This window comes from Sandarakinorhabdus sp. (genome assembly GCF_051860625.1).
Lineage (GTDB): Bacteria > Pseudomonadota > Alphaproteobacteria > Sphingomonadales > Sphingomonadaceae > Sandarakinorhabdus.
The window spans coordinates 391468-444844 of the sequence record NZ_JBHYDQ010000001.1 but is presented as its reverse complement, the minus strand read 5'-3'; the positions used below and the strand labels follow the sequence as shown (position 1 = coordinate 444844).

Below are 53377 nucleotides of genomic sequence, written 5' to 3'. Positions count from 1 at the left end.
GAATTGGTCAACGACACCGCCGGGCTGGCCTATCCGATCCGCGAAGGCGTGCCGATCCTGCTGGTGGACGAAGCCCGCGAGTTTCTGCCGAACACGGGCTAAGCGAACAGCAACCCCTTGAACGCGCCATTGCTGCGCCAGCCATCCATGTAGCGGAAAAAGGCGTTCGGCCCGGCCGGATAGCCGACCGCATATTTGGCGCGCGGGTCCATCGGCTGGCCTTCGTTGTTGTAATAGCCGGGCGTGCAATCCGGATTGTTGATCATCATGCCGGGGCCGGACAGCAGCAGATTGACCCAATCCTCCTGCGCCTTGGGATCGGGTTCCGTCGTTTTCAGGCCGTGATCGGTCATGTGGCGCACGATGGCGGCGATGGTGGTGCCGGTTTCCATCCAGTTGTGCGGTACATTTACGATGAAATTGGCGGCCTGGGCGAACTGCACCAGGAACAGATTGGGGAAGCCGGCGCTGTTCAGGCCGTGTAGGGTGCACATGCCATCGGCCCAGGCCTCCGACAGTTTCTGGCCGCCGCGGCCCACCGGATCGAAGCCGGCGCGCTCTTCGGTGGGGGTGCCGACTTCAAAGCCAGTGCTGTGGATGATGCAATCGACCGCGTAATGCTGCCCGTTCACCCACAGGCCGGTCTCGTCGATGCGTTCGACGCCCTGGCCGTCGGTATCGACCAAGGTGACGCCGGGCCGGTTGAACGCCTGCAGATAGGCATCGTGGAAGCACGGCCGCTTGCAGAGCTGACGGTACCAGGCCTGCAATTTTTCCGCCGTGGCGCGATCCTCGACCACGTCCACCGCGCGATTGCGGATTTCGCTCATTTTCTCGTGATCGGCCATTTCCCAGGCGGCGGCCATCTTGTCCGGCGTCCAGTCGGAAGGCGGCAGCGCCATGATGCGCGAACGGATGCGTTTGGACAGATCGGTCCAGCCATCCTGCACCCAATCTTCGGCGGCGCCGCCCATGCCGACATTGCCGGCGAAGTTTTCCAGCCAGCGCGTTTGCCAGCCCGGCGTGGCGATGGATTTGAACCAATCGGGATCGATGGGTTCGTTGGCGCGCACATCCACCGATGACGGCGTGCGCTGCACCACGAACAGCGCCTGCGCATCGCGGGCCAGATGCGGCACGCACTGCACGGCGGTGGCGCCGGTGCCGATGATGGCGACGCGCTTGTTCGCCAGCCGGTCCATCGGCGCACCGTCGGCCGAGCCGCCAGTATAGCCATAATCCCAGCGGCTGGTGTGGAACTGGTGGCCCTTGAAGGTGTCGATGCCGGCGATGCCGGGCAGCTTGGGCACGTTCAGCGGCCCGGTGCCGATGCCGACGAAATCGGCAGTGAAGCGATCGCCGCGGTCGGTTTCGATCACCCAGACAAAGGCGTCCTCATCCCAGGTGCAACGGCTGACTTCGGTGTGGAACAGCGCTTTTTCATACAGGTTGAAGGTGCGGGCGATGGCCTTGGCCTGGCCCTGGATTTCCGGGGCGTGGGCGTATTTCTCGGTCGGGATATGCCCGGTTTCCTCGAGCAGCGGCATGTAGATGATCGATGCCGTGTCGCACTGCGCGCCCGGATAGCGGTTCCAGTACCAGGTGCCGCCGACATCGCCGCCGGCCTCAATGATGCGGAAATCGGTGATCCCGGCCTGCGCCAGCCGCGCACCGGTGCACAGGCCGGCAAAGCCGCCGCCGACCATGGCAAAGCGCACATGATCGGTAACGGGTTCACGCTCCACCCGCGGGGTGTAGGGATCGCCCAGCATCTGCGGGAAATGCGTCGCCAGCCGCACATATTGGGCGTTGCCTTCGGGGCGCAGGCGCTTGTCCCGTTCGGCGCGATATTTTTCGAGGAGAGCATCACGATCGATCATGGCGGCGACAGTGGGGCGGCCCGCGTCGGCCGGCAACGCTGGATATTGTCAGGCGGTCACAGATGCCGGGCCGGGTCCATGCGCTGATGCAGGATGCGGATCACCCGCACGACATCGCCTTCAACCCGGTACAGCGCCACATGGCTGCCCACAGTCAGCTTGCGGAGGCCATCGGTTCGGTCGGGAACCATTGGTGCCGATTCGGGATAGGCTTCCAGACGCTTCAGCGCAGCCGTCAGCCGCAGTACATAGGCTTCCGCGGCGTCAAACCCAAAGCGTTCCGAACCGGCATCGATCAGCGCGTCGAGGTCTTGCCTTGCCGCCCGACCAAGATCAAGAACGGCCATGCCGGCGGCGCGCTTCGGCCAGTATCTCCTCCAGCGTCACACCACTGCTGCCGCTGGCCAGTCCTTCTTCAATTGCGGCGTCGAATGCCCGCTGCCTCTCCGCCTGCCGCGCAACAAGCCCCGCAACAAGTGCCGCCCGGCTCGATGCATGGCCGGCAGATACTAGCGTGTCGATGTCCGCCACGGTCTCGGCGGGGAGTTCGATGGTTTTCAGCACGGTCGCCATGGGCGTAATCATGCCACAAGCGCTGGCATCAAACCAGTTCGCCCTTCAGCAGCGCCGGCAGCTTGCCGGTTTCGCCGCGGGCCTGGTTCATGAAGAAATTCTTCAGCGGCGGCAGGCGTTCGACCGCCGAAAGCCCGATGCGGCGCACCCGGCTGGGGACGCGGCCAGGCAGAGCGAACAGGCGGTTGAGGCCATCGGTGACGGCACAGACCAGGCTGTTGTCGAACCGGCGCCACGCCGAAACCTGCGCCAGCACATCCGGGCTGCCGAGATCGAGGCCATTGCGCGCGGCATTGGTGAGCACTTCGGCGGCGGCCGCGACATCGCGGAACCCCATGTTGAGGCCCTGGCCGGCAATGGGATGGATACCATGGGCGCTGTCGCCGAGCAGCAGCAGGCGGTTGTCGGTGTAACGGGCGGCGTGGTGATAGCCCAGCGGCCACACCGTCTGCGGCGCGATCACCTCGATCTCGCCCAGCGTACCATCGCAGCGCGCGGCGATTTCGGCGGCGAGCTGTTTGGGACCGAGTTTCTTGGCGGCGGCCATGTGCTTGCCGTCCACCGTCCATACGATCGCGGTGCGCGGGCGTGCCCCGTTACCGGCGTCTTCGCTGTCCAGCATCGGCAGCAGCGCCAGCGGGCCTTGCGGGTAGAACAGCTCACACGCGACATTGCCGTGCGGCACGCTGTGGCTGACCATGGTGATCAGCGCGGCGTGCGGATAATGAAATTGCGCGATCGGGATGCCAGCGGCTTCGCGGGTGGGGGACCGGCGACCGTCGCAGGCCACGGCCAGTGCGGCGCGGAAGCTGCGGCCATCGGCCAGAGTCAAGGTCGCGGCGTGATCGTCGCGCACCAGGCTGGCGACCGTCACCGGGGCCAGCAACGTCACTTCCGGGCAATTGCGAACGGCGGCAAGCAGGCCGGTGCGCAGGTGGCGGTTCTCCACCATCGTGCCGAGGGGATCATTGCCTTCACCCGCATCGAAATGCAGGAACTGCGGGTGGGCGGCATCGGTGACGCGGATTTCGCCGATCGGGCAACCATGCGTGTCGATGATATCGCCCAGCCCCAGCGCACGCAGCATCCGGCCCGATGCGCTGGCGACGGCGCTCGCCCGGCCATCGAAGGCCGCGGTGGTGGTCGTATCGAGATCCTGGGTATCGACAACGATGCTGGTCACATCGTGGCGGGCCAGCGCCAGCGCCAGTGTCGATCCAACCAATCCGCCACCAATGATGATGACATCTGCGTGCCAAGTCTGCATGACGCAGCATTAGACCAGCCGCACGATTCCCCCAAGCGGGACATGATGTCATAAGCAAACCACCGCTGCCCATGCTTGACCGGCGGGGCGGCTTGATTCATGATCTGTTCTGTTCTTTGGGTGATTCCCTCAAACCAAGGCGCAATTGCGATGGCCACACGGGCAAACATTGCCACTGCCGGCCGCTCTGGCGGGGCTGCGCCCGGCTGGCTGTTGCGCGCGCGGGTTGGCGCCGTCTTGCTGATCAGGCAGCTTGTCCGGATCATGGCTGGTCTGGCGCTCGGCGGTCTGGCGGTGGCGCTGGCTGCGGCGCTGCTCAGCTATTCGCCGCGTGATCCGTCGTTCAACACCGCCACCGCGCTGCTGCCCGGCAACACGCTCGGGGTGCCCGGCGCGCATGTCGCTGATGTGTTGCTGCACCTCGCTGGTTGGCCGGCGTTGCTGCTGGTGCCGGCGCTGGTGCTGGCCGGGTGGCGCATCGCCTTCAATTTTGCCGTGCCGGTGCTGCGCATGGCTGGCGCCACCCTGGCCGGCGTGGCGGCGATGGCGGCGGCGGCCGGCGGCTTTGATCTGCCTGATTTCGGCGCGCCGGCCGGTGCGGGCGGCTTGATGGGCCTGGCGTTGGTGGCGCTGGCCAACACGCTGCAAGCCATTCCCGAACTGGCTGATGTGCCCGCCGGCGCCGTGCTGGCGATACTGCTGGCGCCGGCCGGGCTGGTGTTGCTCGCCATCGGCACCGCGATCGGCCGTGACAGCGTGTCGGACGCGATCGCAACCATCAAGGGCCTGTGGCAACCGGCCGAACCAGAGACGCAGGCCCTGCCGATCCCCGCCGCACCACGCCGGCCGCGCCCGGCGCAGGACGTGCCGATGCCACTGGCGCCGGAAGCCGGCCCGGTGGTGGTGGAACGTGCCCCCTCCCCTGCCGCCGGCCGCCGGGTGCGCCGCGACACCCAGGCTTCGCTCGATCTGGGCGATGCCGCCGTGCTGCCCGGCCTTGATCTGCTCAGCGCGCCGCCATCCGCACCGCGCGCCCGCATCGACGCCGCATCGCTGGAACAGAATGCCCGGCTGCTGGAAGGCGTGCTGGAGGATTTCGGGGTGCGCGGCCGCATCGGCGAAGTGCGCCCCGGCCCGGTGGTGACCATGTATGAACTGGAACCGGCGCCGGGCATCAAGGCCAGCCGGGTGATCGGCCTGGCCGACGACATCGCGCGGTCGATGTCTGCCCTGTCGGCGCGGGTCGCCGTGGTGCCGGGCCGCAACGTGATCGGCATCGAATTGCCGAACCAGACGCGTGAGATCGTCTCGCTTTCGGAACTGCTCGGCACTGCGGCGTTCGACGGTCGCGGCATGGGGCTGCCGCTGGTGCTGGGCAAGGATATCGCCGGCGATCCGGTGGTCGCCGATCTGGCGCCGATGCCGCATTTGCTGATCGCCGGCACCACCGGTTCGGGCAAATCGGTGGGCCTGAACGCCATGATCCTGTCTCTGCTGTTCCGGATGACGCCGGCGCAGTGCCGGTTGATCATGATCGATCCCAAGATGCTCGAGCTGAAGATGTATGACGGCATTCCGCATCTGCTGGCACCGGTGGTGACCGAGCCATCAAAGGCGGTGCGGGCGCTGAAATGGGCGGTCGAGCAGATGGAGGATCGCTATCGCAAGATGAGCGAGCTGAACGTGCGCAGCCTGGCCAGTTTCAACCAGAAAGTGAAGGAAGCGCGCGCCGCCGGCAAGCCGTTCATCCGCCGCGTACAGACCGGGTGGGACCCGGAAACCGAAATGCCGATCATCGAGGAAGAAGTGCTGGAGTTCGAGGCAATGCCGCTGGTGGTGGTGGTCGTCGACGAACTGGCCGATCTGATGATCACGGCGGGCAAGGAAGTGGAAGTATTGATCCAGCGGCTGGCGCAAAAGGCGCGTGCCGCCGGCATCCACCTGATCGTCGCCACGCAGCGGCCATCGGTGGATGTGATCACCGGCGTCATCAAGGCCAATCTGCCGACCCGCATCAGTTTCCAGGTCACCAGCAAGATCGATTCGCGCACGATTCTGGGCGAGCCCGGCGCCGAGCAACTGCTGGGCAAGGGCGACATGCTGTGGATGCAGGGCGGCCGGCTGGTGCGTGTGCACGGGCCGTTCGTGTCGGATGACGAGGTGGAAGCGGTTGCCGATTACTGGCGCGCGCAAGGGGAGCCGGACTATGTGGAGTCCGTCACCGAAGAGCCTGCCGACATGGATGGGCAGCTTGATCTGTCAGGCGCCGGGCTGAGTGGCGGTGGCGGCCGCAGCGACGATGAAGCCGACATCTATGCCAAGGCCGTCGACGTGATCGCCAAGGCGCAGAAGGCCAGCACCAGCTTCCTGCAACGCCATCTGCGCATCGGCTACAACAACGCCGCCCGCCTGATCGAGCGCATGGAGCAGGATGGCTTCGTCAGCCGACCGGACCATGTCGGTCGGCGCGAGGTGCTGGTGGACGAATATGGCAATCGGCGGTGAGGGGCGCAGGGTAGACGCAATGGACAACGATGCACAGCGCAGGGAAGTTGACCAGAATTACGACCGGTTTCAGCGAATACTGGGGTCGATTCTGGCGGAACACGAAGGCCAGATCGCCCTCATGCGGCATGGGGAGATTGTGGGGTTTTTCGATCATGTGCGCGATGCGCTGAACTGCGCCAGAAGCAGGTTCTCTGATGGCATTTTCTCGCTGCAAGACGTGACGCGAGAGCCGATCGATCTCGGCATTTTCTCTCATGCCGGCGGTTAGCGGCCATAACAATGGCCTGCAGATCATTGTTACCGTTTTTGTTGCGCCGCCGCTGGATGAGCAGCGTTTCGAGATGATCGAAGCGCCCGCACTCATCGACACGGGCGCCAGCCGATCCCTGATCACTCGCGATATTGCCAAGCGGCTGGCACTGCCACCCCGCGGAAAGCACCCCTTGGTAAGCGCACGCGCCACAGAACTGGTCGACCGCCATGCCTTTCGCCTTGGCTTTCGTGTGGACGAAACCCCCGGACCGTGGTTTCTCGACTTCGATCTGATCGGATCCGAATTTCGATCCCATGCCAGTTTCGAGGTAATTGTGGGCATGGATGTTCTGGGCGCCGGTACGCTGCAGATATGGCCTGACCGCAGCTTTCGCTTCGCCTTCTAACCCCGCGCGAAGAATCCCACCGTCAATGCCGTGCCGATGACAATCACCGTCACTTTCAAGGTCTTTTCCGGCACGACTGCAAGCAGCCGCGCGCCGGCATAGCCGCCGGCCATGGCGCCGATGCCGATCACCACCGCGTGGGCCCAGGCGACATTGCCGGTCAGCGCGAATAGCGCCGCTGCCGTGGTGTTGGCCAGCGCCAGCAGCACATTCTTGGTGGCCGCCGCGTTGCGCACCGCCACCCGTGCCAGGGTCAGGCTGGCGAGGGTAAGGATGCCGGCGCCGCCACCGAAATATCCGGCATAAAGCGCGATCAGAGACTGGCTGAGCGTCGTCACCCAGGCCGGCGGCGGCGGCTTGTCGGCCGGCGGCTTTGGCCCGAACGTGCCCCAGGCAAACAACAGGGTTGCCACCAGCACCAGCCACGGCACCAGCGCGGTGAACACCCGCACCGGCGTGGCATTCAGCAGCGCCGCCCCCGCCACGCCGCCAATCAACGCAATGATCGCCAGCGCGCGGAACGACAATTGCCCGGCGCCGGCCACCAGCTTGCGCCCGGCGAGCCCGGTGGTGATCTGGCCCGGAAACAGCGCCATAGTCGAGGTGATGTTGGCGAGCTTTGGATCGAGTCCCGCCGCGATCAGCGCCGGCAGGGTGATGAAGCTGCCGCCGCCGGCCAGCGCATTTTGCGCGCCGGCCCACAGGCCGGCCAGCAGCAACAGGCCGATCATGGCAGGTTCGGGCAGGGTTTCGAGCATGCTGCCCCCATCGCCCGTGCGCCGCGCCTTGGCAAGCCATGCGCTTTGGTGGTGTTTTCAGGGCCCGCCTGCCTTGGCGTCATGGGCATTTGCCGCTACCGTGGCCGGACATGCAATTGTTGGGCCAATTGCAAAGGGATTGATTCGCAGATGGTTCAAACCGAAGTGAGAGAGCGCGGCACCCAGGCCGGCCACAGCGGCGAGGTCGTCCGCGGTCTGTCGGTGGATGGTATCGGCAAGCGCTATGACAATCGCGTCGTGCTGCGCGACGTGTCATTGTCGGTGCGGCGCGGCGAGGTGGTCGGCCTGCTCGGCCCCAATGGCGCGGGCAAGACCACCTGTTTCTATTCGATCATGGGCCTGGCCATGCCCGATTCCGGGCGCATCCTGCTGGATGGCCATGACATTACCGGCCTGCCGATGTACCGCCGCGCAGCGCTGGGGCTTGGCTATCTGCCGCAGGAAACGTCGATCTTCCGCGGCATGACCGTCGAACAGAATATCCTGGCCGTGCTGGAAGTGTCGGAGCCCGATGCGAAGGCGCGCGCTGACCGGTTGGAACAGTTGCTGAGCGAATTCAACATCCTGCGGCTGCGCAGTGCGCCGGCGATGGCGCTGTCGGGCGGGGAACGGCGCCGCGCCGAGATTGCCCGCGCGTTGGCCGCCAACCCGTCGATCATGCTGCTCGATGAGCCGTTTGCCGGCATCGATCCCATCTCCATCGCCGATATCCGTGCGCTGGTGGTGCAGTTGCGCGCGCGCGACATCGGCGTGCTGATCACCGATCACAATGTGCGCGAAACGCTGGAAATCGTGAATCGCGCCTGCATCATCTATGATGGCCGCGTGCTGTTCGAAGGCACGCCCGAAGCACTGGTGGCCGACGAAACCGTGCGCCGCGTGTATCTGGGTGAGGATTTCACCCTGTGATGCTGGCAATTTCGGTGACGCGCGCCTGAAATGGGGCTGGGGCCGCGCCTTGAGCTGAGGCAATCGCAGCAACTGGTGATGACGCCGCAGTTGCAACTGGCGATCAAGTTGCTGACCCTCACCAATGTCGAGCTGGAAGGCTGGATCGGCGAGGAAATGGAGCGCAACCCGCTGCTGGCCAGTGGCGATGTGGTAGAGGCCGGGCCAGCGGCGTTGATGCGGGCCCCGATCCATTGCCCGTATCCGAACATCCCAGCGACACGGGCCTCGAAAGCCTGCTCCGCGATGGCGTTGCCGGTGGTGATGCGCCGCTGGAAGCGGATTACAGCACCGAGCGTTTCCACCATGATTGTGCATCCGATCAACCCGCCGACTGGGGCGAGCGCGCCAGCCAGAGCGGCGGCGACGATGAGGGTTTTGATTTCGACCGCATCGCCAGCAGCGACGAAACCCTGGCCGAGGTGCTGGAACGCCAGGCCGTGGCGCAGTTCGGCGGTATCGATCTGGCCATCGCGCGCTTCATCATCGATGGGCTGGATGAATGCGGCTATCTCGGTGAAACCGTGGACGATATTGCCGACCGGCTGGGCACCAGCCCGAACCATGTCGAACAGGTGCTGGCCCGCGTGCAGATGTTCGATCCGGTTGGCGTCGCGGCCCGCACCCTGTCGGAATGCCTGATCGCGCAGGCCCGGGCAGTCGATCGCTGCGACCCGGCCATGCACTGTCTGCTGCGCAATCTCGATCTGGTGGCGCGCGGCGATATGGCCGGGCTGGTGCGCAAATGCGGCGTGGACCGTGAAGACATTGTCGAGATGATCCGCGAGCTGAAGGCCTATGATCCCAAGCCGGGCTTGCGTTACGGCGGGGAGGCGGCGACGGCGGTCGTGCCGGATGTTTTCGTGGTGCGGGGGCCCGATGGCAGTTGGCAGGTGTCGCTCAATCAGGCGACGTTGCCGCGGCTGATCATCGATCGCGAATATCAGTCCGAACTCGCCGCCGGCGCCGATCGCGCCACCACCAGTTTCGTGAATGAATGCGTGGCCAGCGCCAACTGGTTGTTGAAGGCGCTCGATCAGCGCGCCCGCACCATCGTGCGCGTCGCCACCGAGATCGTGCGGCTGCAGCAGGGGTTTTTCGAACAGGGCGTCAGCCAACTGAAGCCGCTGACGTTGCGGCAGGTCGCCGATCTGATCGAGATGCACGAATCGACGGTCAGCCGGGTGACCAGCCACAAATATCTATTGTGTGAACGCGGCCTGTTCGAATTGAAATATTTCTTCACGTCTGGAGTCGGCTCCGGCGATGGCGAGACGGCGTCGGCGCTGGCGGTGAAGGACCGCATCGCGCGGCTGATTGCGGCCGAGGGCGAGGATGTGTTGTCCGACGACAAATTGGTGGACGTGCTGCAAGGCGAAGGCTTTGATATCGCCAGGCGCACGGTTGCCAAATATCGTGAAGCGCTGGGGCTGGGGTCATCGGTGCAGCGCCGGCGTGCGCGCGCGTTGAAGGCGGCCTGAACCCTGATGCCTAAACCCTGATAATCGTCCCCGGATAGGCGGGCAGTGCGGCGTCGGCAGTCATCAGTGCCATGCCTTCGCACAACGCCTGCGCCACCAGAAGCCGGTCGAACGGATCGCGGTGCAGCGCCGGCAGATGTTGCACCGTCAACGCATGTGGTCCGGTAATCGCCAGCTCCTGCCAGCCGTGATCGAGCAGCCCGCGCCGCAATAAACCACCATCGACCTGGAAATCGGAACGCCCTTGCCCGGCCTTTATGGCGATTTCCCACAGGCTGGCGGCGCTGAACCATGGTTGATGGTCAGGATTGTCGATCAGATTGCGCGCGGTCGCGGACAGGCGTTCCGGCGCGCTCGCCGACCAGAGCAGCACATGCGTGTCCAGCAGCAGCTGCACGGTTTACCTGGCGCCTTCGAACATATCGGCGATTTCCGCTGCACCCATGCTGTCGAAGTCTTCCGGCACCTGGAAATGCCCGACCAGAAAGCCGGTGCGCGCCACAGCCTTGATCGGCACCAACCGGGCAGCAGGCTTTCCGGCGCGTGCAATGGTGAAGCTGGCACCCTGTTCGACATCGCCGATCAGCCGCGAAAGATGGGTTTTTGCGTCATGGATATTGATGGTGGACATCGCAGTCTCCGGTTAGTCCACATACTTAGTTCAAATCCCGGCAAGAGACAATGCGCCGCTTCACCCAAGGTTCAACTGTGCTAGGCAAAGGCGTGACCATGCGCGCAATTCTTGCCTTGATCGCCATGCTGCTGCTGGTGCTGCCGCGCCCTGCCGTTGCGCAATCGATCCTGCGCGATGCCGAAACCGAAGCGTTTTTCCGCGACATCAGCAGGGATTTGGTGATTGCCGCCGGGCTGGAGCCGCGCAATGTGCAGTTCGTGCTGGTCGGTGATCCCAGCATCAACGCCTTCGTGACCGGCGGGCAGAATGTGTTCATCCATAGCGGTCTGATCGTCGCGGCCGACAATGTGAACGAGTTGCAGGGCGTGATCGCCCACGAAATCGGCCATATCGCCGCCGGCCATAATGTGCGCTTTGGCGAAGGGGCCGGGCCGGCCAGCAAGATCTCGCTGCTGTCGCTGGTTGGTGCGGCCGCGGCCATGGCCATGGGCGCCGGCGAGGCGGGCATGGCCATCCTGGGCCTGGGGCAGACGGCAGCCATGGGACGATTTCTGGCCTTCACCCGCGATCAGGAAAGCCGCACCGATCAGGCCGGCGCGGTCTTCCTGTCGAAGGCCGGCATTTCCGGGCGTGGTTCGATCGAGTTTTTCCGCAAACTGCAGGGCCTGGAGTTCCGGCTCGCCATCCCGCAGAACAATGAATATGCCCGTACCCACCCGCTGTCGGGCACCCGCGTCAACAATCTGCTGGCGGTGTATGAACGCGATCCGGCATGGAACACGCCGCCGGACAAGGCGCTGCAGGCCCGGTTCGAGCGGATCAAGGGCAAGCTGATCGGCTTTGTCGAGGAACCGCGCATCGTCATGCAGCGCTACCCGGAAGGCACCAACACGCCGGCAGCGCTCTATGCCCGCGCCTATGCCTGGCATCGGTCCGGTTATCCCGATCTGGCGACGGCAGAGGCCGCGCGGCTGGTGGCCAGTGGCCCCAATGATCCCTATTTCCTGGAACTGCAGGGGCAGATCCTGCTGGAATCCGGCAAGGTTGACGAAAGCCTGCCAGTCTTGCGGCAGGCGGTCGCACGCGCGCCTAACGAACCGATGATCCTCACCCTGCTCGGCCATGCCCTGGTGGCCAGCGAAGATTCCGGGTTGCAGGCCGAGGCCGAGCCGCTGTTGCGCAAGGCCGTCACGCTCGATCGCGAGAATCCGTTCACCTGGTATCAGCTCGGCGTGATCTATGATCGGCGCGGTGACAAGCCGCGCGCCGCGCTCGCTGCCGCCGAACGCTTCAGCCTGGAAGGCAACGCCATGGGCGCGATGATGAACGCGCGCATGGCGCGGGCGGGCTTGCCGGCCGGGACGCCGGACTATATCCGGGCTGACGACATTACATTGGTGGCCGGCGACGCGCTGGAACTGCAGCAACGCAAGAAAAAGAGGTAAGCATGGCCAGCGCAATGGGTTTCTGGAACCGCCGGCTCAGCATGGCGGCTGCCGTCGCATTAGCGCTGGCCGGCACCGCGCTGGGGGCCGGCGCCGCCTGGGCTGCCGGGCAGAGTGCACCGGGCGCCAACCGCGCCGAGATCGAGGCCATCGTGCGCGATTATATCCTCAATCACCCCGAAATCATTCCCGAAGCGGTCGCCCGCCTGGAACAGGGCGAAATGCGCAAGGCGCTCGCCGCCAATCGCGCCGCCATCGAAACCCCGTTCGCCGGCGCCATTGCCGGCAATCTCAAAGGCGATGTGAAGCTGGTGGTGTTTTTCGATTATGCCTGCCCCTATTGCCGCCAGGGCCATGCCGATGTGCAGAAGCTGGTGCGCGAAGACCCCAATGTGATGGTGATCTACCGCGACTTCCCGGTGCTCAGCCCGGCCAGCACCGAGGCTGCGCTAACCAGCCTGTCGGCGGCGCAACAGGGCCGTTATGCCCAGTTCCACGACGCGATGTTCGCCAGCCCCGGCCGCGTCAGCCTGGCGCGCACATTGGGCATCGTGAAGGGCGTCGGGCTTGATGAAGCCCGCACCACCGCCGCGCTGACCAATACCGAACTGAAGGCGCAGGTGGATCGCAACCTCGAACTCGGCCGCAATCTCGGGCTGACCGGCACGCCCAGCTACATCATCGGCAACCGGATCCTGTCGGGCGCGGTCGGCTTTGATCGGCTGAAGGAAGCGGTGGTTGCCGCCCGCACCGAAGCCAAAGCCCTTGGGGGCCGTTAAGTTTGAGCCATTATCGCGGCTTCGACGGCGCCGAGCTGGCGCTGACCGAAATCGGTGAAGGCCGGCCGATCATCCTGCTGCACGGGCTGTTTTCATCGGCCGACATGAACTGGCTGCGTTACGGGGCGGCAGCCGAGATCGCCAGTGCCGGCTATCGGGTGATCATGCCGGATTTCCGCGCCCATGGCCGCAGTGCGGCGCCGCATGATGCCGCCGCTTATCCGGCCGATGTACTGGCGCTTGATATCGAAGCGCTGATTGGGCAGCTTGGCCTGACCGATTTCGACCTTGGCGGCTATTCGATGGGGGCGCGCACGGTGGTGCGATTGCTGGCGCGCGGCCAGAAATCAGGTTGCTTGCAGCCGGCGCGGGCCGTCATTGCGGGCATGGGGCTGGACGGGTTGACCGGCGGCACCGCGCGCGCCGCGTTTTTCCAGTCGGTGCTCGCGCAGCCCGACGGCTGGCCCAGCGGCAGCCCGGAGGCCTTTGCCGCGGCGTTCATGCGCCAGAACAAGATCGATCGCACCGCCGTCAGCCTGTTGCTGGACAGCCAGCAATCCACGCCCATCGACATGCTGCGCGGCATCGAAACGCGGACGCTGGTGTTGTGCGGGGTGGATGATCGCGACAATGGATCAGCAGCGGCGCTGGCGCTGGAACTGCCCAACGCGGCGCTGGTTGAAATCCCCGGCAATCACATGAGCGCGGTGACCAAGCCAGATTTCGGCACGGCCATCGCCGCCTGGTTGGGCCATCATTCCGGCTGAATGGCGCGGCCTACCCAGTGCAGCGCCGCGCCATGCCGCGCCAGCCAGCGCCGGGCCTCTCCCGCACGCGGATCGAGCTGGCGGTTGAGCGCGTGGAAGGCCGGGGAATGATTCTGGTGGATGAGGTGGGCGGCTTCGTGCGCCACCAGGGATCGCCGCACCCAGGCCGGCGCCAGGATCAGCCGCCAACTATAGGCGATGCGGGCCCCTTCCGGGCGCAGCGCGCCGGCGCAACTGCCCCAGCGGCTGGTGGTATCCCCGACACTCACCCGGGCGACCTTGCGATCCAATTGGGCGGCAATTTGCCGGGTCGATGTATCCAGATCGGCCAGCGCCCGCGCCTTCAGCCAGCGTTCGATGCGGCCGGCCAGCAGCGGCAACGGCCCGCCGATGCGCAAGCAAGCGTCAACCAGAACGGGCGTACGCTTGTGGGTTTCCTGCCAGTCGATCAACACGGGTTCGCCATCGATGGGAATGATGAATCCGGGGGCAAACGGGATTGGTCGCGGCCAGCGCGCCACTTGGGCTTCCAGCCAGGCCCGGTGGCTGTTGAGCAGGGCCGCGCCGATATCTTCGCTGCCGCGCGCCGGCAGGCTGATTTCGATGTGGCCGGCGACGGCGCTGGCGCGCAGCCGAACGGCGCGCTGGCTGGCGCGGCGGGTGAGCACGACGGGCACGATGCGGCCGCCAATCTCAAGCTCGGTTGGCATCATCGAAGCCTGTCTGGGGCGGGGCCAGCGCAGCATGGCAGGGCCTACAGCGGCTTCTCGATGATATGGTCTTCCAGATCGCCGATATGATCCTCGCTGATCACCCGTCCGGCCACCGATTGCCCGGCGCGGTGGATCGACTGGCGATCACCGGTGAGCAGATGATGCCATGGCGCCAGCCCCTGACCGCGGTGTACACGCAGGTAGGAACAGCTTTCCGGCAGCCAATCCAGCTCGTCCAGCCGATGCGGGGTCAACCGCACGCATTCCGGCACCAGGGCCTTGCGATTGCGATAATCGCGACATTGCGCGGTTTTCGGGTTGAGCAGCCGGCAGCAGACATTGGTGGGGAACACCTCGCCGGTGTCTTCATCTTCAAGTTTGTGCACGCAGCATTTGCCGCAACCATCGCACAGGCTTTCCCACTGCTCGCGGCTCATGCGGGCAAACGGCGTGGTTTCCCAGAACGGCTTTTCGGGCGGCTTATCGGACATGGCTGGCCAGCATATCGGTAACCTGCGCGGCCGTAAGCCCCTGGTGCGGCAGGAACGCAATCGGCCGGCCATCGGGGCCGAACAAATAGATCATGGCGCTGTGATCCATCAGATAACTTTCGGGATCGCTGGTGTCCATGCGCTTGGCATAGACGCCATAGGCCCGGGTGACGGCGGTGATTTGCGCCGGCGTGCCGGTAAGGCCGACGAGGCGCGGATGAAATGCTGCCACAAAGGGCTTCAGCACGGCCGGCGTGTCGCGGACCGGATCGATGGTGATGAAGATCGGTGCGACCTTGGCGGCGCGCGCGGCATCCTCCGCGGCAAAAGCGGTCAGCCCGCGCCCCATCACGGCCAGATCGGTCGGGCAGACATCGGGGCAAAAGCCATAGCCGAAGTAGATCAAGCGCCAGCGGCCGGCGAAATCCGCCTCGCGCACCGTGGCGCCATCCTGGTTGATCAGGGTGAACGCCCCGCCGATGCTGGCGCCGGCCAGATTGCCCTGCGGTGCCTGCGGCGCGGCAAAGCGCAGCCAGCCAGCCAGGCCGGCGATCACGATGGCCAGACCCAGCACCAGCCACAGCCGGAGGCGCTTGCCTCTGTTCATCGCCGGTTCGAGAGGTTATGCCCAATCATCCGGGGAAGGCATAAGCAGCAGGGGGCATGGGCACAAGGGGATGACCTGGTGATGATGAGACATAGGGTGGCTGCACTGATGGCGCTGGCGTTGGCTGGCCCGGCGGCCGCGCAATTTTCCGACAGCTATAATTTCCTCAAGGCCGTGCGTGATCGGGATGTCAACGCCGCGATCGAGATGGCTGACAAGCCTGGCACGACGGTCGTCAACACGCGGGATAATGATTCAGGTGAAGCGGCTGTGCATATCGTGACACGCCGCGGCGATCTCGGCTGGCTGGGGCTGTTGTATCAGAAAGGCGCCAATCTCAACGTGAAGGACAGGGACGGCAATACGCCGCTGATCCTGGCCGCCATCACCCGCTGGACGGATGGTGCAGCGACGCTGATCCGCCTGCGTGCCGATGTCAACGCGCAGAATCGGCTTGGCGAGACCGCGCTGTTGAAGGCCGTGCAGTCGCGCGATCTTGGCCTGGCCAAGGCGCTGATCGATGCCGGTGCCAACCCTGATATTGCCGACAACAGCGGGATTTCACCGCGTGCCGCGGCGGACAATGACTCCCGCGCCGCCAGCATCGCCAAATTGTTCAAGGATATTCCCGCCAAGCCCAGCGGCCGCGTGCAGGGGCCGTCGCTGTAGCGGACGCTGTAGCGGTTTGGCGACAATGTCGCATACAATCTGCCACATGGGCGAAGCAGGATCAGGAGCTTAAGGCGGTGGCGATGGAACGTCCATCCATTGCAGCAGCCGCATTTGATCGGCCCGGGGTGCGTGTGCGCACGCTGGCGGCCATCCGCTGGATTGCGATTTTGGGCCAGTTCACCACCTTGTTGGTGGTCGGGCTGGGTTTTGGCTACCCGCTGCCATGGGGTTCGCTGCTGGCGGCGGTTGGCGCATCGGTCATCCTGAACGTCGGCCTTTCAACACTTTACGAGCGCAACGATCGCATGACCGGGCGGGAGCTGGCGCTGCATCTGGCGTTTGATCTGATCCAGGCCGGCGTGCTGCTGTTCCTTACCGGCGGGTTGGCCAATCCGTTCGCGCTGCTGCTGATCGTGCCGGTGACCATCGCAGCGACGCTGCTGACCGCCAAGGACATGGCACCGCTGGTTGCGCTGGCGTTCGGCGTGCTGGCCATCGTCTGGTTCTGGGCGCAGCCCTTGCCGTGGCTGGGGCCGCCACCGGAGTTTCCGCTGATCTATCGGTTCGGGGATGTGATTGCCTACGCGCTCGCGATCGGATTCCTCACCGTCTATCTGTGGATGGTCTCGGCCGAATCCCGGGATCGGGCCCGTGCGCTGGTTGCCACCGAAGCCGCGCTGACCCGCGAAGCCCGCATGAACGCGCTGGGCAGCCTGGCGGCTGCCGCGGCGCACGAACTGGGCGGGCCGCTGGGCTCGATTTCGTTGATCGCACACAGCCTGGAAGAACAATTGGGTGACGACCCGGATTTCGGCGACGATATCCGCCTGCTTTCGGCCGAAGCCGCGCGCAGCCGCCGCATCATGAAGGGCATCGCCACCCGCGCCGAAGCCGAAGACCCGTTCGCGACCCTGACACTGGATCTGCTGCTGCACGAAGTTGCGCAGAGCGTGGTGCCCAGCCGTGTGCCAGTGCATGTGGTGGCAACGCAGCCGCAGCCGCTGGTGCAGCGATCGCCGGAGCTGCTGCATGCCTTCAACAATCTAGTGTCCAACGCCGCGCGCCATGCCGCCACCGAAGTGCGCATGGAAGCCATTGTGACGGCTTCGGAAATTCGCGTCGCCGTGACAGACGACGGTTTCGGTTTCCCGACCGAGTTGCTGCCGCGGCTGGGCGAGCCGATCCTGGGGCCGACGCGGTCCAAATCCAATTCCACCGGCCTTGGCGTGTTCATTGCCACCACGCTCATCGAACGGACAGGCGGCCGGCTGTCCTTCTCCAACCGGCCCGAAGGCGGCGCGCGCGTGGACGTGCGCTGGCCACGGGATGTGTTTGAGGTTAGTGAACCACAAGTGGCAGAACAGGAGCCCAACTGATGGCGAGTGCGCCCGAAACTGAATCCCGTCCGCTGCTGCTGGTCGATGATGATGCCCCCTTCCGGCAGCGCCTTGGCGTGCTGCTGGCGCGCAAGGGCTTTGCTGTCACCGCAGTCGGCAGCCTGTCCGAAGCCCGCATCGAAGCGGCCAAGCTGAAGCCCGGCCACGCTGTTGTCGACATGCGGCTGGAAGATGGCAACGGTCTCGATCTTGTTACCGAACTGCGCGCGATGAGCCCCGACGTGCGCATCGTGATGCTCACCGGCTATGGCAATCTCGCCACGGCCGTGGCGGCAGTGAAGGCCGGCGCCATCGATTATCTCGCCAAGCCGGCCGACCCGGAAGACATCGTCCGCGCGCTGTCGGCCGATGGCAGCGCCCGCCCGGAAGCCCCGCCGGAGCCGATGTCGGCCGATCGTGTGCGCTGGGAGCATATCCAGCGCGTGTATGAACTGTGCGAGCGCAACGTGTCCGAAACCGCGCGCCGGCTGAAAATGCACCGCCGCACGCTCCAGCGCATCCTGGCAAAGCGGTCACCAAAATAAGCGAGCCCCCTTGCAATCCCGTGCCAAGTCGGTTGGATACGGGGATGTTCAATCGTCGCACCACACGCCGCACTGCTTTGGGCCTGCTGGCCGCTGTTCCCCTTGCGCCGGCGCTGGCGGCAACCGACACCGCATCGGCGCGTTTCGCCACGCTGATTGCCCGGGCGGCGGCCGATGATGCGGCCCTGTCACCAACCGGCGCGCCCGGCCAGCGGCGACCTGCGGGTGAGCCGGTGTTCATCGATCCGCTGTCTGACGCCTGGGGTGCGGCGACGCTGGCCAACAAACGACGGGCAGCGGCGGAACTGGCCGGCATCGACCGCGCCGCGCTGTCGCCGGCCGAGCGCATAGCCTATGACGTGTTCGGGCGCAGTCTGCAGCAGACCATCGGGTTTCACGATACCGGGCTGTTCACCATCCAGCGCCGGCTGGCCCTGAACCCCAGTTTCGGCCTGCATATCGAAATGCCGGATTTCGTTGCCGGCAGCGGTGCCTTGTTTGAAACGGCGGCGGATTACGCGGCTGGCCTGGAGCGGCTGCGGCTGTTTGCCGGGCATATGGACATGGCACTGGTGCGGCTGCGCGAGGGCCTGGCCACTGGCCACATCCAGCCGCGGGTGCTGGTCGAGAATGTGATCCGCCAGGTCGAGGCGCTGCTGGCACAGCCGGCGGACGAGACGGCCTTCATGATGGCCGTGAAACGCCTGCCGCCGGCGCTGATGCCCGAACAGGAGCGCTTGACCAACGCCTATCGCACCATGGTGACAGGCACCGTGCTGCCGGCCTATGCGCGCTGGCTGACGTTCCTGCGGGACAGCTATCTGCCGCGCACGCCCACGGCGCCGGGTCGCTCGGCGATCGCGGATGGCCTGCGGCTCTACACGTTCGAGCTGGAGCGGCACACCACATTGCCGATGGCGGCGGCGGATATTCATGCGCTCGGCCTCAGCGAGGTTGCCCGCATCCGCGCCGCGTTTGAAACGGTGCGTACCGATCTGGGCTTTGCCGGCGATCTGAAGGCGCTGTTCGAGCATGTCCGCACCGACCCGCGCTATTATTGCAAGACGGAAGCCGAGTTGATCGGACGGTTTGCGGAGATTGAATCGCGCATCTGGCCGGCCATGCCGCGATTGTTCCACAACCGGCCGAAGGCGCCGTTCAAGGTGGCGCCGCTGCCATCATTGGGCGGCCAGCGCGGCACCGGCTATTATCGCGCCGGGCCGCCCGATGGCGTGTCGCCGGGCATTCTCTATTTCAACATGGCGATGCTCGATACGCGGCCGATCCCGACGCTGGAGACGCTGACGCTGCACGAAGGCATCCCCGGCCATCATTTCCAATCGACCTTGGTCAACGAGGACAAGGCGTTGCCGGCGTTCCTGAAACGCGGCGGCAGCACGGCCTATACCGAGGGCTGGGGGCTGTATGCGGAATCGCTGGGCCGTGAGCTCGGGATGTTCAGCGATCCGTGGCAATGGTTCGGCCATCTCGACATGGAAATGCTGCGCGCCGTGCGGCTGGTCGTCGATACCGGCCTCCATGCTCTCGGTTGGGGCCGCGATCGTGCCATCGCCTATATGCTGGATAATACGTCGATGGCGCCGCGCGACGTTGCGGTGGAGATCGACCGCTATATCGCCCAGCCGGGCCAGGCCTGTGCCTACAAGATCGGCGAGCTGACCTTTGCCCGCCTGCGCCGCGAAGCGACCGCAGCGCTGGGACCGAAGTTCGACGTGCGCGATTTCCATGATGTCTGCCTGAACACCGGCGCGTTGCCGCTGGCCGTGCTGGAGGCCAAGGTGAAGGACTGGATCGCCGCAGGCGGCGGGCGTCAGTCGTAGCCCAGCAATGCGCTTTCCGGATCGACGAGACCCAGCCAGCGATTGGCGGCCCGCCGGGCCAGCGCCACCGTGATCGCCTTGCGCCGGGCCGCGCTCAGGGACCGGGACGGCGCTGCCCGCACTTGTTCGGCGTCATAGCGATCAGCCACGATCAGCCCGGTGATCTCCGGCAGAAACGCCGGCGTGTGCAGATCGGCCAGCGGCAGGCCGGCTGGTACGGCCCAATAGAAACGGTCACAATGATCGAGATATTCGGGCCATTTGCGATCGCCGCGCAGATCCGCCAGGCTGACCTTGATCTCCACGATGGTCAATTGCCCGGCGGGATCGATGCCCAGGATATCGGCACGGCGACCATTGCCGAGCGGCACTTCGGCGAGGGGACTGATCCCGGCGCGCAGCAGCCATCGGCAGGTGCCGCGCAGCACATCGGTTGCAACAAGATCATGCGCCATGGGCGAGATGTGGCAGAACGTAGCAGGAACGGCAAGCTGCCGTGCCGATCAGCGATAGAAGACGTGATTGCCGATCCTGGCGACGCGCTTCAGCCGCCAGCCTGGCGAAAGCCGCGCCGCGTGGAAGCTGTGGGCGCCTTCGGCCACCTCATGCCATAAACCGGCCACTGCAACACGGGCGACGGCCATGGCGGTGGTGAAGGTGGCGCTGCTGCGCTTCACCTGCGCCGCATCAAAGCTGAACTGGCGCGGCGCGTTGATGACGCTGCAGATATTCTTGCCCCAGCGGCCCGACCGCGCGCGATTGACGACCGCTTGCGCCACAGCGAGTTGGCCTTCCAGCGTTTCGCCACGGCTTTCGAACCACACGGCCGTGGCCAGGCAATCGAGTTCAGCCGGCTCAGCAGCCGCAATCTGCTTGTCGACTGCGGCCATCTGCACCAGCGCCGGCAGGCCCGGCGCGGCAGCGGGCTGTTCGACGGCCGCGATGACAACGCGGTCGTCTTCGGCCGGCAGCACAGGCAGGTCAGTTTCGGCCAGCGCCGGCCCGGCAAGCACCAGGAACAGCAGCATTGCGATGCGCGCTGTCAGCAGTTCAGGGGCGTTTGCAACCATTGAAATCGTTGGAGCGTAGGATACTCAGCGCTTCAATGGCCGGACAGCATTTCGGCGACGAACTGCCCTGCCTGCGGGATATCCAGTTCGATGACCCATAAATCGGGATCACGCCCGCGCGCCCGATCGATCCAGCCCGCCACGGCATCGCCGCGCGCCAGTTCGGCAAATTCATAAACCCCGCTGGCGCCAAACACGGCCGCCAGCAGACATTCCTCGCCCGCCTCGCGCGTCACCACGGCAATGGCGCCGGCGATATCGTCGCCGTGCGCCAGCACCGTGGCAAAGCCGCCGGCTGCACCGACCCGGCGGCGCAGCGCATCGATCCTGAAGCGGCTGGCCAGCCGCGGCAGCGACTCCTCCCGCGGCGCCACCCGATCAGCCGGCCGCCACGGCCCGGCGTGGCGGCGACGGGATGGGAACAGCGCGCGGCTCCACCCAGCCGATCGTGCCATCTTCCCGGCGATAGACCATGTTGTGGGCGCCGGTGGCACTGTTGACGAACAGCAGCGCCGTCGTGTTGCGCAGATCGAGCATCATCACCGCGTCGCCGACACTTGTCGTCGGGATATCGACCCGGGTTTCGGCGATGATCAGCGGCGCATCGCCTTCCGGTTCGGCATCCTCGACCGGTGCTGCGAAGATCTTGTATTCGGCATTGTCCAGCGGCGGCAGTTCGGCCAGCGGCGGCACACTGCGCGCAGCAGCCGGTGAGTGGCGATCTTTCAGCCGGCGCATGTAGCGGCGCAATTGCTTGTCGATGCGTTCGGCGGCGGCATCGAAGGCCGGATGCGCTTCGGGGGCGCGGGCCGAGCCCTTCAGGATCAGATCGGCCATGACATGCATGACGATATCGCAGGAAAAATGCGCATGTGGTGCCGGCCCCAGCGTGACATGGGCCGACAATGCCCGCGGAAAATATTTTTCCGCCATCGCGATCAGTCGTTCGCGCACATGTTCGGCAAAGGCCGCCCCGGTTTCAACCTGGTGACCCGAAATGCGAATATCCATCACTCATCCTCCTCGCGCTGGTGATCCGCCCAGATTTGGCGTCACGACAGCCAGAGCGGGTCTTTCAGGCCGGTCAGGAACTCGGCGTGGCGGGCCAGCTCGTCAGGGCTGGCAGCATGGGCACGCGCGGCTAGACTCACCCGCTCATAGACAGTGTCGTCGGCACGTGTCTCGCTGGCAAGATCGAATCCGATCTGCCGACCACCGGTCAGCTCGACATAGACCCGCGCCAGCAGTTCCGCGTCGATCAGGGCGCCGTGCTTGGTGCGGCCAGACAGATCAATGCCATAGCGATTGCACAATGCATCCAGCGTGTGCTTGGCCCCGGGGTTGGCCTTGCGGCTGATTTCCAGTGTGTCGATGGCGCGCGTCAACGGAATGATCGGCATCCCGGCGCGTTTCAGTTCCCAGTTCAGAAACTCCATGTCGAAGGCGGCATTGTGCGCAACCATGGGTGCATCGCCGAGAAACGCCAGGAAATCATCGATCACCTGTTCGAACACCGGCTGCCCGGTCAAAAACTCGCTTGACAGGCCGTGGATGCGCTCAGCATCCTTGGGCATCGCGCGCTGCGGATCGAGATAGGTGTGAAAACTGCGCCCGGTCAGCGTGCGGTTGACCATCTCCAAGGCGCCGATCTCGACAATGCGATGGCCATCACCGGGCATGATGCCAGTGGTTTCGGTATCCCAGACAATCTCGCGCATGAGGCCCTATGTATCGACTGGCGGCCTGAGAGCAAGCGTTTGCGGGGCAAGCGCTACAGCGACGCAACCAGCCGTTTCACCGCCAGCCAGCTGTGGCGGCGGCCGCGGCCGGTTTCGATCACCACATCGGCGCGGCCCCGCTTTTCGCGGTCGGGCATCTGGCCTTTCAGGATGCCCGCGAATTTCTCCGGCGTCATGCCGGGCCGGGCGAGCACGCGGGCGCGCTGGACCCGGAACGGGGCGGACACCACGACAGTCAGATGGCAGCGCCGCCACCCGTCCTTTTCGAACAACAAGGGCACATCCAGAACGACAGCGGGTTTCAGCCGGTGCGCACCCAGAAAAGCGCTTTGCGCCTCGGCGACCAGTGGATGGAGGATCTGTTCCAGTACGCGCAATTTCCGATGATCGCCGAACACCGCCGCGCCGAGCTTTTCGCGATGCAGGCCGCCGGCGTGGGTGGTGCCGGGAAAAGCCGCTTCGATCGCAGCCAGCGCTCGTCCGCCGGGGCCTTGCACGCGGCGGACCTCGGCATCGGCATCGAACACCGGGACACCCAGCTTGCGAAACATGCCAGCGATCGTTGATTTGCCCATGCCGATGGAGCCGGTGAGGCCGATGATGATCGTGCGGCTCATCGGGTCAACAATGCCCGCAGTTCAGTGTCGTGGCAGCGCGGGGCTGCAGCCCCGAAGAAGCTTTCAAACGCCACGGCGGCCTGGCCGATCAGCATCTGCAGGCCATCGATCGTGGCCAGCCCGCGTGCTCGTGCCGCCTGCAGCAGGGGCGTATCGAGGGGGACATAAACTGCATCGAACACCACCGCCGAAGCGGGCAACCCCGATATATCGATATCAAGGTCTGGCTGCCCGGCCATCCCCAGGCTGGTGGCATTGAACAGCAGCGCCGTGTCGGCCGACGCCGGCAAGGCGCGACCCCAGGCCATGGCCGCGCCTGGCTGCCCGGCCTGCGCCAGCATGGCCGTCGCCTTCGCGGTATCGCGTGCGACAATGCTGACCCTGTTGGCCCGGAGACGTTGCGCTGCGATCAATGCGGCCCGGGCGGCGCCGCCACTGCCCAATATGATGACGTCGCGGCTAGCCACCGGATGATCGGCGAGCGGCGCGCAAATGCCATCGATGTCGCTGTTGGCGCCGCCGAGCCGGCCATCGGGGAGCAGCCTGACGATATTGACGGCGCCCACCGCCGCTGCGGACGCATCAAGACCATCGAGAAAATCCATCACCGCAACCTTGTGCGGCACCGTCACGTTCACACCGCGCAGACCCATCGCCGGCAGCGCCCGGATGAAGTCCGCCAGATGATCTGGTGCGACCGGAAAGCGGCTGTAATCGCCATCGATGCCCAATTTTCCCAGCCAGAAGCGGTGGATGAGCGGCGATTTCGAATGCGCAACCGGCCAACCGATCACACCTGCCACGGCTGGCTGGATCATGACGGCAGCAATCCGCGCGTGCGCAGATAATCCAGCACCGCCAGCAGCGGCAGCCCGCGGATGCTGAATTGATCGCCGCTCACACGGCTGAACAGTTGCGCGCCCAAGGCTTCGATGCGGTAGCAGCCGACACAGCCGAGCACGGCGTTGCCTTCCCGGTCAAGATAATCGGCGATGAACGTGTCGGACAGGTGCCGCATCGTCAGCGTTGCCGCGCCTGTGCTGCGCCAGACCGGCTGTCCGGCTTCGCAGATGACCGCTGCTGAGATCAACTGGTGGGTGGTGCCGGCCAGTTGGCGCAACTGCGCTTCGGCCCGGTCCCGCGTTTCGGGCTTGTTCAGCAATTCGCCGTCGGCCGTCACCGCGACAGAATCAGCCCCCAACACCAATGCGCCTGGGTGCTGCCGGCTGATCTTCAACGCTTTCACCTCGGCAAGTGCGTCGGCAATCCGGGGCGGCGGCGCTGCTTCTGCCAACAGCGCCTGGGTAATCGCCTCCTCATCGACATGGGCCGGCAGTGCTTCGTGCGGCACCCCGGCCGCGGTCAGCATCGCGCGCCGGGCCACTGATTGGCTGGCCAACACCAGCATCATGGCTCGCCCGCCGCGCTGGCCAGTTCGGTGCGCGCCTGGTGCAGATTGATGATGGCTGCGGCGGTTTCCTCGATGCTGCGCCGGGTGACATCGATCACCGGCACATCATGATCGGCAAACAGCCGCCGCCCGAAGGCCACTTCGGCTTCGATCCGCTCCGGGCTGACATAATCCGTGTCCGGCGCCTGCCCAAGGCTGAGCAGGCGATTGCGGCGGATCGACTGCAGCCGATCGGGCGCCGTCGTCAGCCCGACCAGCAGCGGGCCGGCTATTTTCCAGACATGCGCCGGCGGCGGCGATTGCGGCACCAGCGGGATGTTGGCGGTCTTGTAGCCACGATTGGCAAGATAGATCGACGTCGGTGTCTTCGAGGTGCGGGACACACCGAGCAGGATGATGTCGGCCTCCGCCAGTTCCTCGGGACTGGTCATCGCACCATCATCATGCACCATCGTGTAGTTGATCGCATCGACGCGGCGGAAATAGGCCTGGTCCATCACATGCTGCCGGCCTGGCCGGCGTGTTGCGGCCTGGCCCAGCAGTTCCGACAGCGCGGCGATGGTGGGATCGAGCGGCGAGACCATCGGCAGGCCCAGCGTCGCGCAGCGGCTTTCCAACCGGTCCCGCACGGCGCCATCGACCAATGTGTAGATGACGAGGCCGGGCTTTTTCGCCACCTCCACGATGACACGGTCGAGATGGCCTTCGCTGCGCACCATTGGCCAGAAATGCTTCACCGCCTGCGCGTCTTCGAAGCGGGCCAGGCTGGCCTTGGCCACCGATTCGAGTGTCTCACCGGTGGAATCGCTGATCAGATGCAGGTGCAACAGCTCCGGGTTGGGATTGCCTGGGCTCATGGCATGCCTCCTGGTGGGCCCCAGCAGAAATATTTCAGTCTGATGACTCTGTGGAAAACCATGGGTGTTCACCGTTAATGCCAGTGTGGAGTTTGGGGCAAGCCGCATTTCCACCAGTTTCTGCCCTGCCCGCGCGCCACTTCATCCGCAGGCGAACATATTCACAGGGGGGGCTGTGGATAACGGGGATGAAATTGTCGAATCCTGTGATTCCCGCGAGTCGTGGGCGCGTTGGTTGTGGATGATCCGGCGCATCGGATTTTATCCCCATGTTGCGACCTGTCATCTACCTGTCACATTCTTTTCAGATTCATTGCATGAAGGGTTGTTGCGCCGAGACGGGCTGAGGCCTTGACCGGTTTCGCTGGGCCGTCGAAAGAAAGCTCATGGCTGAACCTCTTTCCAAAGACCCTCCGCTGCTTGCCGTGCTGAAGGGTGAACGACGTGATCCGCCGCCGGTGTGGCTGATGCGCCAGGCCGGGCGTTACCTGCCCGAATATCGTGCCCTGCGTGCCGAGAAGGGCGGGTTCCTTGAGCTGGTCTATGACAGTGATGCCGCGGCCGAAATCACCATCCAGCCGCTCAAGCGCTTTGGCATGGATGGGGCGATCCTGTTTTCGGACATATTGATCGTGCCGCATGCAATGGGCCAGGGGCTGACCTTTGGCCCCGGCGAGGGCCCACAGCTGACGCCGCCGCTGCATGATGGCGATTATTCAGCACTGGAACCCAATCCGCTGTATCTCGCCAAGATTTATGAGACCGTCGCCAAGGTGCGCAAGGCGATCGACCCCAGCGTGACGATGCTGGGCTTTGCCGGCAGCCCGTGGACGGTCGCGACCTATATGGTCGCCGGCCATGGCAGCAAGGATCAGGCGGAAACCCGCCGGCTGGCCTATGCCGACCCGGCGCGGTTCCAGGCGCTGATTGATCGCATCGTTGCTGTGACCGTCGATTATCTGTCCGGCCAGATCGAGGCGGGCGCGCAGGCCGTGCAATTGTTCGACAGTTGGGCCGGCACCTTGTCGCCAGCACAGTTTGAACGCTGGGTGATTGCGCCCAACGCCGATATCGTCGGCCGGTTGATGGTCCGTCACCCCGATGTGCCGGTGATCGGCTTTCCCAAGGGTGCCGGCGCCAAGCTGGCGGCCTATGCGGCGGAAACCGGCGTCGATGCGGTTGGTCTGGATGAGACCGTGGATCCCACCTGGGCGCATGCGATGCTGCCGCCGGACATGCCGGTGCAGGGCAATCTTGATCCGCTGGCGCTGATTACCGGGGGCCATGCGCTGGAAGAGGCCGTGATGCGCATCCGCCACGCCTTGAAGGACCGGCCCCACATCTTCAACCTGGGGCATGGCATCTTGCAGGATACGCCGATTGCCCATGTCGAGCATCTGTTCAGCCTGCTCAAGAAGCCGCTGTAATCCATGATGGCATGGGGTGTTGGTTGGCTGGGGGACGCCTATCTGTGGGTGAAGGCGCTGCATGTGGCGTTTGTCATCTTCTGGATGGCCGGGCTGTTCATGGTGCCGCGTTTCCTGGTTTACTGGCACCCGGTCGCTGTTGGCGCACCTGAATCGCTGTTGTGGGATGAACGTTGCCGCCGGCTGCGCAGGATCATCCTGTCGCCGGCAATGGTGGTGAGCTGGATCGCTGGTCTTTCGCTGGGGTTTCACCTGGGCTGGCCGTTGTGGCTGCTGGTGAAATTCCTGTTTGTTATCGGCTTGACCTGGTTTCACCACTGGACGGTGACGATGAGCCAGCGCTTTGCGGCTGGTGAACGTCCAGTGAGCGAGAAGAGCCTGCGCCTGGCCAATGAAATCCCGTCGCTGGTGACGCTGGCCGTGGCGGTGCTGGTGATCGTTCAGCCGTTCTGAGCCCGATGGCTGGGCTACCAGTGGAAGCGGTGCTGCCCGATGTGCTGGTAGCGCTGGACCAGAACGCACCTGTCGCTTTGATCGCCCCGCCGGGCGCCGGCAAGACGACGGCGGTGCCGCCGGCCTTGTTGAGCGCGCCGTGGGCACACGGCCAGCGCATCATCCTGTTGCAGCCGCGGCGGCTGGCGGCGCGCGCTGCTGCCGAACGCATGGCCGACACACTGGGCGAGGCAGTTGGGCAGACCATCGGCTATCGCACCCGGCTCGATTCCCGCATATCGGCAGCCACCCGCATCGAGGTGGTGACCGAAGGCATTTTCACGCGGATGCTGGTGGCCGATCCGGAATTGCCGGGTGTTGCTGCCGTGCTGTTCGATGAAGTGCATGAACGCAGTCTCGACAGTGATTTCGCGCTGGCGTTGATGCTGGAGGCACGCGAGGCGCTGCGCCCGGATCTGCGGCTGCTGCTGATGTCGGCGACGCTTGATGGCAGTGGCTTTGCCGGCATCATCCCCGAATTGTGGGTGATTGAATCGCTGGGCCGGATGTTTCCGGTTGATGTGCGCCATATCGGCCGGCGCAGCGAGGAGCGGCTTGAAGATGCGATGGCCGGTGCCATCCGCGGCGCGCTCGCCAATGAGAGTGGCTCGATCCTGGCGTTCTTGCCCGGCGTTGCCGAAATCGAGCGCACCGCCGAACGGCTGGAACCGCGCCTGCCGGCCGATGTCGATCTATTTCGATTGCATGGCGCCCGCGAAGGCGCTGACCAACGCGTGGCCATCGCGCCGGCGCCGCCTGGCCGGCGCAAGCTGGTACTGGCGACCAGCATCGCCGAGACCAGCATCACCATCGATGGTGTGCGGGTGGTCGTTGATTCCGGGCTGTCGCGGCGGCCACAACTTGATCGCAGTGTAGGCCTGTCGCGGTTGGTGACGGTGCGATCCTCGCAGGCGGCCGTCACCCAACGCGCCGGACGGGCGGGTCGGACGGCGCCGGGCGTTGCTATCCGTTTGTGGGATGCAGCCGAAACCGCGGGGCGGGCGGCCTTTGATCCACCGGAAATCCTCGATGCCGATCTGGCTGGCCTGGTGCTGGAATGCGCGCGCTGGGGTGTCGCCGAGCCGGCCAGCCTGAAATGGCGCGACCCACCGCCGGCGGCTGCCGTGGCAGATGCGAGGCGGCGGTTGCAGATGCTTGGCGCGCTGGATGAGGATGGCCGGGTGACGGCGCACGGCGAAGCCATGGCCGCGCTGCCGCTGGCACCGGAACTGGCGCATATGCTCATCCGCGCGGCGCGTGACGGCAATGGCCTGTTGGCAGCGCGCATGGCCGTGTTGCTCGGCGAGCGCGGGCTTGGCGGGCGCAGCGATGATATCGAGCAGCGCCTGGTCGGCTGGGCCCGCGAGCGGGGCCAACGCGCCGATGCAGCGCGCCGGCTGGCGCAGCGGTGGGCGCAGGCGGTGGGCGCGCGCGAAACGCAGATCGAGATCGAAGCCGCGGGTGCGGTGCTGGCGTTGGGTTATCCGGACCGCGTCGCGCGGCGGCGGGGCGGCGCTTTTCTGATGGCCAATGGTCGTGCCGTGGCCGTGCCCGGTGAATCGCCACTGGCCCGTTGTGAATGGATTGTCGTTGCCGATGCCAGCGGCAGTGCGGCCGGCGCACGGCTGTTGCTTGGTGCGCCTTTGAATGGCGATGTGGAGGCCTTGCTGCGCGATCGCATCGAAACGCGTGCCATCTTCGCCTTTGATCCGGCCACCACTGGCGTCGCCGCCGAAACGCAGCGCCGGCTGGGTGCGATCACCCTGGCGCGGCAGCCACTTGAGCGTCCTGACCCGGCGCGCGTTCGTGCTGCGTTGCTGGCGGTTGTTGCTGAGCAGGGCCTGGCACTGCTGCCGAGGAGCGATGGTGCCATGGCCGTGCGCGCCCGGCTGGGTTTTGCGACCGCGCATGGTCTTGCTGTGCCAGCCAGTGATGACGCTGCGCTGCTTGCCTGCCTTGCCGACTGGCTTGCCCCGTTGCTGGGCCGGCGCCTGTCGGATATCGGCGATGCTGCCCTGGCTGACGCCCTGCTCCAGCGTCTGGACTGGTCGCAGCGCCAGCGTCTTGATCAATTCGCGCCAGTTCGGCTGGAAACGCCGGCCGGCAGCAGCCACGCCATCGATTATGGCGCGGATGGCGGCCCGGCGGTCGATGTGCGTTGTCAGGCGCTGTTCGGCCTGGCCCGGCATCCGATGGTGGCCGATGGTCGCGTGCCGCTCACCCTGCGGCTGACGTCCCCCGCCGGCCGACCGATCCAGGTGACCAAGGATCTGCCTGGTTTCTGGGCCGGCAGTTGGGCCGATGTCCGCAAGGAATTGAAGGGCCGTTACCCCAAGCATCCCTGGCCGGAAAACCCCCTCGACGCCCCACCGACTCTGCGCGCCAAGCGGCCGGGGCAATCGGGATGATGCAGGCGGAAACGTGCACCCGGCAGGATTCGAACCTGCGGCCTGCGGTTTAGGAAACCGTCGCTCTATCCTGCTGAGCTACGGGTGCGCGGCCTCTTCAAGGCCACGACCGCAGCGCGTTTTCAAGCGGAAATCTGCATCGCGCGGCGGCGGCGCATGGCAGCGCCGGCCAGGCCAAAGCCTGTCAGCAACATCGCCCAGCTCGCCGGTTCCGGCACCGCAGTGCCCGGCAGATCGGTCAATGCCGTGCCGCTGTCGAAGGAGACGGCGTTGACAAACATCTGCCCGGTCCCTGACTGGCTAGACCCCGTTCGGTCACCCATCAGCAGGATCTTTGCCGCTGTGTCGGCAGCGGCCGTGCCGGCATAGCGCACGCCATCGATCCGGTAGATGACCTCGCTTCCGAGCAAGAGAAATTCGTAGGTTCTATATATCGTCGTATCCAGGGCGATGAATGTGCTGCTGCCGTCAAAATCGATGGTCACGCCGGGCGTGCCGGAAAAGGCATAGCAGTTCGTCGTTGCCGCATTGCAGTTGGTGGCGTTGAATTTCATCTGCGCCCGCCGCGTGCCATCGTTCAGAAAAGCATACCAATCATCCGCACCATCCGAGAAACGGGTGCTGAGGCTGAGATAATTGCCAGACCCATTATCGGCGATCGTCCAGGATGGCGTGCCGATTGCATTGAACCAGCCGAACCAGACGCCGCGACTGTTGGCGGTGGTGAGGATGGATTCGCCTGTACCCTGGGTGATTGTGGCGGCCCCGCCAGTGGTGATCTGGCTCCAGTCCGGGTTAGTGAAAAACGGCAGGCTGCTTGCGACCACGGCTGCGGCGGCGGGTGTCGTGCTGCTGATGGCGATCGCTGCAAAAACCACGGACATTCGGCGCATGTGCAAACCCCTGACAAAATTCCTGCGAATCCATGTCAGATCACTTGGCCGATGGATTGTATAAATCGGACAATCAGGCGTCGGATCGTGCCCTTGGCCGGAATGGCAATGGCAGCAACTGCACGCCATCATCGCGCAGGGCCTTCACCTCGTCGGCGGAGGCCTCGCCATGCACGCTGCGGGTTTCGCCGCTTTCGTGAATGGCGCGGGCTTCGGCCGCGAAACGGTCGCCGACATAATCGCTCTGCGATTCAAACGCGCGCTGCATCATCAGCAGACGGGCCATCGGATCATCATTGGCCAGACTTTGCACAGGTGCCCTCTGGGCCGATGCCTGGTTGGATTTCGCGGCCACTGCGGGTGCCATCACCGCCTTGCCGACATTGGGCGATCCGCACAGCGGGCACAGCAGCAGGCCACGCGCCTGTTGATCATCGAAATCGGCACTGCTGCCGAACCAGGCTTCGAACCGATGCGCGGCGTCGCACGCCAGATCATATACCATCATGGCGCTGTTACCCGAAAATCGCGCCCATGTTGCAATGCTGGCACTTTGCCGCGCGCGGTCGCGACCTCATCCAGATCGATGTCACAAATAGCGACGCCTGGCGTCTCGCCCATATCGAGCCGTACCTCACCCCAGGGTGAGACCACCAGGCTGTGGCCATAGGTGGCGCGTCCATCGGCGTGTTCACCGGTTTGGGCCGCGGCAATCACCCAGCAGCCGGTTTCGATGGCGCGGGCGCGCAGCAGCACATGCCAATGCGCCATGCCCGTCGGCCGGGTGAACGCGGCTGGGACCGCGATCATCGCAGCCCCGGCGCTGGCCAGCGCGCGGTGCAAGGCCGGGAAGCGCACATCATAACAGATGGTCAGGCCCAGCGGCCCCCACGGCGTGGCGCCGACCACAGCCTCTTCGCCCGCTTCATAGGCCGCAGACTCGCGCCAGCTTTCGCTGCCCAGCGCGACGTCAAACAAATGGATCTTGGCATAGCGCGCAGTGATGGCCCCGGTGGGATCGATCAGGAAGCCGCGGTTGACGAATTTGTCGGACGCCGTGCTGCGCAGCGCGAGACTGCCCAAATTCACCCACACGCCATGCCGTGCCGCCGCGGCGCACACCGCTGCCAATACGGGGTCATCAGCTTCGCTGCGCACATTGCCGGCGGCGCGCGCCCGGTCGCGATCGACCAAGCCACTCATTTCGGGCGTGAAGACGATTTCGGCGCCCTGGGTGGCAGCCTCGGCGATGCGCGCCGAAAGCTGGACGGCTTCGGTCGTTGGATCGATGCCGGTTGTGGTCTGGATCAGGCCTGCGCGCAGCCTCATGCGCCGAGCATCGGATCGAGCCGGCCGGCGCGATCCAGGGCCATCAGATCATCGCAGCCGCCGACGTGCGTGCCGTCGATGAAGATCTGTGGCACGGTTTGCCGGCCGCCGGAGCGATCCAGCATTTCGGCGCGGCGCGGGCCGCCAGTGCTGATGTCGATTTCCTCGAAGGCAGCGCCCTTGGTTTCCAGCAATTTCTTGGCCCGCGTGCAAAACGGGCACAGGAATTTCGTGTAAATTTCAATTTTGGCCATGGCCTGTTCCAATCCGTGAGCCGGGGGGATACACCTACACCGCCCAATGTCAAACTGCGGCAGTCCCGAACTGTTCCGGCCCGGCGTGTTCAATCCTGTCGGGCAGAGCGCGGGTGTAGGTCAACACCGCGACATGTCGCGCCCCGGCCCGCTGCAACTGGCGCGCACAGGCCGACACTGTCGCGCCGCTGGTCATCACATCATCGACCAACACGACGGCACGCCCCTGCACGGCGGCCTTGCGCGCCACCTGAAAGGCGCCAACCACATTGCTGGCGCGCTGCTTGCGGGTCAGCCCCCTGGTGCTGGCAGTGGGCTTTACCCGAATCAGGGCATCAACCAGTAATGGGCGATCGGCTTGCCGGGCCATTTGGCGGGCGATTTCGGCGGCCTGATTGAAGCCGCGCCGCCACAGCCGCCAGCGGTGCGATGGCACCGGCACGATGACTGCATCGTCGGGCAAGGTCCCGGCGCTGCGCAGCATGGTGCGCGCCATCAATCGAGCCAGATGCAGGCGCCGGCCATGTTTCAGGGCGAGCACCACCTGCCGCGCGGCCCCGCCATAGGCCAAGGGCGCGCGTGCCGTTTGAAACGGCGGCGGTTCGGCCAGACAGGCGCCGCACAATGCCGCAGCATCGCCATCATGTGGCAGCGGCACCCCACAACAGGCGCATTGCGGCGGGCCCAGAAATTGAAGCGCACCAAAACAGGCCGCGCAGAACCGATCATCCCCGTCGACAATCAGCCCGCATCCGGGGCAGCGCGGCGGCAGCACGGCATCGATCACGACGCGCAAGGGCAGGCTGAACAGAGAGGTGGCAGTGCTGGCCATTTGCCCGAGCTTGCGCGTGGCCCAGCCGCCCGTAAAGGGGGTGCGATGGTTGCCGATTTGCCATTTGATCCCGTCTTGCGCCGCCGGCGCCACGCGCAGGCCGCGCACAGATTTGCGAGCGCGGCGTTTCTGCACGATCGCATGGCCGAGGAGCTGCGCGAGCGCGTGGCGATGATTGCCCGCCCGTTTGCCGATGTGCTCGATCTGGGCGGGCCTCGGCCGGTTTGGCCGCACGGGGATGGGCTGGTGGTGCGGGCGGCACTGGGCCAGGGTGGGCATGAACCCGCGGGCCGGCTGGTGGTTGCCGACGAGGATCACTTGCCCTTTGCCGATGCCAGTTTCGATCTGGTGGTGGCGGCCGGCAGCCTTGGTACGGTCAATGATCTGCCCGGCGCCCTGGCTGGCGTGCGCCGGGTGTTGCGGCCCGATGGCCTGTTCATGGCGACATTCATTGGCGGCATGAGCCTGGTGGAGTTGCGCACTTGCCTGTTGGAAGCGGAAGCCGCGGTGACCGGTGGTGCCGGGCGGCATACGGCACCGATGGTGGAGGCGAGCGCGGCCGCCGGCTTGCTGGCGCGTGCCGGCTTTGCGATGCCGGTTGCGGATGTTGATCGGGTGACCTTGCGCTACGCCAGTCTGTTCGGCCTGTTCGATGATCTGGCCGCGATGGGCGCGCGTTCGGTGCTGGCGGCGCGCCGGCCACTGCGCCGTGATGTGTTGATGGCGGCGGCGACGCGCTTTGCTGAGATGGCCGATCCGGATGGAAAGACAGCAGTCACCATCGAAATGCTGCACGTCGCCGGCTGGGCGCCCGGCCCCGGTCAGCCACAGCCCAAGGCGCCGGGCAGTGGCACCGCCAGCCTGGCCGCTGCGCTGAACAGCCGGGCGTGAGACTTGCCGGCAAGGCCTGTTTCCCCCTAGGCTTGGATGATGCAGGCTGCCGCCACCTATCTGGTCGTGATCGAGGACAGCCCGGAAAGCCGGGTGGCGATGCATTTTGCCGTGCAGCGCGCGGCCCATGTCGATGCGGCGGTCGCGCTGATCAGCGTGGTGGCGCCCACCGAATTCCTGCATTTCGGCAGCCTGCAGACCGCAATGGCCGCCGAAGCGCGCGCCGATGCGGAACGTCTGCTCGACAAGCTGGCGGACGAAGCGGAAGAATTATCAGGGGCGCGACCGGCCACGCAGGTGCTGAACGGCGAGCCGGCCAAGGCGATCCTTCAACATGTGAAGGACAATCCGGGGATTAGGGCCCTGGTGCTGGGCACGGCCTCGCGCGGTAGCCCGAGTGCGCTGGTCAGTTTTTTTGCCGGCGAAACCGCGGGCAGCTTGCCGTGCATCCTGATGCTGGTGCCGGGCGGGCTGGAGCCGGAGCGGATCGCCACACTCGCTTGATAGTGGATAAATCCGGTCTTATTTAGGTTGAACCGCCGATGGCCATCAGCCATAGGCTGCAGTGACAAACTTGAAGGTGCTTGCCCGATGTTCATCGAAACCGAACAGACCCCCAACCCGCTGACGTTGATGTTCCGCCCGGGGCAGAAAGTGACCGGCGGCGACAGTGTGGATATCGCCACGCCGGAGGCGGCCGATGCTTCGCCACTTGCGGCAGCGCTGTTTGCGCTGGGCGATGTGGACCGGGTGTTCTTCGGTCACGATTTCGTGTCGGTGACGCGCAATCCGGCCGGCGCCGAATGGGTGGGGTTGAAGCCGCAGATCCTGGGTGTGCTTGTTGATCATTTCAGCAGCGGCGCCCCCCTGTTCACCGGCACAGTGGCGCAGGCAACATTTGACGATGATCCCGCTGATGCCGAAATCGTCATGCAGATCCGCGAATTGATTGAAACCCGTGTGCGCCCGCAAGTGGCCGACGATGGCGGCGACATCGTCTATCGCGGCTTCAATAAGGGCACAGTGTTCCTGGAAATGCAGGGTGCCTGCTCGGGCTGCCCTTCCAGCACGATGACGCTGAAGATGGGCATTGAATCGTTGTTGAAATATTATGTGCCCGAAGTCACCGACGTGCGGGCGATCTGATCATGGCAGGCGAACCGCTCGATGCTGGCGCATTGGCGCAACTTTTCACAGATGCGCGCACCTATTATACGTGGGACGACACGCCGGTATCCGAAGCTGATCTGCGTGCGCTATATGATCTGGTAAAGATGGGACCGACGTCGGCCAACAGCAGCCCGGCCCGCTTCATTTTCTGCCATTCCGCCCAATCACGCGAACGGCTGGCGGCGTGTGTGAGCGCGGCCAACCAGCCCAAGGTCAAGGCGGCGCCAGTCACGGTGATCATCGGGTTCGATCCGGAATTTTATGATCGCCTGCCCGAATTGTTCCCGCACGCCGACGCGCGGGCCTGGTTCACCGGCAGCGAGGCCTTGGCCCGCGAAACCGCCTTTCGCAATTCATCGCTGCAAGGCGCCTGGCTGATCATGGCGGCGCGGGCGCTGGGGTGGGACACCGGGCCGATGTCAGGCTTTGCGAAACCGGCCGTGGACGCCGAATTCTGGGCCGGAACGAAGATTGAAACCAACTTCATCTGCTCGCTGGGCAAGGGCACGGCCACCGGCCTGTTCCCGCGGTTGCCGCGACTGGCGTTTGAGGATGCGGCGCACATCCTGTAACGGACAGGCGTGACTGCATCCCCGCCCCTGTTGCTGGCGATTTCCACCTCGTCCCCGGCGCTGTCGATCGCATTGGTGGCGGGGCCAAAGCTGCTGGCGCGCCATCACGAACTGATCGGGCGCGGGCATGCCGAAGCGCTGGTGCCCGGCATAGCGGCCCTGTTGATTGGTCAGCCGCGCCCCCAGGCCATCGTGGTGGATGTCGGGCCGGGCAGCTACACCGGCATTCGCATCGGTATCGCGGCCGCGCGGGCGCTGGGCCTGGCGTGGGACGTGCCGGTGCATGGGGTGTCGGCGCTGGCGCTGGTGGCAGCAGCGGCCTTTGCCGCCAATCCGGCGTTGGGAGATGTTTTGGCCGTGATCGACGCCGGGCGCGGCCAGGCGGTGGGCGCTGTTGTGCAGCGGGCGTCGCCGCTGTTGCCGCCGCGCGTGATCAGCCAATTGCCATCGGCGGTCGCAACGGCGGGTGCTGGCGCGGCTTTGCTGCCGCCTGGCGTGCAGCCGCTGCACGACCATCACCCCGATGCCGGCTTTGCCGGGCAGGTACCACCGGCCTGGCTTGTGCCGCCGGCTGCGCTTTACCTCGACGATTGAGCCGCTTATGGCGTCTGCTGTGGATCAGCCAGGCTCTTCGCCCCGCGCATTGATGCCGGCACTGCTGATTGTGCCTGCTGATGAACGCCACCTCGATGCCATGATGATGGTAATGCATGCCGCCTTTGACCCGCGTTATGGCGAAGCCTGGTCGGCGGCACAGTTGCTGGCAACCATGGCGATGCCCGGTTGTTGGGCGCGGCTGGCCTTGCAAGGATCACAGCCCGTGGGCTTTACCTTGTGTCGCGCCGTGACCGATGAAGTTGAATTGCTGTTGATCGCTGTAGCCCCGCAATTGCGTCGGCAAGGTGCCGGTAGTCGACTGCTGGCGCGTGCGCAGGAAGATGCACTTGCCCGGGGATGCAAGGTGTTGTTCCTTGAGGTACGCGAAGATAACCAAGCTGCTCGTTATCTTTACCAAGTTTCCGGCTTTGCTGTGATCGGCCGTCGTGCCGACTATTATGCCGGCAAGGATGGAAGTCGCCGCGCCGCAATTACCATGCGTTTTGGCTTGGAAACATTGATCGTGTGACAGTTTTTTGTTGCAAAGTCCGCCCCTGCGGCTCAGGACGTGTGCTGCGGAAGTAGGGATCCGTGCTTTTGGGGTCAAGGAAGAGAAAATGACAGATAACACTCATTCACATACCGAACTGCTGGCGCTTACCGCCGATATCGTGGCTTCCCATTTCGCCAACAACACCGTGCAACCGTCTGATGTGCCTGGCGTGATTGAAAGCGTTTATGCCACGCTGTCGCGGCTTGGTAGCCCGGTGGCGCCGCCGCCGCCGAAGCAGGAACCCGCTGTCGCCATTCGTTCGTCGATCAAGCCTGATTTCATCGTGTGCCTTGAAGATGGCAAGAAGCTGAAGATGCTGAAGCGTCACCTGATGACGCGCTATGGCATGACACCCGATGATTACCGCACCAAGTGGGGCCTGGCGGCTGATTATCCGATGGTCGCGCCCAACTATGCTGAGCAGCGCCGCACATTGGCCAAATCAATTGGCCTAGGCACCAAGCGCACTGCCAAGCCGCGTGGCCGTCCGCGCAAGAACCCGGTCGCCTGAACCGCCCGGAACGGCCCGGAACTGCAGCGCCTTTGGCTTGAGCTGCAGTTGCCCGGCGGGCATTCGCCCGCTTGCTACCGCCCGCCTTGCCGCCTAAACGGAAGGCAGGGCAGGCGGAAGCGTGGGTGAGCAGGAGAGCGCGGATGGGCGAGCAGATCGACATCGAGGCCTTGTGCCTGAAAAAGGGCCTGCGCATCACCGAGCAGCGTCGCGTGATTGCCCGCGTGTTGAGCGACGTGACCGACCATCCTGATGTGGAAGCACTGCATCGCCGGGTCGCGCAGGTTGATCCGCGCATTTCCATCGCCACCGTCTATCGCACCGTGAAATTGTTCGAAGAAGCCGGCATCCTGGAACGGCACGAATTCCAGGGCGGCCGATCGCGCTATGAAACCGTGGCCGATGGCCACCATGATCATCTGATCGATATCGACACCGGCGACGTGATCGAATTTCACGATCCGGAAATCGAAGAGCTGCAACGCCGCATTGCCGACCGGTTGGGCTATCGCCTCGTCGACCACCGGATGGAGCTATATGGCACGGCGATCAAACCGTCCAACTAGGGCGCCGCTGGCGCAGCGGCGGGCGCCACCAACAAGGCGTCTTGGCACGATGCGCACGGCCTTGGGCACGGCGGCCACTGTCGCCGCGACGGTTCCCGCCGAGATACTGCTGCGCGCCTTCACCCTGCGCAATCGGCCCTATCTGCCGATCTGGTTTCATCGCGGTTTGTCGCGGGCGATGGGCGTGGCCATTCGCACACACGGCCGGCCGGCGGCGCGCAATCGCGTGCTCTATATCGTCAATCATTTGTCTTGGGCGGATATTCCGGTGCTCGGCGCCCGCATCCGCGGCAGCTTCGTGGCCAAATCCGAAGTTGCCGGCTGGGGCCCGGTTGGCTGGCTGGCGAGCTTTGCCCACACTGTCTATGTCGCCCGCGATCGCCGGCAAAGCGCCGGCACCCAGAGGAACGAGATTGCCGAGCGGTTGCGCGCCGGCGGCAGCATCATCCTGTTTCCGGAAGGCACCAACAGCGACGGCACCGGTGTGCTGCCTTTCAAATCCGCTCTGTTCGCCGTGGTCGCCGATGTGCCGGGCGTGGTGATCCAGCCGGTGACGCTGGCCTACACGCGGATTAACGGCCTGCCGGTCACCCGTAGGCAGTTGCCCGATCTGGCCTGGGTGGGTGATACCGAACTGGGCCCGCACGCCATGAGCTTCATCGGCCTGGGCCGGGTGACCGCGGAGATATTGTTTCACCCGCCCCTCGATCCGGCAGCGTGGCCCGATCGCAAGGCCCTGGCACTGCATTGCCATGACGTGATTGCCGCCGGCTACCGCCGCTTGATGCGCGGCCATGTGACCGGGGAAGCCTGATGACCTTGGCGGGCAAAGCCGCTATGCCTGAAGGGGTTCATCTGGAGATTGCTGCGACCGTGTCGTCCCCCCCCACCGAATTGCCGAGGCGCTATCACGTCAAGTCCTTCGGATGTCAGATGAATGTCTATGACAGCGAGCGGATGGGTGATCTGCTCAGCGCGCAAGGCATGGCGCCGGTGGCGACTCCGGAAGAGGCCGACGTGGTGGTGCTCAACACCTGCCACATCCGCGAACGGGCGGCCGAGAAACTCTATTCCGATATCGGCCGCCTGCGCCAGCCGCGGCGCGATGGCAGCCGGCCGACCATTGTCGCCGCTGGCTGCGTCGCCCAGGCCGAAGGCGCTGAAATTGCAGCGCGTGCCCCGGCGGTTGACGTGATTGTCGGGCCGCTGGCCTATCATCGCCTGCCGCAACTGTTGCAGCAAGCGCGTGGCGGACGGGTGATCGACATCGACATGCCGGCGGTGCCGAAGTTCGACTCATTGCCGGCCCGGCACACAACCCAAGCGAGCGCGTTCCTGACCGTGCAGGAAGGCTGTGACAAGTTCTGCACCTTCTGTGTGGTGCCCTACACCCGCGGCCCGGAGACCAGCCGCCCGGCGGCCGATCTGTTGGCGGAAGCGAAGGCCCTGGTGGCGCGCGGCGTGCGGGAGATCACCCTGCTCGGCCAGAATGTGAACGCCTACAGCGACAGTCTTGGGGGCGGCCTGTCGCTTTCCGGCCTGATCCGCGAACTGGCGCAGATCGACGGGCTGGCGCGCATCCGCTACACCACCAGCCATCCCCGCGACATGGAAGGCGCCGGCGGTGACGATCTGATTGCCGCCCATGCCGAAGTGGCCAAATTGATGCCCTATCTGCATTTGCCGGTGCAATCGGGTTCGAGCCGCATCCTGAAGGCGATGAACCGCGCCCACACCCGCGATTCCTATCTGGCAACGCTGGCCCGACTGCGCGCGGCGCGGCCCGATATCGCCCTTTCGGGTGATTTCATCGTCGGTTTTCCGGGTGAGTCCGACGCGGATTTCGAACAGACGCTGTCGATTGTCCGCGAGGTTGGCTACGCCGCTGCCTACAGCTTCAAATACAGCATCCGCCCAGGCACACCGGCGGCGACCATGGCCGACCAGGTGCCGGAGGCCGTGAAGGATGAGCGGCTTGCCCGCCTGCAGGCCACCATCAGCGAGGCCAGCCTGGCCTTCAATCGCAGCACCGTCGGCCGGCGCTGCACCGTCCTGCTGGAACGGCCCGGCCGCAAGCCCGGGCAATTGATCGGCAAGACACCCTGGCTGCAATCGGCCGTGGTGTCATTGCCGGGTGCCGTGATCGGTGATCTGGTGGAAGTGGAGATTGTATCTGCCATGCCAAACAGCGTTGAAGCCATGCCTTGCCGCCCGCAAAGCCAGGTCGCCTGATGGGCCGCAAACCGCACCGTGGCGGCAACCCGCCCGGGCCCACCGATCGCGTCAAGCTGGAGATCCAGTTCGACAAGGTGCAATTGCTCGGCGCGCTGTTTGGTCAATATGATCAAAATCTGATCGCCCTCGAAGGCCAGCTCGGCGTCTATATCAGCGCCCGCGGCAATCGCGTGATCGTGGAGGGCGAAGCCGATGCCGCCGCCCGCACCCGCGATGTGCTCACCAGCCTTTATGCCCGGGTGGTGAAGGGTGAGGATATCGACACCGGCGATGTGATCGGCGCCGTGGCGGTTGCGGCGCAGCCCATGCTGGAAGGGCTGGTGCATGCCGACACCGGCCAGGCTGCCACTGCCGCCATTCGTACCCGCCGCAAGACCATCGTCGCGCGATCGCCCACCCAGGTCCGCTATATCGAGGCGCTTGGCTCGTCCGACGTGATCTTCGCCCTTGGCCCGGCCGGCACCGGCAAAACCTATCTGGCGGTGGCGCAGGCGGTCAGCCAGCTGATTTCCGGTTCGGTGGACCGGCTGATCCTGTCGCGCCCGGCCGTGGAGGCTGGCGAACGGCTCGGCTTCCTGCCCGGCGACATGAAGGAAAAGGTCGATCCCTATCTGCGTCCGCTTTACGACGCACTCTATGACATGCTGCCGGCCGAGCAGGTCGAGCGCCGGCTGGCATCGGGTGAAATCGAGATCGCGCCGCTGGCCTTCATGCGTGGCCGCACGTTGGCCAACGCCTTCATCATCCTGGATGAGGCCCAGAACACCACGCCGCTGCAGATGAAGATGTTCCTCACTCGCTTCGGCGAGCGCAGCCGCATGGTGATCTGCGGCGATCCCAACCAGGTCGATCTGCCCAACCCCGGCGCCTCGGGCCTTGCCGATGCCGTGCGGCGTCTGGACGGGGTGGAGGGTATCGCTACCCTGCGCTTCTCGGTGAAGGAGGTCGTGCGCCATCCGATCGTGGGCCGCATCGTGGAGGCCTATGAAGGCCCCGCCCAAGACGGCTGATGCTGACGGTTGAAACCGATATCGTTGCCGCCGGCTGGCCGGAGGGGCCCGATTGGGAAGCGGTGGCGCGTGCGGCCGTCGCGGCAGCCGTCGCCGAAACCCCGCACGCCGATCTGGACGCGGCGCCGATGTCGGTCGAAGTCGCAGTGCGCCTGACCAACGACGCCGAAGTGCATGAACTCAATCGGCAATATCGCGGCAAGGACAAGCCGACCAACATCCTCTCCTTCCCGATGCTGAGCGCCGACATGCTGGTGCAGCTTGCCAACAGCGATGATGGCGAGGTGCTGCTCGGCGATCTGGTGCTGGCCGTCGAAACCGTGCTCGCCGAAGCCGCTGCCAAGGGCTGGACACCCGGTCAGTATGTCGCGCATCTGATTGTGCATGGCACGCTGCACCTGCTAGGATATGATCACGAGGACGACGAGGCTGCGGCCGACCGGATGGAAGCGCTGGAACGTATCATCTGTTCACGGTTGCACCTGCCCGACCCGTATGAAGGATGAAGCCTGACCATGCCCGAGGGCGACAGTAGCGGCGACAGCCATAGTCGATTGCGGAGCCGCAGCTGGTGGCGGCAAGTCCGCCACTTGTTCAACCGGGCCCAGGAAACCTCGCTGCGCGAAAGCCTGGAAGAGGCGATCGACGAAGCCGAGGATGCTGAACCCCAGGGCGCCCTGGGCGACGATCTCGGCCCCGTCGAACGTGCGATGCTGCGCAACATGCTGCATCTGGGCGATGAATGCGCCGGCGACATCGCGGTGCCGCGCGCCGACATGGTCACCTTCGATGCCGACCAGGGCTTTGCCGCGCTGGTGGCGCTGTTCCGCGAAGCCGGCCACAGCCGCATGCCGGTGTGGCGCGGCGAACGCGACAACATCATCGGCATGATTCACATCAAGGATGTGTATATGCAGATCGCGGACACGTTCAGCGATCAGGTCAGCTCCGCGCCGTTGCTGAATCTGGATATAGAGCCGTTGCTGCGCGACGTGCTGTTCGTGCCGGCTTCGATGGCGATCGTCGATCTGCTGGCCCGGATGCGGGCCGGGCGCACCCACATGGCGATCATCATCGATGAATATGGCGGCGTCGATGGCCTGGTCACCATCGAGGACCTGGTCGAGGAAATCGTCGGCGACATCGAGGACGAACATGACGAAGCCGCCGCTGCGCTGATCCAGGCGGTGGGCGACGGCCTGTGGGAAGCCGACGCGCGCCTGCCGATCAGCGACCTGGAAGAAACGCTGCACATGACCCTGGCCGATGATGCCGTGGGCCTGGATGTCGATACGCTGGGCGGTCTGGTGTTCATGCTGGCCGGCCGCGTGCCGGCGCCAGGCGAGCATGTCGATCACCCCGCCGGCTGGCGCATCGAAGTGATCGACGGCGATCCGCGCATGGTGAAGCGCTTGCGGATACAGCTGACGGCGGCGTGAGTGGGTTGATGTGACTGCTGTTAGAGATGGCCCGGCTAATCTGGACGGTCTGAAACCGCCGTGATCGTGCCATCGCGGCCGCGCACATAGACCCGGCCACGCCAGACGAGCCGCCGTTGAAATTGCGCGGCCAGCAGGCGCAGTGCCACCAGCATATCGAGCAACGGCGAAAGCCAGAAGCTGGCATCCCGTCTGGCGTAGGAGCCGTTGACTCCGGCCAGCACCCCGATGCGGCTGACCAGCAGCACGGCCTGCACCAGCAGGAACCACAGCGGCCAGCCGCCGATCAGCGCGAGCAGCAGCAATGGCAAGGGCGCTGCCTGCAACATCACCACCTGTGCCAGCGGCAGGAGTGCCACCCCACCGGCATGGTGATCGCGCATGACCAGCGATCGCGGCCAGTTGGCCCAGACCTCTTGGGCGGACCCGTACATCTGCACCACGACCGGCACATCCGTTTCGTAAAAGCCGACGGCATGGCCGGCCTTGGCCAAGGTGCGGGCGATGGTGATGTCTTCACACAGCGACGCCAGCGCCGACCCGATCGCATCGGTTTCGGCAAGCACGGCCCTGGCAGCGAAGAAACATTGGCCGTTGGCCATCACCCGGCGGGGATCACGCGTCGCATAACCGGGCGGGCCAAAGCGATAGACCAGCGTCGTCAGGAACGCGGGGTGCAGCATCGACTGCAGCCACCCCGCGCAGGATTGTTGCGTGGCAACCGACAGGGCATCAATCTTTTCAGCGTGGACAAAAGCGGCGAGGGCGCGGGTCAAACCCGGCGCAACGATCGTATCGGCATCAAGGGTCAGCAGCCAGTCGGCGCGCGCCGCAGCCGCGCCCTGCTGCAAACCCCAGGCCTTGCCGACGGCCGTCATCGGCACCGGGGACGCGTCGATGAATTTTACCCGCGCATCAAGCGCCGCGGCTGCCATCACGACTTTGCGTGTGCCATCGATCGATCCGCCATCGACAATCAGGATTTCAGTGATTTCGGGAACCGTGCCCGCTTCGGCAAGCAGGGCCTGCAACATGGCTGGCAGGCGCCGTTCTTCGTTGAGCACCGGCACGATCACGGCAATGGAAAATGGCGCCGGCGCTGTGCTGGCTGGAATGCGGCGCATGCTCGCCACGCGCAGGAACTGCCGGAACACCCGCACGGCCAGGACGGCCTGGATGATCACCACAACCAGCAACAGCAGCAGGATCGCCATGGCTTGTCCTTGCGGCACGGCAGTTAACCGCTGAGCCGGCAGATGTCGGCCCTGACGTCTGCCACCAGGCGGTTGACGTCGGTGGCTGCCGTGACCAACCTTGGCTGCCCATAGCGAAAGGCCAGCCGGCGGGGGTTGGCGGCATCAGCGCCGATGCCCACCGGGACGACGTTGACCGGGCGGCCATGGCGGCGGGCGGCAGCAACAGCGGCCCGCGCAAAGCCCGGCTTGAACGGTGCCAGCAATTCGTGGCGCGGTTTGCGCTGGGTGTGGGGGTCGATCAACGGGTAGCTTTCCGGAAAGATGACGACAACGCGGCCGCGGCCAAGCAGCGTCACACACTGCCGAAACGACCGTTGCTGATAGGGTTGGGCTTCTTCCAGTCGATAGGCGGATGCAGCGTCGAGGACGGGCAGTTCATCGGCCAGCCGATCCTTGGCGGTACGCAGCGTCACGGGCCAGGCGCAAGCCCGCGCCAGCGTTTCCATCAGCCAACGCTCCGCGCGGGAGGTCACCCAATCCAGCCCGATCAGGATGTGCAGCGGACGGCGGCTGTGCGCCAACAGGCCGAGACCATCGAGCAGATGGTGATAATGTCTTACCGCCAGCACCACGGGCCCGGACCCCGGCACCTGATCGAGCCCGGCAGCGGTGATTTCGGACCGGTTGATCGCCACTCTGGCGCCCAGCCGCATCGCCAGGCCCGAAATATCGACAAACGTCGCCGGCAAGATCAGGCGTCGCTGCTGAGCATCGTTGGCCGCAGCGCTGGCCAGAACCATGCCAGCATCACGGCCGAGGCCAAGCCGAGGCCGATGGCGGCAGGGACCCAGATCTCATTGCCGAGGCAGATGCCGGCAGCAAACAACAGGTTGCAGATATACATGATCAGAAAGAACGTCCCCTGATCATCCGAGATCGGCCGCAACCCCTGATCAAGATAGGCAGATACCGCCATGAAAATCATGCCGGTTGCCATCCAGCCGAAGAAATTCACGATGGGAACGCCCAGATATGGGCCAACATCTTCCCAGACCCAATATTGCAGCAGCAGATCGGGATGCGACATGGCGGGATCGAGCACCATGTCCCAAGCCACCAGCATGGCGGAACCCAGCAGGATCGATGGCCATAGGCGCGTCGAGCCAGACCATGTCCGAATGAGCGCCGTGGCCACAGCGAAGGCGGAAAATCCCATCGAAAACCACGAAAGCGGGATCACCGGCGGCACCTTGCCCATGATCTTGAAACCGAACAAATCCGTATATTCATAATTGCCGAACGGCCAACCGAACGAGGTGCCGGTGAGTTCAAACATCAGCGACAAGGTGACGGCGACGCTGAAGAAAATCAGCATGGCGCGCCGCCCGGCGATGACTGTGCCGAACGCCAGCACGGCAGCGGCACCCAGGATGATCTGGAAGTTGCCGCCCTGCGCCAACGCCAGCGGGAACAACGACGCAATCACGCCCCAATCGCTCCATATTTCCGGATGCGGCACCATGATGGCGATACCGGCAAGGCCGAACAGCGAGAGAAAGACGTGGCACAGCAGCAGCGCCCACGCTGTACGTTCCAATGAATATTGTTTCACCCCGGGCTCCGCAATCGATGTTCGTCGCCACCCCTTTTTGAGCAAAGCTAGGCAACTGGAGCGCAAACCGATACAGTCGCGACTTGATCATGTCCCTGAGGCGTTTGCGCCGATGCTGCGGCGAATTGACCGGTCAGGGCGGGGTTCGGTGATCAGCTTGTGGCTTATCGACCGACCGACCGGCGGCCCTGTTCATCCTGCCCCAACTCGCATAGATGAGAGTGGGGTAATGGCGCAGCGTGCCAGCGTGAACCTGGACGCTGGAACCGGACGCAGCACCAAAATCGAAGCCGGTTTCTTGTCGTTTCGGCGGCCTTTCCGGGTAGCACTGCCAGCCCGGCACAGACAAAAGCGAGCTGAACGATGGTCGATGAATATGGTTTTCCGCGTGACCCTGACATGGATCATGCAGGGCTGATCCTTGATAATTTCGTCTACTGCAGTCGTGCGGCCGAAGGCGTGGACGATGCTGAGGTCGATCGCATCATCGAATGGTCGCAACGCCGCAATGTCGAACGCGCCATCACCGGGGTGCTGGTGTTCGGGAGCGGCATATTCTTCCAGTGGATCGAGGGTCCGCCGGATGAGGTGGAAAAGCTTGTCGCCAGCCTGCATGGCGATCCGCGTCATTACGACATCGTCCCGCTGGACCGGAGCGTGGAAAATCGCGAGCGGCTGTATCCGAATTGGGAGATGGAGCGGGTCGGCGCTGAAGACATTCGTGAGGTGCTGCAGGAAGCGCTGGAAAGCGCCGAAGATGAAAACAACATCGCGACCCTGCAGCGTATTCTGAAGCACCTCGATTTGGCCCCCATAGAGGCGCTTGGGCGAAATTGACCTGGTTCAGCTGCGCAGCGCCTCGATGGGAGAAAGCCTTGAGGCGCGCGTTGCCGGCCACCAGCCGAAGAAGATGCCGATGGCTGCCGAAACCGCAAAGGCAATGATGATGGCTGCTGGCGTGATTTCGGTGTCGAAGCCGATGAAATTATCGGCCGTCTTGGCCAGGCTGGTGCCCAGCACGACGCCGATGCCGCAGCCGATCAAGCTCAGCATCAAGGCTTCCATCAGGAATTGCAGGCGGATTGCGCCGCGCGGGGCGCCGATGGCCATGCGGATGCCGATTTCGCGGGTGCGTTCGGTGACGGAAACCAGCATGATGTTCATGATGCCGATGCCGCCCACCACCAGGCTGATCGATCCGATGGCGGCCAGCAGCAGCGATACGGCGGTGGTCGCCGTGCTCAGCGTGTCGGTGATGGCGGTCAAGTTCGCCACTTGAAAATCATCCACTTCGCCGGCGCGCAGATTGTGGCGGCGGCGCAGCAGGCGGCTGATATCATCGATGGCCGGCTCCAGCGCCTCGGCCGACCCGACGCTTACGGAAATCGTGCGGATCGTCCCGCGAAAGGCATTGGCCTGCAGCAGGCGCTGCGCACTGGTGAGCGGCACCACGATCGTATCGTCGCGATCCTGGCCGCCAAAGCCCTGCCCGCGCTTTTCGAGCACACCAATCACCGTGAAGCTGACGCCCTTGATGCGGACGGGCTGGCCGGTTGCTGCGCGCGCGCCATAGAGTTTTTCCGCCACGGTCTGCCCGATCACGGCCACGCGCGCGCCGGCCCGGTCTTCGCGCGCATTGAACGGCCGGCCTTCCGCCACTGGCCATTCATTCACTTCGAACCACGCCGGTGCCGCGCCGGTGACATTGGTGGCCCAGTTGTTCGGCCCGGCCACTACCTGTGCCGGGATGCCGGCCGACGGCGCTGCTGCCACGACATTGGGCAGCGCGGCAATCGCATCGGCATCATCGATGCGCAGGCTGGCGCCGCTGCCGGCACCGCCGAAAATGCCGCCCTGGCGCCCGCTGCCCGCCGTGACGATCAACAGATTGGAGCCCAGCCCCGAAATCGAATCCGCCACTTGTTTCTGCACACCGCCGCCAATCGCCAGCATCAGAATGACCGCAGAAACCCCGATGATCATGCCAAGCATGGTGAGCAGCGATCGCAGCCGGTTGGCCACCAGCGCGGTCCAAGCCTCCGCCAGCATCGCGTTCAGCATGGCCGCGCGCTCATGCTGCCGCTGCCGGATGGCCGAACAGCGCGGTGTCGTCAGGCGGGCCGTCGTGCACGATAAGGCCATCCTGGATGCGCACCACGCGGTTGGTGACGCGTGCCACTTCGGGATCGTGGGTCACGATCACCACCGTCACGCCGCGCGTTTCGTTCAGTTCGCGAAACAGCGCCAGCACCTCCTGGCCGGTGCGGGTATCGAGCGCGCCGGTCGGCTCATCGGCCAACAGCAGGGCCGGCGCATTGGCCAGCGCGCGCGCAATCGCCACCCGCTGCTGCTGGCCGCCCGAAAGCTGGGTGGGGCGGGAATTGAGCTTGTCGCCAAGGCCGACACTGGCCAGCAGGGCTGCAGCGCGCGTCCGCCGATCGGCCGCCGATGCACCGGCATAGACCATCGGCAGCGCCACATTGGCCTGCGCGGTCAGCCGTGGCAGCAGATTGAACCCCTGAAAGATGAAGCCGATGCCCTTGCCGCGCAGCCGCGCCATCTCGGTTTCGGACAGCGTCGCCGTGTCCTTGCCGTCAAAGCGATAGCGGCCGGCCGTCACCGTATCGAGGCAGCCAATCAGGTTCATCAGCGTGGATTTGCCCGATCCCGATGGTCCCATGATGGCGATGAATTCACCGGCCTGCACTGCAAGATTCACCCCGTGCAGCGCCCGAAAGCTGCCGGCTTCGGATTGATAATCCTTGATCACATCGTGCAGGGCGATCAGCAGGTTCATTTTGCCGTGGCATCCTGCCCGCGCCGGTTGCGCGGCTGCTGCCCGGGCGGGCCGCTGAACATGCCGGGCGCGGCATCGGCCTTGTTGAGGCCGGTGATCACCTGTTCGCCGGCCTTGATCGGTCCCGAAACAATCTCGCTGGCCAGCGGATCGCTCGCCCCCAGCCGCAGCCGCCGCGCCGTTGCTGTTCCGGCATCATCCACGAACACGATCGCTTCGTCGGCGGCCAGATCGGTCGCCGGCTTGAAGCCTTCCGGGCGGAAGCCCAGCGCACCATTGGGCAGCAACAGCACATTGTTGCGGCTCGCCACCTGAAAGCGCGCGTCGGCGGTCATGCCTGGCAGCAGCGCCCCATCGGCATTTTCGGCCTCCACCACCACCGTGTAGGTCACCACATTCTGCTGCGTTACCGGATTGAGCCGGATCTGCTTCACGGTGCCGGCAAAGTTGCGGCCGCCATAGGCATCAACGGTGAAGCGCACCTGCTGGCCGGCCTGAACGCGCGCGATATCCGCTTCGGCCACCGAAGCCTCGATCTGCATCCGCGACAGATCGCGGGCGATGGTGAACAGGGTCGGCGTGCTGAACGCGGCAGCCACCGTGGTGCCTATATCGACTTCGCGGCTGATCACCACGCCCGATACCGGCGCCCTGATCACCGAAAACTGCAGATTGGCGCGATCCTGAGCCACCTGCGCGGTTGCCGCCTGCACTTGTGCGGCGGCGCCCCGGCTGTTGGCGACCAGCGTCTCATAGTCCTGCCGGCTGATATAATCCTTGGCGACCAGATCGGCAGCGCGGCGCACATTGGCGGCCTGCAAGGCGGCCTGCGCCCGCGCCTGCGCCAGGCTTGCCTCGCTGGCGGCCAAGCGGCTGGCAAACAACGCGGGATCGAGCCGCAGCAGCACCTGCCCCGCCCGCACAGTGTCGTTGAAATCGGCGTGCAGGCTGATCACGGTGCCCGAAACCTGCGTGCCGACCTTCACGACGCGGATCGGGTTGAGCACGCCATTGGCGGTGATCGTCTCGGCAATGTCGCCGCGCGCAATCGTTTCCGTGACAAAGGGCGGTGGTGGCGGCGGTGCCGTCAGTTGGCGCCACACCACAAGCCCGGCGATCAGCACGACAACCAGCGCAACAGCGATCAGGGACCGGCGGCGGTTCATGGCTTGGTTCCCTCATAGGCGCTCATGTCGCCAACGGCGCGGGCCAGTTCGGCCTGGGCGGTGCGCACGCCAAATTCGGCCTGCACAAATTGTTGCCGCGCCGCTGCCAGCGCATTCTGGGCATTGAGCAGATCGGCAAAGGTCCCCGTGCCGGCCTGGTAGCGGCCCTGTGCCAGATCGGCGGATTCGCCGGCACTGCGCAGCAAGGCGTTGGCTGGTGTCAGGCTGGCCAGCGCATTTTCGAGCGCGACATAGGCTTGCCACACCGCCAGCCCGGCCGATTGGCGCACCTGTTCCAGCACCGCTGTCTGCTGGGCGCGCTGGGCGCGGGTCTGGGCGATCTGATAGCGGGTCGCCCATCCCGAAAACAGCGGGATCGACAGGCTGATGCCGGCGCTCGAAAGATTGCGATCGATCGATTCATCCAGCGCGCTCAGCGTGTTGGCGGCCTGAAATCCCACGCTGGGCCGCCCAGCCGATCGCGCCACCCGTTCATTGGCTTCGGCCGCCTCCACCTGCGCACGGGCGGCCCGCAGGTCTGGCCGCAGGGTTTCGGCTTGACTGATCAACGCATCGGCGCCGGCCTGCAGCGCAGGCGCCGCAGCAAGCGGCGCCAATTGTTCAAGCAGCAACGCGGTGCCCGGCGGCAGGCCCATGGCCACCGCCAGCCGGCCGGCGGCACTCGCCACATTCCCGCGCGTCTGGATCAGCGTCAGTTCGGCCTGTGCCGCCTGGGTTTCGCCCTGTAGGGCATCAGCACCGGTCGCAACGCCGGCGGCCTTGCGCGCAGCGGCGAGATCGCGGGATTGCCGGGCAAAGGCGAGATTGGCGCGATTGGCTTCCTCCACGGCGCGGTTGGCGGCCAGTGCATTCCACGCCGAAACCACCTCCAGAATCACGCCCTGGGCGCTGTCATCGAACTGGGCCTGCAAGGCCCGCGCATTGGCATCGGCGGCGGCAATGCGCCCGGCGCGCGCGCCGCCGTCGATCACCAGCCAGTTCAACCCCAGCCGAACAGTGGTGGTCGTATTGCTGACCGTCGATGCGCCGCCGCCAATGATCTGACCATTGCCATCGACAAAGCCGGTATCGCGAAAGCTTTGCGAACGATTGAGCGTCGGGCCGATCTGCGCGTCGATTTGCGGCAGCAACGGCCCGCGCGCGGCACCAGCCTGGGCTGCTGCGGCCTGCGCCGCGGCCCACGCGGCTGCCGTGCGCGGGTTGCGGCACAGTGCAAGATCGACGGCATCGGCAAGCGCCAGCGGTTTGGCCGGCAGTTCGCAGCCCCCGGCCCGATCGGCTGGCAACAGGCTGCGCGGATCGGCCTGCAAGGCCGCCATCGCAATGATCAGAAGGCCAAGCATGGCCATGTCCTATGCGATGCGCGGCACTGGCGAAAGAGGCTCAGCGCCGCAACCGCCCCGCCCGGCGTTCAGGCCACCAGCTCGGTCTCCCGCGGCACCCCGTTTACCACGGCGGTATCCACGCCCAGATCACGGGCAATCTCCCGCGCGGTCATCTTGGCTGACATCATCACCGATGGCGTGCCGCCGCCCGGCTGCGTGCCTTGCCCGACAAGGTAGAGATTGCGGATATCTTCGGATTTGTTGTGCGGACGGAAAAAGGCGGTCTGGGTCAACACCGGTTCCACGCCGAAGCCGTTGCCAAGGTAGGAACCCAGCGTTTCGGCAAAATAATCCGGCGTGATGAAGCTCTTGTGCTTCAGACGCGCGGCCAGATCGGGGATATAGCCGCGCTCTTCCAGGAAGGTCAGCACCCGGTCGCACAGTTTCGGCCCTTCGACGTCCCAATCCAGGCCGCTGGCGTTGTTGGGCACCGGGATCAGCGTGTAGGCCGCGTGATGGCCGGGCGGCGCCAGGCTGGGATCGGTCAGGGTCGGGATGTGGAGATATTGCGAGAAATCCGGGCTCATCACCTTCTTCTCGAAAATCTCGTTCAACAGCGCTTCGTAACGCGGGCCCAGGATGATGTTGTGATGGCGCAGATCGGGATCATTGTCGCGGCGTTCGTACCCGAAGTAGATCACCATCAACGACATGGATTGCTTGCGGAATTTCACCAGCGCATCGCGGTTGATGCGGCGGTGCGATTTGTCGATCAGCTTCATGTAGGTGGTGGCATAATCGGCGTTCGACACCACGACATCGGCCGCGATGGTCTCGCCGCCCTTCAGCCGTACGCCGGTCGCCGTCCGGTCCTGCACCAGGATCTGGTCGACCGGCGCATTCACCCGCAGCCGGCCGCCCATCTCCTCGAACTTGGTGATCAGGGCCGAAACCATGGCGCCGGTGCCGCCCTTGGCAAAATGGATGCCCCAGGTTTTCTCGACGAAATGGATCATCGCATAGATGGCCGGCACCTTCATCGGGTTGCCGCCGACCAGCAAGGGTTCGAAACTGAACACCTGGCGCATCTTGTCGGATTTGAAATATTTGCTGATCAGGCTGAACAGCGGCTGCACGGCGCCCAGCTTCAACAGATCGGGCACCACACCCAGCATCGATCCCAGGCTGCCGAAATAGGTGTAGCCCAGTTGCAGGAAACCGCGCTGGAAGATGGCACGCGCCTGCTCGTGGAACGCCTCGTAACCTTCCAGATCTTCCGGCGCGAGTCGCTTGATCTGCTCCCGGGTGCTGACCGGATCGCCGTCGTAATCAAAGAAGGTGCCATCATCGAAATAAATGCGGTAGAACGGCAGGATCGGCATTATTTCCAGATATTTGCTGGTGTTGGGTCCGCCCGAGATGCCTTCCCGGATCCGACTGTTTTCATCCAGCACATGCGCCGGAAAATCCGGCTCGCCCAACATGGCATGGTCCTGCTGCAGGCTGAACAGTTCCTCGATGAAATGCGGCACGGTGAGCACGGTCGGCCCCATGTCGAACACGAAGCCATCGGCGCGGCGCACATAGGCCCGGCCACCCGGCGCATCGAGCGCCTCGACAATCTCGGTATCAAATCCAAGGCTTTGCAGCCGCATCGCGCACGAAATGCCCCCGATGCCTGCTCCAATAACAACCGCTTTACGTCTTGGCATGTGGTCCGACCTTTTCTTCGCTTTGTGCTGGTAGTCCCCCAACGCGGTTTAAACAAAATCTGAAATTGTCGCAGGCTTGAACAAGCTGCCGTGGTGGGCCGCGAAAAAATGAAACTACGGGCAGAGCCCCTGACCCGGCCCGCCGGCGGCCTTTATCCTCTGCTGCCGAACAATGCGCTGCCCACCCGCACCACGGTGGCGCCGAGCAGGGCTGCGGTCTGGTGGTCGCTGGACATGCCCATGGAGAGGCCGGGCAGGCCGAGCCGGCGGGCGTGTTCGGCCAGCAGTGCGAAATAGGGGGCGGGTTCCAGATCGGCGGGGGGGACGCACATCAGGCCGGTGATATCGAGGGTGGCTTCCCGGGCCTGCGTCAGCAGCGCGGGGAGATCGGCCAGCGCGCAGCCGCCTTTCTGGGCCTCATCGCCGATATTGACCTGGAGATAGCATGCGGGGCGTTTGCTCAGCGCGGTTTGCGCCTTGGCCAGTGCGGTGACCAGGCTGGGGCGGTCGACACTGTGGATCACGTCGAACAGCGCCACGGCTTCGGCGGCCTTGTTGGATTGCAACTGGCCGACCAGGTGCAGCACGATGCCCCCAGAGTCCGCGGCTGTTTCGGCGATCAGCGCCGGCCATTTGCCCTGCGCCTCCTGGACGCGGTTTTCGCCGAAATGGCGTTGCCCGGCGGCGATCAGCGGCCTGATATCTTCAGC

62 protein-coding genes, 1 tRNA gene and 1 pseudogene (2 of these 64 running past the window's edge) are annotated in these 53377 nt (G+C 65.0%); 30 read left to right on the top strand and 34 right to left on the bottom strand.

Translation table 11 applies throughout. The annotated features are described in order from the left end of the window. Positions 1–102, top strand: the 3' portion of a protein-coding gene (locus tag ACTIEZ_RS02135; RefSeq protein ID WP_439544993.1) for a Trm112 family protein. Its footprint begins 90 nt before the window's first position; 102 of the gene's 192 nt are visible here — the last part of the coding sequence; its start codon lies beyond the left edge, outside the window; its stop codon occupies positions 100–102. Here ACTIEZ_RS02135 and ACTIEZ_RS02130 read toward each other — a convergent pair. Genes ACTIEZ_RS02130 through ACTIEZ_RS02115 form a run of 4 tightly spaced genes read right to left on the bottom strand, consistent with a single transcriptional unit; the run spans position 99 to position 3720 of the window. After that, positions 99–1880, bottom strand: coding sequence for a flavin-containing monooxygenase (locus tag ACTIEZ_RS02130; RefSeq protein ID WP_439544992.1), 1782 nt, complete (start codon positions 1878–1880; stop codon positions 99–101). The two genes, ACTIEZ_RS02135 and ACTIEZ_RS02130, sit on opposite strands and share 4 nt — an antisense overlap. Before the next feature lie 56 nt (positions 1881–1936). Further along, positions 1937–2227 (bottom strand): type II toxin-antitoxin system RelE/ParE family toxin, encoded by a 291-nt coding sequence (locus ACTIEZ_RS02125; RefSeq protein ID WP_439544991.1) that lies wholly within the window; start codon positions 2225–2227, stop codon positions 1937–1939. Beyond that, positions 2214–2453, bottom strand: coding sequence for a ribbon-helix-helix domain-containing protein (locus ACTIEZ_RS02120; RefSeq protein ID WP_439544990.1), 240 nt, complete (start codon positions 2451–2453; stop codon positions 2214–2216). Before ACTIEZ_RS02120 ends, ACTIEZ_RS02125 begins: the two co-directional genes overlap by 14 nt. A 28-nt stretch (positions 2454–2481) precedes the next feature. Beyond that, positions 2482–3720, bottom strand: a complete 1239-nt coding sequence (locus tag ACTIEZ_RS02115) for an FAD-dependent monooxygenase (RefSeq protein WP_439544989.1) — start codon at positions 3718–3720, stop codon at positions 2482–2484. A gap of 150 nt (positions 3721–3870) precedes the next feature. Here ACTIEZ_RS02115 and ACTIEZ_RS02110 point away from each other — a divergent pair, with 150 nt between their 5' ends. Genes ACTIEZ_RS02110 through ACTIEZ_RS02100 form a run of 3 tightly spaced genes read left to right on the top strand, consistent with a single transcriptional unit; the run spans position 3871 to position 6887 of the window. Next, positions 3871–6225, top strand: coding sequence for a DNA translocase FtsK 4TM domain-containing protein (locus ACTIEZ_RS02110; RefSeq protein ID WP_439544988.1), 2355 nt, complete (start codon positions 3871–3873; stop codon positions 6223–6225). 19 nt (positions 6226–6244) lie between these two features. Continuing rightward, on the top strand, positions 6245–6496 hold the full coding sequence (locus ACTIEZ_RS02105; protein ID WP_439544987.1) for a hypothetical protein: 252 nt from the start codon (positions 6245–6247) through the stop codon (positions 6494–6496). After that, the gene (locus ACTIEZ_RS02100; protein ID WP_439544986.1) at positions 6483–6887 is read left to right on the top strand and encodes an aspartyl protease family protein; all 405 of its coding nucleotides are present in this window, start codon (positions 6483–6485) and stop codon (positions 6885–6887) included. The genes ACTIEZ_RS02105 and ACTIEZ_RS02100 overlap by 14 nt, the downstream gene beginning before the upstream one ends. On the opposite strand, the gene ACTIEZ_RS02095 is transcribed toward ACTIEZ_RS02100, so the two are convergent. Then, complete coding sequence (locus ACTIEZ_RS02095; protein ID WP_439544985.1) at positions 6884–7645, bottom strand: TSUP family transporter; 762 nt, start codon at positions 7643–7645, stop codon at positions 6884–6886. The two genes, ACTIEZ_RS02100 and ACTIEZ_RS02095, sit on opposite strands and share 4 nt — an antisense overlap. A 150-nt stretch (positions 7646–7795) precedes the next feature. Between ACTIEZ_RS02095 and lptB the strand changes: the two genes are divergently transcribed. Together lptB and rpoN are read left to right on the top strand one after the other, a co-directional pair. Next, a complete protein-coding gene (lptB, locus tag ACTIEZ_RS02090) occupies positions 7796–8575 on the top strand; it encodes an LPS export ABC transporter ATP-binding protein (protein WP_439544984.1) in 780 nt (259 codons plus the stop codon). Between the two features lie 30 nt (positions 8576–8605). After that, a pseudogene (gene rpoN, locus ACTIEZ_RS02085) lies at positions 8606–10095 on the top strand (RNA polymerase factor sigma-54). Positions 10096–10105: 10 nt separating this feature from the next. Here rpoN and ACTIEZ_RS02080 read toward each other — a convergent pair. Both ACTIEZ_RS02080 and ACTIEZ_RS02075 read right to left on the bottom strand, forming a co-directional pair. After that, on the bottom strand, positions 10106–10492 hold the full coding sequence (locus ACTIEZ_RS02080) for a type II toxin-antitoxin system VapC family toxin (protein WP_439544983.1): 387 nt from the start codon (positions 10490–10492) through the stop codon (positions 10106–10108). A 3-nt stretch (positions 10493–10495) separates the two neighbouring features. Further along, positions 10496–10726, bottom strand: a complete 231-nt coding sequence (locus tag ACTIEZ_RS02075; protein WP_439544982.1) for a type II toxin-antitoxin system Phd/YefM family antitoxin — start codon at positions 10724–10726, stop codon at positions 10496–10498. Between the two features lie 98 nt (positions 10727–10824). Here ACTIEZ_RS02075 and ACTIEZ_RS02070 point away from each other — a divergent pair, with 98 nt between their 5' ends. Genes ACTIEZ_RS02070 through ACTIEZ_RS02060 form a run of 3 tightly spaced genes read left to right on the top strand, consistent with a single transcriptional unit; the run spans position 10825 to position 13720 of the window. After that, positions 10825–12174: a M48 family metalloprotease gene (locus ACTIEZ_RS02070; RefSeq protein ID WP_439544981.1), complete on the top strand. Its 1350-nt coding sequence runs from the start codon at positions 10825–10827 to the stop codon at positions 12172–12174. Positions 12175–12176: 2 nt separating this feature from the next. Continuing rightward, positions 12177–12953 (top strand): DsbA family protein, encoded by a 777-nt coding sequence (locus ACTIEZ_RS02065; protein ID WP_439544980.1) that lies wholly within the window; start codon positions 12177–12179, stop codon positions 12951–12953. A gap of 2 nt (positions 12954–12955) precedes the next feature. After that, positions 12956–13720 carry an alpha/beta fold hydrolase gene (locus ACTIEZ_RS02060; protein ID WP_439544979.1) on the top strand — a complete coding sequence of 255 codons (765 nt, stop codon included), beginning with the start codon at positions 12956–12958 and terminating at the stop codon, positions 13718–13720. Here ACTIEZ_RS02060 and ACTIEZ_RS02055 read toward each other — a convergent pair. From ACTIEZ_RS02055 to ACTIEZ_RS02045, 3 genes are read right to left on the bottom strand one after another with little or no spacing between them, the layout of a single operon-like run. After that, complete coding sequence (locus tag ACTIEZ_RS02055) at positions 13708–14433, bottom strand: M48 family metallopeptidase (RefSeq protein ID WP_439544978.1); 726 nt, start codon at positions 14431–14433, stop codon at positions 13708–13710. The genes ACTIEZ_RS02060 and ACTIEZ_RS02055 overlap by 13 nt on opposite strands. A 41-nt stretch (positions 14434–14474) precedes the next feature. After that, positions 14475–14924, bottom strand: coding sequence for a YcgN family cysteine cluster protein (locus ACTIEZ_RS02050; protein WP_439544977.1), 450 nt, complete (start codon positions 14922–14924; stop codon positions 14475–14477). Beyond that, entirely contained in the window at positions 14914–15531 is a 618-nt protein-coding gene (locus tag ACTIEZ_RS02045) for an SCO family protein (protein ID WP_439544976.1), read from the bottom strand. Before ACTIEZ_RS02045 ends, ACTIEZ_RS02050 begins: the two co-directional genes overlap by 11 nt. 96 nt (positions 15532–15627) lie before the next feature. Here ACTIEZ_RS02045 and ACTIEZ_RS02040 point away from each other — a divergent pair, with 96 nt between their 5' ends. The 4 genes from ACTIEZ_RS02040 (at position 15628) to ACTIEZ_RS02025 (ending at position 19965) form a co-directional block, all read left to right on the top strand. Further along, on the top strand, positions 15628–16200 hold the full coding sequence (locus ACTIEZ_RS02040; RefSeq protein ID WP_439544975.1) for an ankyrin repeat domain-containing protein: 573 nt from the start codon (positions 15628–15630) through the stop codon (positions 16198–16200). Positions 16201–16283: 83 nt separating this feature from the next. Further along, complete coding sequence (locus ACTIEZ_RS02035) at positions 16284–17579, top strand: ActS/PrrB/RegB family redox-sensitive histidine kinase (protein WP_439544974.1); 1296 nt, start codon at positions 16284–16286, stop codon at positions 17577–17579. Further along, positions 17579–18124, top strand: a complete 546-nt coding sequence (locus ACTIEZ_RS02030; RefSeq protein ID WP_439544973.1) for an ActR/PrrA/RegA family redox response regulator transcription factor — start codon at positions 17579–17581, stop codon at positions 18122–18124. The genes ACTIEZ_RS02035 and ACTIEZ_RS02030 overlap by 1 nt, the downstream gene beginning before the upstream one ends. A gap of 44 nt (positions 18125–18168) precedes the next feature. Next, positions 18169–19965: a DUF885 domain-containing protein gene (locus tag ACTIEZ_RS02025; RefSeq protein ID WP_439544972.1), complete on the top strand. Its 1797-nt coding sequence runs from the start codon at positions 18169–18171 to the stop codon at positions 19963–19965. On the opposite strand, the gene ACTIEZ_RS02020 is transcribed toward ACTIEZ_RS02025, so the two are convergent. The 9 genes from ACTIEZ_RS02020 to ACTIEZ_RS01980 are packed head-to-tail and all read right to left on the bottom strand — an operon-like array spanning position 19956 to position 25659. Next, positions 19956–20420 (bottom strand): MmcB family DNA repair protein, encoded by a 465-nt coding sequence (locus ACTIEZ_RS02020; RefSeq protein ID WP_439544971.1) that lies wholly within the window; start codon positions 20418–20420, stop codon positions 19956–19958. The genes ACTIEZ_RS02025 and ACTIEZ_RS02020 overlap by 10 nt on opposite strands. Positions 20421–20468: 48 nt before the next feature. After that, on the bottom strand, positions 20469–21035 hold the full coding sequence (locus tag ACTIEZ_RS02015) for a cell wall hydrolase (RefSeq protein WP_439544970.1): 567 nt from the start codon (positions 21033–21035) through the stop codon (positions 20469–20471). 32 nt (positions 21036–21067) lie between these two features. Continuing rightward, the gene (locus ACTIEZ_RS02010; protein ID WP_439544969.1) at positions 21068–21409 is read right to left on the bottom strand and encodes a DUF1491 family protein; all 342 of its coding nucleotides are present in this window, start codon (positions 21407–21409) and stop codon (positions 21068–21070) included. Between the two features lie 4 nt (positions 21410–21413). Then, positions 21414–22046: a ribosome hibernation-promoting factor, HPF/YfiA family gene (hpf, locus tag ACTIEZ_RS02005; RefSeq protein ID WP_439544968.1), complete on the bottom strand. Its 633-nt coding sequence runs from the start codon at positions 22044–22046 to the stop codon at positions 21414–21416. Between the two features lie 41 nt (positions 22047–22087). Next, complete coding sequence (dnaQ, locus tag ACTIEZ_RS02000; RefSeq protein WP_439544967.1) at positions 22088–22753, bottom strand: DNA polymerase III subunit epsilon; 666 nt, start codon at positions 22751–22753, stop codon at positions 22088–22090. Between the two features lie 53 nt (positions 22754–22806). After that, positions 22807–23391 carry a dephospho-CoA kinase gene (coaE, locus tag ACTIEZ_RS01995; RefSeq protein WP_439544966.1) on the bottom strand — a complete coding sequence of 195 codons (585 nt, stop codon included), beginning with the start codon at positions 23389–23391 and terminating at the stop codon, positions 22807–22809. Further along, complete coding sequence (gene aroE / locus ACTIEZ_RS01990; protein ID WP_439544965.1) at positions 23388–24209, bottom strand: shikimate dehydrogenase; 822 nt, start codon at positions 24207–24209, stop codon at positions 23388–23390. The genes coaE and aroE overlap by 4 nt, the downstream gene beginning before the upstream one ends. Beyond that, positions 24206–24802, bottom strand: a complete 597-nt coding sequence (locus tag ACTIEZ_RS01985; protein WP_439544964.1) for a Maf family protein — start codon at positions 24800–24802, stop codon at positions 24206–24208. The genes aroE and ACTIEZ_RS01985 overlap by 4 nt, the downstream gene beginning before the upstream one ends. After that, positions 24799–25659 carry a pyruvate, water dikinase regulatory protein gene (locus ACTIEZ_RS01980; protein WP_439544963.1) on the bottom strand — a complete coding sequence of 287 codons (861 nt, stop codon included), beginning with the start codon at positions 25657–25659 and terminating at the stop codon, positions 24799–24801. The genes ACTIEZ_RS01985 and ACTIEZ_RS01980 overlap by 4 nt, the downstream gene beginning before the upstream one ends. A gap of 386 nt (positions 25660–26045) precedes the next feature. Here ACTIEZ_RS01980 and hemE point away from each other — a divergent pair, with 386 nt between their 5' ends. Genes hemE through hrpB form a run of 3 tightly spaced genes read left to right on the top strand, consistent with a single transcriptional unit; the run spans position 26046 to position 29986 of the window. Beyond that, on the top strand, positions 26046–27086 hold the full coding sequence (gene hemE / locus ACTIEZ_RS01975) for a uroporphyrinogen decarboxylase (protein ID WP_439544962.1): 1041 nt from the start codon (positions 26046–26048) through the stop codon (positions 27084–27086). A gap of 3 nt (positions 27087–27089) precedes the next feature. Continuing rightward, a complete protein-coding gene (locus ACTIEZ_RS01970; RefSeq protein ID WP_439544961.1) occupies positions 27090–27539 on the top strand; it encodes a CopD family protein in 450 nt (149 codons plus the stop codon). 5 nt (positions 27540–27544) lie between these two features. Next, a complete protein-coding gene (gene hrpB / locus ACTIEZ_RS01965; protein ID WP_439544960.1) occupies positions 27545–29986 on the top strand; it encodes an ATP-dependent helicase HrpB in 2442 nt (813 codons plus the stop codon). A gap of 14 nt (positions 29987–30000) precedes the next feature. Here hrpB and ACTIEZ_RS01960 read toward each other — a convergent pair. From ACTIEZ_RS01960 to ACTIEZ_RS01935, 6 genes are all read right to left on the bottom strand, one after another. Beyond that, positions 30001–30074: transfer RNA gene (locus ACTIEZ_RS01960), tRNA-Arg, on the bottom strand. 34 nt (positions 30075–30108) lie between these two features. Further along, positions 30109–30870 (bottom strand): PEPxxWA-CTERM sorting domain-containing protein, encoded by a 762-nt coding sequence (locus ACTIEZ_RS01955; protein ID WP_439544959.1) that lies wholly within the window; start codon positions 30868–30870, stop codon positions 30109–30111. 82 nt (positions 30871–30952) lie between these two features. Further along, a complete protein-coding gene (locus ACTIEZ_RS01950) occupies positions 30953–31387 on the bottom strand; it encodes a DUF1178 family protein (protein WP_439544958.1) in 435 nt (144 codons plus the stop codon). Further along, positions 31384–32202, bottom strand: a complete 819-nt coding sequence (locus tag ACTIEZ_RS01945; protein ID WP_439545081.1) for a carbon-nitrogen hydrolase family protein — start codon at positions 32200–32202, stop codon at positions 31384–31386. The genes ACTIEZ_RS01950 and ACTIEZ_RS01945 overlap by 4 nt, the downstream gene beginning before the upstream one ends. Before the next feature lie 2 nt (positions 32203–32204). Further along, on the bottom strand, positions 32205–32462 hold the full coding sequence (grxC, locus tag ACTIEZ_RS01940; RefSeq protein WP_439544957.1) for a glutaredoxin 3: 258 nt from the start codon (positions 32460–32462) through the stop codon (positions 32205–32207). A 49-nt stretch (positions 32463–32511) separates the two neighbouring features. Next, complete coding sequence (locus ACTIEZ_RS01935) at positions 32512–33294, bottom strand: ComF family protein (protein ID WP_439544956.1); 783 nt, start codon at positions 33292–33294, stop codon at positions 32512–32514. A gap of 45 nt (positions 33295–33339) precedes the next feature. Between ACTIEZ_RS01935 and ACTIEZ_RS01930 the strand changes: the two genes are divergently transcribed. From ACTIEZ_RS01930 to ACTIEZ_RS01870, 13 genes are all read left to right on the top strand, one after another. Further along, positions 33340–34185, top strand: a complete 846-nt coding sequence (locus tag ACTIEZ_RS01930) for a class I SAM-dependent methyltransferase (RefSeq protein WP_439544955.1) — start codon at positions 33340–33342, stop codon at positions 34183–34185. A gap of 36 nt (positions 34186–34221) precedes the next feature. Then, entirely contained in the window at positions 34222–34689 is a 468-nt protein-coding gene (locus tag ACTIEZ_RS01925) for a universal stress protein (protein WP_439544954.1), read from the top strand. Between the two features lie 87 nt (positions 34690–34776). Beyond that, positions 34777–35331, top strand: a complete 555-nt coding sequence (locus ACTIEZ_RS01920) for a NifU family protein (protein ID WP_439544953.1) — start codon at positions 34777–34779, stop codon at positions 35329–35331. Between the two features lie 2 nt (positions 35332–35333). After that, positions 35334–35927: a malonic semialdehyde reductase gene (locus ACTIEZ_RS01915; protein ID WP_439544952.1), complete on the top strand. Its 594-nt coding sequence runs from the start codon at positions 35334–35336 to the stop codon at positions 35925–35927. Positions 35928–35936: 9 nt separating this feature from the next. Continuing rightward, positions 35937–36521, top strand: coding sequence for a tRNA (adenosine(37)-N6)-threonylcarbamoyltransferase complex dimerization subunit type 1 TsaB (gene tsaB / locus ACTIEZ_RS01910; protein WP_439544951.1), 585 nt, complete (start codon positions 35937–35939; stop codon positions 36519–36521). 52 nt (positions 36522–36573) lie between these two features. Then, positions 36574–37053, top strand: coding sequence for a ribosomal protein S18-alanine N-acetyltransferase (gene rimI / locus ACTIEZ_RS01905; protein ID WP_439544950.1), 480 nt, complete (start codon positions 36574–36576; stop codon positions 37051–37053). A gap of 88 nt (positions 37054–37141) precedes the next feature. Then, positions 37142–37588: a MucR family transcriptional regulator gene (locus tag ACTIEZ_RS01900; protein ID WP_439544949.1), complete on the top strand. Its 447-nt coding sequence runs from the start codon at positions 37142–37144 to the stop codon at positions 37586–37588. 143 nt (positions 37589–37731) lie between these two features. Continuing rightward, a complete protein-coding gene (locus ACTIEZ_RS01895; protein ID WP_439544948.1) occupies positions 37732–38154 on the top strand; it encodes a Fur family transcriptional regulator in 423 nt (140 codons plus the stop codon). A gap of 49 nt (positions 38155–38203) precedes the next feature. Next, complete coding sequence (locus tag ACTIEZ_RS01890; RefSeq protein ID WP_439544947.1) at positions 38204–38968, top strand: lysophospholipid acyltransferase family protein; 765 nt, start codon at positions 38204–38206, stop codon at positions 38966–38968. A gap of 23 nt (positions 38969–38991) precedes the next feature. Beyond that, positions 38992–40386 (top strand): tRNA (N6-isopentenyl adenosine(37)-C2)-methylthiotransferase MiaB, encoded by a 1395-nt coding sequence (miaB, locus tag ACTIEZ_RS01885; RefSeq protein ID WP_439544946.1) that lies wholly within the window; start codon positions 38992–38994, stop codon positions 40384–40386. Next, complete coding sequence (locus ACTIEZ_RS01880; RefSeq protein ID WP_439544945.1) at positions 40386–41399, top strand: PhoH family protein; 1014 nt, start codon at positions 40386–40388, stop codon at positions 41397–41399. Before miaB ends, ACTIEZ_RS01880 begins: the two co-directional genes overlap by 1 nt. Further along, a complete protein-coding gene (gene ybeY, locus ACTIEZ_RS01875; protein WP_439544944.1) occupies positions 41399–41905 on the top strand; it encodes an rRNA maturation RNase YbeY in 507 nt (168 codons plus the stop codon). The genes ACTIEZ_RS01880 and ybeY overlap by 1 nt, the downstream gene beginning before the upstream one ends. Before the next feature lie 84 nt (positions 41906–41989). Next, positions 41990–42838, top strand: coding sequence for a hemolysin family protein (locus tag ACTIEZ_RS01870; RefSeq protein WP_439544943.1), 849 nt, complete (start codon positions 41990–41992; stop codon positions 42836–42838). A gap of 35 nt (positions 42839–42873) precedes the next feature. On the opposite strand, the gene ACTIEZ_RS01865 is transcribed toward ACTIEZ_RS01870, so the two are convergent. The 3 genes from ACTIEZ_RS01865 to ACTIEZ_RS01855 are packed head-to-tail and all read right to left on the bottom strand — an operon-like array spanning position 42874 to position 45631. Continuing rightward, positions 42874–44052, bottom strand: coding sequence for a glycosyltransferase (locus ACTIEZ_RS01865; protein ID WP_439544942.1), 1179 nt, complete (start codon positions 44050–44052; stop codon positions 42874–42876). A gap of 23 nt (positions 44053–44075) precedes the next feature. After that, a complete protein-coding gene (locus tag ACTIEZ_RS01860; RefSeq protein WP_439544941.1) occupies positions 44076–44783 on the bottom strand; it encodes a 1-acyl-sn-glycerol-3-phosphate acyltransferase in 708 nt (235 codons plus the stop codon). Positions 44784–44785: 2 nt separating this feature from the next. Next, on the bottom strand, positions 44786–45631 hold the full coding sequence (locus ACTIEZ_RS01855; protein ID WP_439544940.1) for a carotenoid biosynthesis protein: 846 nt from the start codon (positions 45629–45631) through the stop codon (positions 44786–44788). A gap of 378 nt (positions 45632–46009) precedes the next feature. Here ACTIEZ_RS01855 and ACTIEZ_RS01850 point away from each other — a divergent pair, with 378 nt between their 5' ends. Then, positions 46010–46483: a BLUF domain-containing protein gene (locus ACTIEZ_RS01850; protein ID WP_439544939.1), complete on the top strand. Its 474-nt coding sequence runs from the start codon at positions 46010–46012 to the stop codon at positions 46481–46483. Between the two features lie 6 nt (positions 46484–46489). Here ACTIEZ_RS01850 and ACTIEZ_RS01845 read toward each other — a convergent pair whose 3' ends face one another. The 6 genes from ACTIEZ_RS01845 to ACTIEZ_RS01820 form a co-directional block, all read right to left on the bottom strand. Next, the gene (locus tag ACTIEZ_RS01845) at positions 46490–47707 is read right to left on the bottom strand and encodes an ABC transporter permease (RefSeq protein WP_439544938.1); all 1218 of its coding nucleotides are present in this window, start codon (positions 47705–47707) and stop codon (positions 46490–46492) included. 10 nt (positions 47708–47717) lie between these two features. Beyond that, complete coding sequence (locus ACTIEZ_RS01840; RefSeq protein WP_439544937.1) at positions 47718–48443, bottom strand: ABC transporter ATP-binding protein; 726 nt, start codon at positions 48441–48443, stop codon at positions 47718–47720. Further along, on the bottom strand, positions 48440–49609 hold the full coding sequence (locus ACTIEZ_RS01835) for an efflux RND transporter periplasmic adaptor subunit (RefSeq protein ID WP_439544936.1): 1170 nt from the start codon (positions 49607–49609) through the stop codon (positions 48440–48442). The genes ACTIEZ_RS01840 and ACTIEZ_RS01835 overlap by 4 nt, the downstream gene beginning before the upstream one ends. Further along, positions 49606–50973: a TolC family protein gene (locus ACTIEZ_RS01830; protein ID WP_439544935.1), complete on the bottom strand. Its 1368-nt coding sequence runs from the start codon at positions 50971–50973 to the stop codon at positions 49606–49608. Before ACTIEZ_RS01830 ends, ACTIEZ_RS01835 begins: the two co-directional genes overlap by 4 nt. Before the next feature lie 68 nt (positions 50974–51041). Then, complete coding sequence (crtI, locus tag ACTIEZ_RS01825; protein WP_439544934.1) at positions 51042–52667, bottom strand: phytoene desaturase family protein; 1626 nt, start codon at positions 52665–52667, stop codon at positions 51042–51044. A gap of 152 nt (positions 52668–52819) precedes the next feature. After that, a protein-coding gene (locus tag ACTIEZ_RS01820; RefSeq protein ID WP_439544933.1) for a YggS family pyridoxal phosphate-dependent enzyme crosses the window boundary here: on the bottom strand, positions 52820–53377 show its 3' portion. It continues 114 nt past the right edge of the window; 558 of the gene's 672 nt are visible here — the last part of the coding sequence; its start codon lies beyond the right edge, outside the window; it ends in the stop codon at positions 52820–52822.

Coding starts and splice junctions, on each gene's coding strand:
- ACTIEZ_RS02120 (WP_439544990.1), bottom strand. CDS start 2,453: ATGGCGACCGTGCTGAAAACCATCGAACTCCCCGCCGAGACCGTGGCG.
- ACTIEZ_RS01915 (WP_439544952.1), top strand. CDS start 35,334: ATGGCAGGCGAACCGCTCGATGCTGGCGCATTGGCGCAACTTTTCACA.
- coaE (WP_439544966.1), bottom strand. CDS start 23,391: ATGAGCCGCACGATCATCATCGGCCTCACCGGCTCCATCGGCATGGGC.
- ACTIEZ_RS02070 (WP_439544981.1), top strand. CDS start 10,825: ATGCGCGCAATTCTTGCCTTGATCGCCATGCTGCTGCTGGTGCTGCCG.
- ACTIEZ_RS01935 (WP_439544956.1), bottom strand. CDS start 33,294: ATGGCCAGCACTGCCACCTCTCTGTTCAGCCTGCCCTTGCGCGTCGTG.
- dnaQ (WP_439544967.1), bottom strand. CDS start 22,753: ATGCGCGAGATTGTCTGGGATACCGAAACCACTGGCATCATGCCCGGT.
- ACTIEZ_RS02055 (WP_439544978.1), bottom strand. CDS start 14,433: ATGATGCCAACCGAGCTTGAGATTGGCGGCCGCATCGTGCCCGTCGTG.
- aroE (WP_439544965.1), bottom strand. CDS start 24,209: ATGATCCAGCCAGCCGTGGCAGGTGTGATCGGTTGGCCGGTTGCGCAT.
- ACTIEZ_RS02015 (WP_439544970.1), bottom strand. CDS start 21,035: ATGGTTGCAAACGCCCCTGAACTGCTGACAGCGCGCATCGCAATGCTG.
- ACTIEZ_RS01920 (WP_439544953.1), top strand. CDS start 34,777: ATGTTCATCGAAACCGAACAGACCCCCAACCCGCTGACGTTGATGTTC.
- ACTIEZ_RS01840 (WP_439544937.1), bottom strand. CDS start 48,443: ATGAACCTGCTGATCGCCCTGCACGATGTGATCAAGGATTATCAATCC.
- ACTIEZ_RS01900 (WP_439544949.1), top strand. CDS start 37,142: ATGACAGATAACACTCATTCACATACCGAACTGCTGGCGCTTACCGCC.
- miaB (WP_439544946.1), top strand. CDS start 38,992: ATGCCTGAAGGGGTTCATCTGGAGATTGCTGCGACCGTGTCGTCCCCC.
- ACTIEZ_RS02025 (WP_439544972.1), top strand. CDS start 18,169: ATGTTCAATCGTCGCACCACACGCCGCACTGCTTTGGGCCTGCTGGCC.
- ACTIEZ_RS01890 (WP_439544947.1), top strand. CDS start 38,204: ATGCGCACGGCCTTGGGCACGGCGGCCACTGTCGCCGCGACGGTTCCC.
- ACTIEZ_RS01985 (WP_439544964.1), bottom strand. CDS start 24,802: ATGATGCTGGTGTTGGCCAGCCAATCAGTGGCCCGGCGCGCGATGCTG.
- ACTIEZ_RS01970 (WP_439544961.1), top strand. CDS start 27,090: ATGATGGCATGGGGTGTTGGTTGGCTGGGGGACGCCTATCTGTGGGTG.
- ACTIEZ_RS01845 (WP_439544938.1), bottom strand. CDS start 47,707: ATGCTGAACGCGATGCTGGCGGAGGCTTGGACCGCGCTGGTGGCCAAC.
- ACTIEZ_RS02115 (WP_439544989.1), bottom strand. CDS start 3,720: ATGCAGACTTGGCACGCAGATGTCATCATCATTGGTGGCGGATTGGTT.
- ACTIEZ_RS01830 (WP_439544935.1), bottom strand. CDS start 50,973: ATGCTTGGCCTTCTGATCATTGCGATGGCGGCCTTGCAGGCCGATCCG.
- ACTIEZ_RS02100 (WP_439544986.1), top strand. CDS start 6,483: ATGCCGGCGGTTAGCGGCCATAACAATGGCCTGCAGATCATTGTTACC.
- ACTIEZ_RS01865 (WP_439544942.1), bottom strand. CDS start 44,052: ATGGCGATCCTGCTGCTGTTGCTGGTTGTGGTGATCATCCAGGCCGTC.
- ACTIEZ_RS02075 (WP_439544982.1), bottom strand. CDS start 10,726: ATGTCCACCATCAATATCCATGACGCAAAAACCCATCTTTCGCGGCTG.
- ACTIEZ_RS01835 (WP_439544936.1), bottom strand. CDS start 49,609: ATGAACCGCCGCCGGTCCCTGATCGCTGTTGCGCTGGTTGTCGTGCTG.
- ACTIEZ_RS02030 (WP_439544973.1), top strand. CDS start 17,579: ATGGCGAGTGCGCCCGAAACTGAATCCCGTCCGCTGCTGCTGGTCGAT.
- ACTIEZ_RS02020 (WP_439544971.1), bottom strand. CDS start 20,420: ATGGCGCATGATCTTGTTGCAACCGATGTGCTGCGCGGCACCTGCCGA.
- grxC (WP_439544957.1), bottom strand. CDS start 32,462: ATGGCCAAAATTGAAATTTACACGAAATTCCTGTGCCCGTTTTGCACG.
- ACTIEZ_RS01850 (WP_439544939.1), top strand. CDS start 46,010: ATGGTCGATGAATATGGTTTTCCGCGTGACCCTGACATGGATCATGCA.
- hemE (WP_439544962.1), top strand. CDS start 26,046: ATGGCTGAACCTCTTTCCAAAGACCCTCCGCTGCTTGCCGTGCTGAAG.
- ACTIEZ_RS02065 (WP_439544980.1), top strand. CDS start 12,177: ATGGCCAGCGCAATGGGTTTCTGGAACCGCCGGCTCAGCATGGCGGCT.
- lptB (WP_439544984.1), top strand. CDS start 7,796: ATGGTTCAAACCGAAGTGAGAGAGCGCGGCACCCAGGCCGGCCACAGC.
- ACTIEZ_RS02035 (WP_439544974.1), top strand. CDS start 16,284: ATGGAACGTCCATCCATTGCAGCAGCCGCATTTGATCGGCCCGGGGTG.
- ACTIEZ_RS01895 (WP_439544948.1), top strand. CDS start 37,732: ATGGGCGAGCAGATCGACATCGAGGCCTTGTGCCTGAAAAAGGGCCTG.
- ACTIEZ_RS01880 (WP_439544945.1), top strand. CDS start 40,386: ATGGGCCGCAAACCGCACCGTGGCGGCAACCCGCCCGGGCCCACCGAT.
- crtI (WP_439544934.1), bottom strand. CDS start 52,667: ATGCCAAGACGTAAAGCGGTTGTTATTGGAGCAGGCATCGGGGGCATT.
- hpf (WP_439544968.1), bottom strand. CDS start 22,046: ATGGATATTCGCATTTCGGGTCACCAGGTTGAAACCGGGGCGGCCTTT.
- ACTIEZ_RS02105 (WP_439544987.1), top strand. CDS start 6,245: ATGGACAACGATGCACAGCGCAGGGAAGTTGACCAGAATTACGACCGG.
- ACTIEZ_RS02095 (WP_439544985.1), bottom strand. CDS start 7,645: ATGCTCGAAACCCTGCCCGAACCTGCCATGATCGGCCTGTTGCTGCTG.
- rimI (WP_439544950.1), top strand. CDS start 36,574: ATGCCGGCACTGCTGATTGTGCCTGCTGATGAACGCCACCTCGATGCC.
- ACTIEZ_RS01950 (WP_439544958.1), bottom strand. CDS start 31,387: ATGATGGTATATGATCTGGCGTGCGACGCCGCGCATCGGTTCGAAGCC.
- ACTIEZ_RS02125 (WP_439544991.1), bottom strand. CDS start 2,227: ATGGCCGTTCTTGATCTTGGTCGGGCGGCAAGGCAAGACCTCGACGCG.
- ACTIEZ_RS01925 (WP_439544954.1), top strand. CDS start 34,222: ATGATGCAGGCTGCCGCCACCTATCTGGTCGTGATCGAGGACAGCCCG.
- ACTIEZ_RS02045 (WP_439544976.1), bottom strand. CDS start 15,531: ATGAACAGAGGCAAGCGCCTCCGGCTGTGGCTGGTGCTGGGTCTGGCC.
- ACTIEZ_RS02110 (WP_439544988.1), top strand. CDS start 3,871: ATGGCCACACGGGCAAACATTGCCACTGCCGGCCGCTCTGGCGGGGCT.
- ybeY (WP_439544944.1), top strand. CDS start 41,399: ATGCTGACGGTTGAAACCGATATCGTTGCCGCCGGCTGGCCGGAGGGG.
- hrpB (WP_439544960.1), top strand. CDS start 27,545: ATGGCTGGGCTACCAGTGGAAGCGGTGCTGCCCGATGTGCTGGTAGCG.
- ACTIEZ_RS02050 (WP_439544977.1), bottom strand. CDS start 14,924: ATGTCCGATAAGCCGCCCGAAAAGCCGTTCTGGGAAACCACGCCGTTT.
- ACTIEZ_RS01955 (WP_439544959.1), bottom strand. CDS start 30,870: ATGTCCGTGGTTTTTGCAGCGATCGCCATCAGCAGCACGACACCCGCC.
- ACTIEZ_RS02130 (WP_439544992.1), bottom strand. CDS start 1,880: ATGATCGATCGTGATGCTCTCCTCGAAAAATATCGCGCCGAACGGGAC.
- ACTIEZ_RS01930 (WP_439544955.1), top strand. CDS start 33,340: ATGGTTGCCGATTTGCCATTTGATCCCGTCTTGCGCCGCCGGCGCCAC.
- ACTIEZ_RS01980 (WP_439544963.1), bottom strand. CDS start 25,659: ATGAGCCCAGGCAATCCCAACCCGGAGCTGTTGCACCTGCATCTGATC.